The following is a 54,617-nucleotide window of genomic DNA, read 5'->3' as shown; positions in this document are numbered from 1 at the left end:
GGAGAGGCTGATGCTGACCTTGCGGCTGGGTGGCGGCAGCGCGGCGGTCATGCGGTGGCCTTCAGCAGCACGGCGCTGCGTGTGCTGGGTGGCTGGGGTAGGCCGGTCTGGCAGGTGAGCTGGTCGAGGATCAGGCCGTTGGCGGTGAGTTGCTGGCTGAGCTCGGCGAAGCGGCGTTCGAGGCGTTCGACACTCTCCGCGCGCTGCGCCCACAGGCGCACGGACAGGCGTAGGCCACGCAGCTGCAGTTCGCCCTGCACGGGACCAAGGCGGGGCAGGTCGATGGCGAAACCGAAGGTCCACGCGGTGGGGTGTTCGGGGTCGTCGGCGTTCGGGGTCAGCTGCAGTTGCAGGATGTCCTGGCCGCCTTCGCCCTGCAGCGGGATCTCGATCATCCACGCGCCGGCGCTGTGCGCTTCGAGCTGAGCAACTTCCAGGCGCGCGAGCGCGGCGTGCACTTCACCGTGCAGGCGCACCAGCAGGCTTTCCACATCACCCGGCTGCAAGGGTTCGGGCATCGGCGCGCGGGGTTGCGCGAGCAGGCCGCGTTGAATCAATGGCGGCGCGGTTTCCAGATCGTTCGGGTGGGGCGGCGGCGAGGGTCGCTCAAGTGTGCTGGCCAGGCGCAGCAGGGCAGCTTTCCAATCGTCTTCACCGAGCACTTCAAGATCGGTCTGTGGCTGGGCCAGTTGCGATTCTAGAAACAGGCCGCTGCGCTTCATCGCCTCGCGCAGGCCCAGGCCGTGGGTGATTTCAGTAGGCGTGCGGATGCTGTGTTCGAGCAATGCCAGCGCGGCGCGCAGCGGCGGTGGCAACTGTCGTAGTAATGGTCGTTGAGCCAGCGCACCAAGCGTGGCGAGCAATGGCGCGTAGCCATTTTGCTGCGGCAACCGTTCACGCAGAGCGCGGCTGACAGTCTGTTCGACCGGTGAAGAGCCGAGCACTTCAAGCTTGGGTTCCGCGCCAAGGCTGAGCACGCGTACCTGAAACTGCGAAGGCAACTGCGTACCCGGTGGCTCGGTTTCCACCGTCAGAGCACCAATCTGTAACACCAGCTTCATCTGCTCGTTGAAGCCAAGTGTGCGCGCTGCCAATACCGCACCGACACGCCAACTCTCCGCGCTAGCGCCGGAAGCGGCACCGGCCCAGGTCAATGCGGCGAGACTGGTTGGCTGGATGATCAAGCGGACTCCTTGGCACAGCGTCAACCGGCTGACGCCAGTTCGCCATGTGTCAATCAGGCATCGGCAGGGGGCGAAGGAACTTGAGGGGTTCTTGGGGGGGGCTCTGCATGGCAGAGCCCCTCCTACAGGCACTCTATAGCAGCGTTGTCTCGAGCACCCATTACCCCTCCCCAGCCCTCCCCTGTAAGCAGGGGAGGGAGCAAGAGCTTGGCGCGGCGGTGATGGCTAGACGATCAGGCCTAGAAGAAAACCATCCCGACGCCTGACACTGGAAAAGACACAGCTACAAAGCACATCGCCTGCTCTCAGGCCATTTCTCTTTGGTTACTTTCTCTTTGGGCCAGCAAAGAGAAAGTGACTCGGACCGCGGCAGCGATTCGAAAGCCCGCGGCAGGCGAGCCCGGTCGCGATAACGCAACAACCGAAGCTCACCACTACTGGATCCCTGCCTGCGCAGGGATGACGAACTAGAGACGGTGAACCGAGCACCCGCCCCTCACCCCAACCCTCTCCCCCGAGGGGAGAGGGAGATGGGAGGAAATCGCTAGTGGGCGCTAAAGCCAAACCTGTCCCCGCCGATAACCGCCATGAAGGCCAACAACCACAGGCACCCACCCCATGGGCGGCAAAGCAAAACCACCAACAGCCAGCGCGGCCACAACGCGAGTAATGCTGCCCGCAGATTGCCGCATCGCCGACCTGCCGGCAGTCAAAGCTGAGCTGCAGGCCGCACTAAGCACGGCATCCGCCGAACTCGACGCCAGCGCGGTAGAGCGCGTCGACACCGCGGCCCTGCAACTGTTGGCAGTGTTTCGCCGCGAAGCGGCATCCAAGGGCCTGGCCGTCGCCTGGGTCGGCGCAAGCGCCGCGCTGCGCGACGCCGCGGCACTGCTGGGCCTGGCACACACACTGGAACTGCCGGCGGCGACGCCGGCCTGATGAGGTAGACGATGGCAAAGATTCTTGCAGTGGACGATTCGGCGTCGATGCGTGGCATGGTGGCTTTCACGCTGCGTGGCGCGGGCCACGATGTGAGCGAAGCAGAGAACGGCCAGCTCGCGGTAGACGCGGCCAAGGGTTCACGTTTCGACCTGGTGCTGGCCGACGTGAATATGCCGGTGATGGATGGCATCAGCATGGTACGCGAGCTGCGTACGCTGCCGGAATACAAAGGCGTGCCGATTTTGATGCTGACCACCGAGTCGCACACCGACCGCAAGATGGAAGGCAAGGCGGCAGGTGCGACCGGCTGGCTGGTGAAGCCGTTCGATCCGGACCAGTTGCTGGCCACCGTCAAGCGCGTTCTCGGCTGAGCCCGCTTTTATGAGCACGGTGAGCCTGGCGCAGTTTCATCAGACCTTCTTCGACGAGAGCCGCGAAGGCCTCGACGCCATGGAGACCGCGCTGCTGGCGCTGGACGGTGGCGGCGACACGGAGCTGGTCCACAGCATTTTCCGCGCGGCGCACTCGATCAAGGGTGGCGCGGCTACGTTCGGTTTTCCGGATATGGCGGCGTTCACCCATGAGGCAGAGTCGCTGCTGGATGAGCTGCGCGACGGCCGCCGTGCCATCGATGCAGGCATCGTCGAATTGCTGCTGCGCTCGGTGGACTGCCTGCGTGGCATGTTCGTGCGCGCGCAGTCGGGCGAGGCGCTGGCCGATGCGCATAGCGAACAGCTGCGCCAGGAACTCGCCGCCGCAGTCGGTCGTGAGGCGCCGGCCAAGCCGAGTGTAGTCAAGCGCGCGGAAACGGGAGCTTCCGCGTGGCGTATCCGTTTCACGCCGCATCGCGGCATGCTGGCGAGTGGTAACGAGCCGCTGCGCATGTTCCGTGAGCTGGCGGAGTTGGGCGAACTCAAAGTGGAGCCTGCGCTGGGGCAGTTGCCGGCGCTGGCCGCGCTGGAACCGTCGGATTGCCATCTGGGCTGGACCATCGAGCTGCGCGGCAAAGCTTCGCGTGCCGCCATCGCTGCAGTGTTCGAGTGGGTGGAAGACGAATGCGATCTGTCGATCGAGGAACTCGTTGAAGTTGCGCCCGAACCCACAGCGGTTGCCGCACCTGTCGCCGTGGCGACGCCACGCACGAGTCGCGAGGTGGCCGCGGAATCGAGTTCGGTGCGCGTAGGCATCGACAAGATCGATAGCCTGATCGACCTGGTTGGTGAACTGGTAATCACCCAGTCCATGCTCGACACCTTCCGCGAAGGCTTCGATGCCAATCGCATTGAGCTGCTGCAGCAGGGTTTGGCGCAGCTGGCGCGGCATACGCGCTCGCTGCAGGAAAGCGTGATGGGCATCCGCATGCTACCCATCGCATCGGTGTTCAACCGCTTCCCGCGCATGGTGCGCGACTTGAGCCAGAAACTGGGCAAGCAGGTGAAGCTGGAACTCATCGGTGAACAGACCGAGCTGGACAAGACGGTGCTGGAAAAGATCGGCGATCCGCTGGTGCATCTGGTGCGCAACGCGATCGATCACGGCCTGGAAACGCCGGATCGCCGTCGCACGGCAGGCAAGGGTGATACCGGCACGCTACGGCTGGAGGCGTCGCATCGCGGTGGTTCCATCGTGGTGGAGATCAGCGATGACGGCGCGGGGCTCAATCGCGAAGCCATCGTGGCGAAAGCCTTGCAGCGCGGGCTGATCAGCAGCGGCGAGGGGATGAGCGACGAGGCGGTGGCCGAACTGATCTTCCAGCCGGGGTTCTCTACCGCTGCGACCACCACCGACCTTTCCGGACGTGGCGTGGGTATGGATGTGGTTCGCCGCAACGTGGTGGATCTGGGCGGCAACGTGGCGATTCGCAGCGTGGCGGGGCAGGGCTCGATATTCACGATCACCTTGCCGCTGACCCTGGCGATCATCGACGGACTGACGGCGATGGTGGGCGAAGAGCATTACATCGTGCCGCTGGCTTCCATCGTGGAGTCGGTGCAGCTGCGCGGGGATGCCTTGCGTACGGTGACGGGTGGCGGCGAGTTGTTCCGCTTCCGCGATAGCTGGCTGCCGATTGTGCGGTTGCGCGACGCGTTTGGTTGCGATGGCGTCCGCGCCGATATCGAGCATGGGTTGGTGATCGTGGTGGAAGGCGAGGGCACGCACGTGGGGCTGTTTGTGGATGCGTTGATCGGGCAGCAGCAGGCGGTGGTGAAGTCGCTGGAGGCGAATTATCGGCGGGTGGTGGGGATTTCTGGGGCTACGATTTTGGCTGATGGGTCGGTGGCGTTGATTGTGGATGTGGCGGGGTTGATTCGGCAGCAGGGTAGGCGGCGCGTCGCCGCTTGACGCTTTGCTCCCTCTCCCTCCAGGAGAGGGTTTGGTTCTCGCGATATTCCTTCCTATTCGTCATTCCGGCGCAGGCCGGAATCCAGTGGCGTTGTCGCTCGGTTTTAGCGTCTGCGTGCCCTGGCTCGCCTGCCGCGGGCTTTCGAACCGCTGCCGCGGTCCGAGTCACTTTCTCTTTGCTGGCCCAAAGAGAAAGTAACCAAAGAGAAATGGCCTGAGAGCAGACGGTGTGCCTTGTAGCTGCGCCTTTTCCAGCGTCAGGCGTCGGGATATCTCTCTTCAGGGCAGCGTTGCCGCCGCATGGGGGGCATCCGGTCATCGCTTATCAAAGCTTCTGCTTCCCTCCCCGGCTTGCGACGCGAGGCTAGTCCCGCGGGACAGGGGAGGGTTGGTGAGGGGTGGGTACTTGAGAAAGCGTTTCGGGAGGAGGAGACCTTTTGTCTTTACATCTCTCACACGCAAACGCTCAAGCCGGTACGGCGTCTGCCGATAGCTACCAGAGAGGGCGGGTTTCCTTCCCGCAGATGAAAGAACTCATGAGCCAGTCATTGTTTGGTGCGCGGGCGCCGGCCGCGGATGTCGTGGTAACGACTCAATACCTGATCGTTGGTCTCGGGCGCGAGGAGTACGGCATGGACATTCTTGCCGTGCGGGAGATTCGCGGGTGGACGCCGGTGACGCGGATTCCGCAGGCGCCTTCGTACGTGCTTGGTGTGTTGAATCTGCGCGGCGCGATTGTGCCGGTGTTGGATTTGCGGCTGCGTTTCGGGCTGCCGCGTGAGGAATACACCGCTACCACGGTCACGGTGATCGTGACGGTTGCCGGGCGCTTGTTTGGCGTGGTGGTGGATGCGGTGTCGGATGTGATGGACGTGGCCGACAACGCTGTGCGGCCGGTGCCGGATATGGGCACCACCGTGGATACCGAATATCTGAAGGGGCTCACCTCCGCCGCTGAGCGGATGGTGTTGCTGCTGGATGTGGACAAACTGTTGCAACCGCAGGATGCGCAGATGCTGGAAGCCGCTCTGCCCGCGGCAAGTGACGTGAAGGCCGTGGCCTGACAGGAACCGTGATGAAAATGCCTGCTATCAAATTGAAGCTTCCCGCCCTGACTGTGCGCAACCGCCTGCGTGGTGTGCTCGGTCTACTCGGCCTGATGTTGATCGGTGGCGCGGCCATCGGTCTTGGCGCCATGCATTTGCAGAATGAAGGCATGCGCAAGATGTATGACGAGGAGATGGTGCCGACCGAGCTGGTGAGTCGCATCACTCAGCGTTCGCTGATGTCGTTCATCGTGCTGGGCGAAGCGGCCAACGTGATCGACAAGCCGGACCAGCTGAAGCAAAAGATCGGCGAGTTCGACAAGTACCAGTCTGAAATGGTGGACATGAAGAAGCAGTTCGAGGTTCTGCCGCGGACTCCTGGTGTCGAGAAGCAGTACAAGGCCTGGCGCTCGACCGATGAGGACTACGCGCAGGCCAAGAAGGACATGCTTGATGCGCTGAACCAGAAAGACGCTGGCGCGTCGGATGTGCTGGAGATGCAGGTGCGTCCGCTGTTGATGGAGCGCCAGGCCGCGCTGACCAAGCTGGTGGAAGCGCAGCGTGTGGATGCCAAGCAGATTTTTGATGAGCAGCTGAGTCGTTATCAGTGGATCCGCGCGATCAGCCTGATCTCGCTGGCGGCCGGTCTGCTGATTGCGCTGATCGCGGCGGTGCTGCTGATCCGCTCGATCATCGGCACGCTCAACCACGCGGTGCAGGTGGCGAATGCAATCTCCGAAGGCAAGCTGGGTCATGACATCCAGGTGCGTGGCACCGATGAGCTGGGCCAGTTGCTGCATGCCTTCCGCACCATGGACGAGCGTCTGTCGGCGATCGTCGGTGAGGTGCGCCACGGTTCCAGCGCGGTGAGCACGGCGGCGCAGCAGATTGCCCGCGGCAATGACGATCTGAGCCAGCGTACGCAGGAACAGGCTTCCAGCCTGGAAGAAACCGCGTCGTCGATGGAGGAGATGACCTCCACCGTGAAGCAGAACGCCGAAAACGCCAGCCACGCCAATCAGCTGGCGCGCGGCGCCCGCGAGCAGGCGGAGCGTGGCGGCGAGGTGGTGACGCAGGCGGTCGGTGCGATGCGCGAGATCAACGATTCGAGCCGCAAGATTTCTGACATCGTCAGCCTGATCGACGAGATCGCCTTCCAGACCAACTTGCTGGCGCTCAATGCAGCTGTCGAAGCAGCGCGTGCCGGTGAGCAGGGTCGCGGTTTCGCGGTGGTGGCGACGGAGGTGCGCAACCTGGCACAGCGCAGCGCCGGTGCGGCAAAGGAGATCAAGGGCCTGATCGCGGATAGCGCGGAGAAGGTACGCACCGGTACCTCGCTGGTCGACCAGTCGGGCAAGGCGCTAGCCGAGATCGTGGACAGCGTAAAGAAGGTGACCGACATCGTGGCCGAGATCGCCGCGGCCAGTCAGGAGCAGTCGGCCGGTATCGATCAGGTCAACAACGCGGTCACCCAGATGGACGAGATGACCCAGCAGAACGCTGCGCTGGTGGAAGAGGCAGCTGCTGCTGCCCGCGCCATGCAGGAGCAGGCCGGCGAGCTGTCGCGCCAGGTGGGCTTCTTCCGCCTGGGCGATGAGTCGGCGGCGGCTGCCCCGGCGCGCAAGGCCACCGATACGGCCACGGCCGAAGTCGAGGCCGTGTTCGCCGCGGTGCGCAGCGCGGCTCCGGTAGCCAGGCCCGCACGTGTGGCCGTCGAGGCCGCTGACGCTGGCGTCTGGAAGGAATTCTGAGTCGCATGTCCGCCACGGTCTCCAACGATATGAGTGTTGCCGTGGCGGGCACGGGCGGTCCGGTGCTCGGCGATGCGGACTTTCGCTACCTCCGCGACTTTGTACTCGAACATTGCGGTATCGCGCTGAGCGATCAGAAGCGGCAGTTGGTGCAGGGACGTTTGCTACGCCGCCTGCGCGCACTGGGCATGAAAGAGTTCGGCAGCTATTGCGAGCTGCTGCGGCGCGATCCGGACAGCGAGCTGGGCGATCTGGCCAGCGCGATCAGCACCAATGTCACCTCGTTCTTCCGCGAATCGCACCACTACGATCTGCTTGAACAGACCCTGCTGCCGCAGTGGCTGCAGCAGAAACGGCGGCAGGGCGACCGGCTGCGTATCTGGTCGGCGGGTTGCTCCACCGGTGAAGAGCCCTATGCGCTGGCGATGGTGCTGGCCGAAGCGATGGAACGGCACGGTGCGGATGTGGACGCGAAGATCCTCGCCACCGATCTTTCGCCGCAGGCGCTGGCTGGTGCGCGCGAGGGTGTGTACAGCATCGACAAGCTCGGCGGCGTGAGTCCGGAGCGGCGCCGGCGCTGGTTCCTGCGCGGCGAGGGCGGATACGAAGGGCTGGCCTGCGTGCATCCGCGCCTGCGCGAACTGGTTGCGATCCAGCCGTTGAATCTGTTGCATGAGTGGCCGATGTCCGGTCTGTTCGACGCGATCTTCTGCCGCAACGTGGTGATCTATTTCGACAAGCCGACCAAGGAGCGCCTGTTTCGGCGCTACGCGGGCAAGCTGGTGGCGGAGGGCTATCTGTTCCTCGGTCACTCCGAATCGATGCACGGGCTCAGCGAGGATTTCGATCTGGTGGGTCGCACGGTTTACCGCAAGAGGCCCGCATGAACGCACCGGGGCCGCGTTACGCCCGTACCGGCGAAGATGAGTCGAGTGTGCTGCCGGGCTTCGAGCATGTGCGCCGCTACTGGGACCCGATGCAGGGCAGCATGACTGCCAAGGTGTTGCCGGGCGAGTTTTACGTGAGCATGCAGGACGAGTTGATCGCCACCGTGCTCGGCTCCTGCGTGTCGGCGTGCATCCGCGACCGGCGCCGCAACATCGGCGGCATGAACCACTTCATGTTGCCGGAGCCGATGGGCGAGCGCGACGGATGGTCATCCACAGTGGGGCGCGCGGCGCGCTATGGCAACGACGCCATGGAGCAGCTGATCAACGCGATTCTCAAGGCGGGCGGGCGGCGCGAAGACCTGGAAGTGAAGGTGTTCGGTGGTGGCCGCGTGCTGACCCAGATGACCGATATCGGCGAACGCAATATCGCTTTCGTGCGGCGCTACCTGGCCGCCGAGAAGCTGGAGCTGGCCGCGGCCGACGTGGGTGATGTGTATCCGCGCCAGGTGCAGTTTTTCCCGCGCAGCGGCAAGGTCCGCGTGCGCCAGTTGCGCGGCCATCAAGCCAGCGTGTTGGTGGACGGCGAGCGGAATTACCTCAAGCGTTTGGCAAACGATCCGATAAAGGGAGAGGTGGAGCTGTTTTAGGAGCCAGGACCGGGCAGCGAGGGCGCGCCCTACAGGGGGACATGCCATGCGGTATCGGTGGCCGCGCCCTCGCTACCCGGCCTTGAGTTCCGCCAGCCGCCACCGCCCATGCAACGACGAGAAGCTTGAATGTCCCGAGTCCGTGTTCTGGTGATCGACGATTCCGCGCTGGTGCGGAAACTGCTGACGACCATGCTGTCCTGCGATCCGATGATCGAGGTAGTAGGGACGGCGGCGGACCCGTTGATTGCGCGCGAAAAGATCAAGCAGCTCGAACCCGACGTGCTTACGCTCGACGTCGAGATGCCACGCATGGACGGGCTGACCTTTCTCGAAAACCTGATGCGCCTGCGGCCGATGCCGGTGGTGATGGTGTCCTCGCTGACCCAGCAGGGTGCGGAAGTCACCCTGCGGGCACTGGAACTGGGCGCGGTGGATTTCTTCACCAAGCCGAGCAGCGACCTGGCCAGCACCTTCGCCGAGGGTGCGCAGGACATTTGCGCCAAGGTGAAGCTGGCCGCGCTCGCACGGCCGCGGATGCGCACCGCGGTGCGCAAGCTGGAAGTGGCGCCGCGCCTGTCTGCCGATGCGGTGTTGCCGCGGGCGCAGACCGCGGATTCGCGCGGCGGTAGTCCGATCATCGCCATTGGTGCTTCCACCGGTGGTACCGAAGCGATCCGTGTCGTGCTGGAGGCGATGCCGCCGGATGCGCCGCCGATCCTGATTACCCAACATATTCCCGCGGCTTTCAGCGGACCGTTCGCGGCGCGCATGGATAACTGTTCCGCCATGCGCGTCTGCGAAGCGCGTGACGGCCAGCCGATCCAGCCCGGCCACGCGTATATCGCGCCTGGCAGCCAGCACCTGCTGGTGATGTGGGACGGTGCGCGCCATGTCTGCCGCTTGCACGACGGCCCGCCGGTGAACCGGCACAAGCCCAGCGTGGATGTGTTGTTCCGCTCGATGGCCGCGACCGTGGGCGGTACCGCCATTGCCGCGCTGCTCACCGGCATGGGCGACGACGGCGCACGCGGCCTGGCCGAACTGAAAGAAGCCGGCGCGTCCACCATCGTGCAGGACGAAGCCAGCTCGGTGGTGTGGGGCATGCCGGGCGCCGCCTGGAAGCTTGGCGCGGCCAACGAGATGCTGCCGCTCGAACAAATCGCCGCGCGCCTGCTGGAGCTGGCGCGCAAACCTGTTGTCGGCGCGCCGCGCGCCGCTTATCGCTGACCTGGACGCTGTCATGTCTGCCATTCCCGCCCCGTCCATCCCGCGCCTGCCGCTCGGCCTCGCCGCCAGCGCCGTGGCGCTTCTGCTTTGCCTGCTGTGGCAACCCGCGTGGCTGGCGCCGCTGGTGATCGTGGCGCTGACCGCGGTGTGGATCGTGGAGCAGCGGCGCACACCCGCGCGCATCGTAACCGTGGCGCCGCCGCAGGCTGATACCACGCCGGTGCGCGAAGCGCTGGAGGATGTACGCGAGGCCCTGGTGGATGAGCTCGGCCACGCCGCGCGCGAATTGCATCAAGCGCTGGATCTGCTGCGCGATGCGGTGTCGGAACTGGGTGGCGGCTTCGACGGTTTGTCGCACAAGACCGGCCTGCAGCAGTCGCTGTTGAAGCAGATTATCGATGTGCAGAACGGCGGCGTGTCGGTGCAGGACTTCGCCGCGCGCACCGGCGACCTGCTGGAGCATTTCGTGGGCCTGATCGTGCAGCTTTCGCGCGACAGTCTGCGCATCGTCTACCGCATCGACGGTATGGCGAAAGAGATGGATGCGGTGTTCGGCCTGCTGAAGAACGTCAACACCATTGCCGAGGAAACCAACCTGCTGGCGCTGAATGCCTCGATCGAGGCGGCGCGTGCGGGGGAGGCAGGGCGTGGCTTTGCGGTGGTGGCTGGCGAGATCCGTAACCTGGCCAGCCATTCCAACCAGTTCAACGAACAGATCGGCAGCCACGTCGAGCGTGCACGCACCGCGATGGAACAGCTGCGCGGACTGGTCGGCGCGATGGCCTCGCAGGACTTGAACGTGGCGCTGTCCACCAAGGGTGGCATCGACGCGATGATGGCTCACGTCACCGAGAGCGATGCGCGTACCAGTGCGGTGGCCGACCAGGTGGTTGAGATCAACCGCGGCCTGGGCAGCGACGTATCCACCACCATCCGCTCGCTGCAGTTCGAAGACATCCTCAGTCAGTTGATCAATCAGACTCGTACGCGTCTGGTCGAACTGCAGGAAGTCACTGCCGAATGCACACGCGATATCGAAGAACTGGCTTGCACGAATGTGGAAGCTTCGGCACTGGCTGAGCATGCGCAGCGTGTGCGTGCCCGCCTGGCGATGCAGCGCGAGAAAGCGCGGCTGCGCTCGCGCGGGCCGGCACTGCAGAATTCGATGGACGCGGGCGAGATCGAGTTGTTCTGAGTTTTATCTGGGGAACGCGGCCATGAGCCTGACCATTCATCACGACACCGAACAAGATTGCCTGACCCTGCAACTGGGTGAGCGCTTTGACTTCACTGTGCATCGGGATTTTCACGATGCCTGCCTTAGTGCCCGTGCGGCGCGCAGTTATGTGATTGACCTGGGCGAAGTGAGCAGCATGGATAGCTCGGCGCTGGGGATGTTGTTGTTGTTGCGTGAGCATGCGGGTGGGGAGCGGGCGGAGATTCGCATTGTGAATGCGGGGGTTGAGTTGCGGGGGACGTTGCGGGTGGCGGGGTTTGATCGGTTGTTTGTGTTGCATTGAGGGTTGCTGCTGAGAGAGTGAGATATCTCTCTCTACTCGTCATCCCTGCGCAGGCAGGGATCCAGTGGCGTTATCGCTTGGTCGTCGCGTCTGCGTGCTCTGGTCCGCCTGCCGCGGGCTTTCGTACCGCTGCCGCGGTCCGAGTCACTTTTCTTTGTTTGCCCACGCAGCCGCAGGAGCGGCTGCGAACAGCGCAGCTGGCCCGAAGGGCGGAGGGCATGGATGCCCGGAGTAAAGAAAAGTAACCAAAAGAAAAGGCACCCCTCTTACGCGCCCTCCGGCTTCGCCTGCGGGTCCGTGAGGGTTGGCCGGGCTTTTCGACAGGACATTCATGTCCTGTCGAAAAGGAACCGGCATCCATGCCGGTTCCCCTGCGGGCCTGATCGTCCAACCCTCACCGCTCCACAGGGGACCCGTGCACGGCTCGCTTCGCATCGCCCTGCAAAGAAAAGAAAGAGCAGCTCCCTCTCCCCTCGGGGAAGAGGGTTGGGGTGAGGGGTGGGTGCTCGCGATGGCGTTGCTACGTGATGGGTTTGCTGTCGCGTTCTATCTCTAACTGGCAGACAAAAAAACGGCCCCTTTCGGGGCCGAAAAACTTGCAGTTTCGGTAAGGCTTACCAGGCGCGGACGTCGGAGACGCTGACGGTGTAGTCCTGCATATCGGATTCGTAGCGGAACAGGCGGCCGAGGTCGAAGTCGACGGACTGGCCGGGCGCAATGTTGGTGGTGCCGGCGGGCCAGCCCTGCTTGCTCTGCAGCACTTTGCCGCCGGAGTCTTTGGCTTCGATGCGAACCTGGGCGGCGGCGGCTTCGGTGCAGTGGTTGACCAACTGGCCGCTGAGGCTGAGGCGCAGGCCGGTGCCGGTGCCGGTGGACTTGAACTTGAAGTCCTTGATGGCGAAATCGGTGGGCGAGCAGGCGGCGTGGGAGGCGACGGGGGCGAGCAGGAGCAGGGCGGCGAACAGGGTCTTCATGGGCGGTGATCCAATAGTGGGAATCGTGTAAAGGACGACGATTCAATGGATCGGCCGCGCGGGGGAAATCTTTAGCAAGCTGCTCCTCCCCCCTGCCTGCGACGCAAAGCTAATCCCGTGGGGCAGGGGGAGGATGGGAGGGGGTAACCCCTTGAGAAAACCTCCCCCAAACACTGTCTCAAGTACTCACCCCTCCCCAACCCTCCCCTGGGAGCAGGGGAGGGAGTTAGGTCATCGCGATGCTTTGAGGCTGTCGGTGTGTTCGATAAACCACAGGCCGGCGAACAGCTTCGGATCGATCGAGTAGCCTTCTGCCGCCTTTGCGAACAACCAGGCACCAGCTTCTTTGCGCGGCACTTCATGCACCACGATGTTCTCGTGCTCGTCGCCGCCACCGGGGCCGACTTTCTCCAGATCCCATGCACGCACGAAGGCGATCATTTCGGTGCTCATGCCGGAGGACGATGGGCCTTCGTGCACAAACTCCACGCGCTGGCAGCGGTAGCCGGTTTCTTCTTCCAATTCGCGCTGCGCAGCGAGCAGGGCGCTTTCGTCGTGGTGGCCGTGTTCGTCGCCGACCAGGCCGGCGGGCATCTCGATGGTGTTTTGCAGGATCGACACGCGGTACTGCTCGACGAACAGCACGTTGTCCTCCGGCGTCACCGCCAGGATGATCACCGCGCCGCCGGGGTTGTTGCGCTCGGCGTATTCCCAGCGGCCGCGCTTGCGCAGGCTGAGCCACCGGCCTTCGTAGAGGGTTTCGACTGGGGCGCTGGCGTCGGCGGGGATGCGATGGGCTGATGTGCTCATGAGAGATCCGGCATCGATAAAGAGATCACGCATGGTGCCGCGCCGCTATGACGCCTACAACCGCTACACGTTCAGCTCGACCGGCTCCGGTTTCACCCGCACCGCCCACATCACGCCGGCCACCAGCAGGGCGATGCCGAGCAGAGTCTGCGCGCCGGGTGGATGGCCGCGCAGGATGAAGGCGTAGCTGAGCGCGGCGAGGGTTTCGAACACGATCAGTTGACCGGCCAGTGCGGTAGGCAGGCGTTGGCTGGCTTCGTTCCAGCACAGCGTGCCGAGCCAGGAGGCGAACAGGCCGATAGCCACCATCAAGCCGATGAAGACCGCGGGGCGCGGGCCGAACGGCATCGGGAACGGGTTGCTGCTGAAACCCATGATCAGCCACAGCACGACATAGCCGATCAGTGCGAGTGGCAGCGTGGCCACGCCTTGCGCAGTGGCCCAGGTGCGCGGACTGCGGCCTGGATGATTGCGCAGCCAGTCGGCGTTGCGCAGCGGATACCACGTCCAGCACGCCACCGCGCCGAAGGCTAGCAGGGCGCCATAGGCATAGCGGGTGAGATCGGCGTGCGCGTCGTTGTGCAGCGCGGCGAGCTCAGCCTGGTTCACGCAGGCAATGCCAGCAGCGATCAGCAGCAGCGAAGGTGTAAGGCGCAGCCAGGGCAGGCGGCCGTCGCGGCTGGCGTTGCGTAGATTCGCGCTGATCGCGATGACCACCGGCAAGGTGCCGATGATCATCGTTGGCAAAGGGCCACCCGCGCGCTGGATGGCGCTGGCCAGGCACAAGTAATAGAGCAGGTTGCCGACGGCGACGAGCTTGATCGCTTCGAACCAGTCGCTACGGCTCAGGCGGCGCAGCGCGGCGCGATCCAGCCAGGCCAGTGGCAGCGCGATCAACCCGAAAGCGAGATAGCGGCCGACCGATTGCAGCGCGGCCGGGTATTCCGGAATCAGCAATGGGCCGATGAAGACCAGGCCCCACATGAGGCCGGCGATGAGTGCGTAGAGGGTTCCAGTCCACATGGCAGCAAGCGTCGTCGATGGCGCGCTCCCAGTCTTGTACCAAATTGCGGTGGCATTGGACGGACGGGTAGGAGCGCACCCCCGGACTCGATCCGGGGGTGCGCTCCTACAGGCTCGTTACCTGGCGTTGATAGCGGGCGGGGGTTACGCCGTAGCGGCGGGCGAAGGCACGGGTGAGGTGGGCCTGGTCGGTGAGGCCGGTGGCGGCGGCGACTTGCGCGGGGGCTTCGCCCTTGGTCAGCAGGCGCTTTGCTTCCGACAGGCGGAACGCCATCAACATCTGCTGCGGCGTGGCGTGATGCTGGGCCTGGAACTGGCGCAGGAAGTGGAAGGGGCTGAGGCCGGCGATGGTGGCGAGTTCTTCCAGCGTGAGGCGATCCGCGAGATGCGCACGCAGGTACTCGATCACCGGCGCGAAACGTACCGAGGGTTCCGCTGGCGCGGCGCGTGGCACGCGCGCGTGGTGGCGGAATTCGTTGAGCAGGTTGAGCAGCAGGCTGTCGAAGGCGAGCGGTTCGGTGGTCTGCCATAGCGCGTCGAGCACGTTGGTGATGCGTCGGGCGCTCGGCAAGTCTTCGCGTACGGCGTCGCCGAAACTCCAGCCGGGCTCGCCGGTGATGGCTGCCACCGTGGCTTGCTCGATGTAGACCATGCGGTAGTGCCAGCCGCCTTCAGTTTCCGCGCGGCCGGTGTGCAGCTCGTCGGGGTTCATCATCACCACTGAGTCGGGTGGCGCGAGGTGGTCGGCGCCGCGGTAGCGGAAGCGTTCGACACCGGATTCGATGGCGCCGAGGCCGAAGCCGTCGTGGGTGTGGGGGTCGAAGGCGTGGCGGATGATGTGGGCGCGGTAGAGCTCCACGCCGGGGCGGTGGGCCGGGTGGCGGAATTCGGCTGCGTCTTTGGGGTGGGGGAAGTGGTGGGGGACGCCTTGCATGGTGGGGATTCTGCCACGTTGGCTTTGCTCTCTCCCTTCCTCTGGGAGCGAGGATGCGGGGCCTGCGATATCCCTTCCTACTTCGTCATTCCGGCGTAGGCCGGAGGCGCTTTTCAACAGCGAAGCTGGTCATCCAGTGGCGTTATCGCCTGGTTGTGGCGTCTGCGTGCCCTGGCTCGCCTGCGGCGGGCTTCCGAACCGCTGCCGCGGTCCGGGTTACTTTCTCTTTGCTGGCCCAAAGAGAAAGTAACCAAAGAGAAATGGCCTGAAGAGCAGGCGGTGTGCTTTGTAGCTGCGCCATTTCCAGTGTCAGGCGTCGGGATGGTTTTTCTTTTGGACCTTATCGTCCGGCCTCACCGCTACGCCATGCTCTTGCTCCCTCCCCTGCTTGCAGGGGAGGGTCGGGGAGGGGTGTGGGTGCTCGGGATCGCGTCTCTACGGTGTGGATTTTCAAATCACCGCGCCCACGCGAACTATCAGCCTTGAATCAACGCCTTCAATCGCTGCCGCGTCAGCGGCCCAAAGCGCAACCGCTCGCACAGCGCTTCCACGCGAGCAGCATCACCACTCATGCGCACCAGTGCATCGGCACTTTCAGAAACGGGTGCATCGAGGGCGATGCGTGTGAGTCGGCGGTAGAGCAGTGCAGATTGCCCATGCTCACGCAGTTTCTGTGCGCAGCTGGCGGCGCCACGGATGCGGAGGAAGGGGATTTCTTCGATGCGCTCTAGCAGGATGTCGAGGCTGCCGAAGTGGCTGAGGAGGGCGGCGGCGGTTTTGGCGCCGATGCCGGGGACGCCGGGGATGTTGTCGACGGCGTCGCCGCAGAGGGCGAGGTAGTCGGCGACTTGGTGGGGATGCACGCCGAGTTTTTCATGGACGCCGGCGGGGCCCCAGCGCAGGCCGCGGGCGTAGTCCCATTGCTCGTCGTGTTCGCCGAGCAGCTGGCCGAAGTCTTTGTCGGCGGAGACGATCACGCTGCGGAAGCCATGGCCGCGCAGGCTCCATAGCGAGCTGCCGATGAGGTCGTCCGCTTCGTAGCTGTGGTCGATCAGCACCACGATGCCCAAGGCCTCGGCGACTTCGCGGCACAGCACGAACTGGTGTTCCAGATCCGGTGGTGGCAGTTCGCGATTGGCTTTGTAGGCCGGGTAGATGGCGTTACGGAAGGAAGTGGTGAGCGAAGCGTCGAAGGCCACGGCAATGTGCGGCGGCTTCACGCGCTCCAGCAGTTCACATAGAAAGCGGGTGAAGCCGTGCACGGCGTTGACGGGGTGGCCGTCGACGTCGGTGAATTCGTTCGGCATGGAGTGCCATGCGCGGAACACATACAGGCTGCCGTCGACCAAATGGACGGCCGGAAGCGCGGCGCTCATGGCGTCCATGTGGACAGCAGGTCGGCGAGCACGGGGCGGTCGCGGTCGGGCACGTCGATCTGCGGCGTGCCGATGTGCACGAAGCCGGTGACGTGTTCGTTCTCGGCCAGGCCGAGCATGCCGCCGACTTCGCGGTCGTAGGCGGCCCAGCCGGTGAGCCAGTTGGCGCCAAAGCCCTGCGCATACGCGCCGAGCAGCAGGTTGTAGGCGACGCAGCCGGCGGAGAGGTTCTGTTCGATCGCCGGCACCTTGCTGTTGCCGTCGATACGCGCGACCACGGCTACCACCAGTGGCGCGAAGGTGTAGCGCAAGCGGTCTTTCTCGCAGTTGGATTCGGGCAGGTCGGGGTTGCGCTCGATCGCCATTGCGGCCAGACGTTCGCCGAAGCGCAACTTGGCGTCGCCGCGCAGCAGGATCAGCCGGTACGGCACCAGCTTGCCATGGTCCGGTACGCGGATGGCGGCTTCAAGCAGGGCATGCAGCGTGGCCTCGTCCGGCGCCGGTTCGCCCAGCTGGCGCGAGGGGACTGAGCGGCGTTGTTGCAACAGGGAAAGTGCGTTCGACATAGAAGGGGCGGGCGAAAAAGAAGACATCGTACTACCAGGGGCTATGCGGCCCCAGTGAGATGCGGAAGGGGGCGGCCGGATGAGGCGGGGCCTACAATCGCCGCCCATATCCTGGGCAGGAGACGGCGATGGGCGTGTTCCAGCGGTTTGTTGCAGGTATCAGCATGGCGCTGGCCGCTATGCTTTTGTCGGTGCCAGCGGTCGAAGCCAGCGCAGCGACCATCCGCGATGGTGAGTTCGTCACCAGCGACGGTGCGCATATCCACTACCTGCAGGCCGGTACGCGCGACACCGAGCCCGCCCTGGTGCTCATTCCCGGGTGGACACTCACGGCGACGCTATGGCATGGGCAGCTGGAAACCTTCTCGCCGTCACGGCGTGTGATCGCCGTGGATTCGCGCTCGCAAGGCGGCTCCTCGCTGATGCAGACCGGCAACACGCCAGAGCGACGCGCGCAGGATCTGCACGAACTGCTCGCGCAACTGCAGGTGAAACGCTTCGTGATCGTGGGCTGGTCGCAAGGTGCGCAGGATGTGGTGGCATATATCCAGCAATTCGGCACCGCGGATCTGGCGGGTGTGGCATTCGTCGATTCGCCGGTGTCGGCCGGGCCGGCGGAACTGGACCTGCACAAAGAATTCAGTCGCCAGATCATCACTGGTCTGGGCGTGTATGCCGCGCACCCCGCGGAGTATGCCGAGCGCATGGTGCGCTCCATCTTCAAGCGCGAGCATCCCGAGTTGGACATTGGCGCAGTGATCGCATCAGCGCAGCACACGCCGCCTTCTATCGGTACCACCATGCTGGTGGCGGATATCTTCGGCGCGGATCGTCGGCCCGCCTTACAGAAGATCGATAAGCCGACGCTGGTGATCGCCTCAGGCGAATCGCCGTTGCTGGATGTGCAGAAGGAGATGGCGGCGGGGATTCGTGGGGCGAAGCTGGTGGTGGTGCCTGGGGCGGGGCATGCGGTGTTTGTGGATGATGCGGTGACTTTCAATCAGGCATTGGGGGAGCTGTTACGTAGGGGGCGGTAGGCGTGGTTCGTATTTTTGGAATGTCTGCTTTCGCCCCGAAGCGGACAAGGTACCCTGGCGATATCGTGGGACACCTGGACGCGATGGCATGGCGCGTTGGTACGATGCGCGCAAAGGGACAATGCGCATGACTGACGAGGACATCAAGGAAGCCGCCATCGCGTTCGCAAAGGCGAACAAAAAGGCGATTGCGCGGCGACTGTGTGCCAAAGACCGGTACCCGCCGGAGAAGGACCCCGTCTCGATCTTCATGGCCGGCTCGCCCGGTGCCGGCAAGACGGAGGCGTCGATTGAGCTCATCGACGCGGTCGGCCCCACCATCCGGATCGATCCGGACGAGCTCCGGTCTGAGTTCCCCATGTACGCCGGCGGTAACGCCCATCTCTTCCAAGGGGCAGTCTCCATCGTCGTGGACAAGATGCTCGATCTAGTTTTCGACCACGACCAGAGCTTCCTGCTCGATGGAACGCTCACCAACGAGCCCAAGGCTTGTTACAACATCGACCGGTCGCTCAAACATAAGCGGGCCGTTCAGGTTTTATATGTCTACCAGGACCCCTGCCAAGCATGGCAGTTTGTCTGTGCCCGCGAAGAGATGGAAGGGCGTCGCATTGACCTCGAAACCTTTGTAGGCCAATATTTTGAGTCTCGACGGGTCGTTAACGCTTTAAAGGCGAAGTACGGGGCCGATATCAAGGTAGACCTGTTGCTCAAGAACAACGACGGGTCAAATCGGGCCTATCAAGCGAATGTGCAGAACATTGATCACTACGCACCTGAAGCGTACGATGAAGATCGCTTGAGGCTCGCCATATCAACCATGAAGTACGCGGGTGGCTAATGGGCATCTTCTCCACCAAGAAGGTTGAGCGAAGCGCGATGTCGGAATTTATCCGTAACGCGTCCTCTGCCGAAAAGAACAAGGTTTATCGCGAGGTCTTGGTCAAGGCGACCAAGCGTCAGGAAGCCGTGATCAAGCGCGTCCCTGCGGGTCGACTGATGAAGGTCTGCGGTTGAACACCATGCTTGGTCCGAAAAAGCCCCGCTCATAGCGGGGCTTTTCTTTGGTGATGCGCGTTCACCTGGCGAGAACTGGCTCCGACGATGGAGTAAGCATGACCGCTGTCGACGATGACTGCGGCGATTCTTCGGATCCTCCGTTCAAACGGATCTGCGTGCGGTATGGCTTGGCCATGTATTTCGTCCAGCTACTCGAGCATGGCATCGTGAACGCGTTGGTTTGGTTCGATCTCTTCGAGAAAGCGCGTGGCCGATGGACGCCTGAAGAGTTCGATCGCTACTACGACAGCCGGTTTAGCGAGACCTTGCGTGAACTATCAAAACGTCTCCAGAAGTTCGCCGAGATCCCGGAAGATCTGGGAGCAAGGCTCGATGAGGCAAACAGACGCCGCCGTTTTCTTGCTCATCACTTTTTCAGAGAAACGGCAGAGGCCATTGACCTCGACCAGATCGAACAAGTCATCGAGCGACTGGAAAACGACCGGCGCTTCTTTCACGAAACCGATCGCATGCTAGAAGCCTTGCTGGAACCCATATTCGAGCGGGTTGGCTTCACGAAGGAGATTCGCGCAAAGGTGGAAGCGGACTATCGCGAAGAGCTTGAGTTCAGACGGAACGCTCGTCGTTAGAACACGCAGCCATCACTCCGATGGTTGCCCCTTGATCAGCGTCACCTTGGTTGGGTCCATGTTATAGACGCGGTTGTCCTTGAACTGCTCCGGGTTAAATCCAGCGAGAAACTTTGGATCGATGGGTGCCAAAACATTTCCTTCCCCTGCTCCCGGTTGAAAAGGCGCGTACAAATACACGCCGTCGAAGGGGTGGTTTTCCTGGATGAGGAAATAGCAGACCAGGTTGATTAGGCTTGTGCTGGGGATGAAACCCCAGTGCGTGATGTAGGTAGGAAGGTAGAGCTCCTTGCCCAACTTGCCCGAATAGTGCACTGCCTTTTTCATGATTTTGGCGGTGATGATCTTGGCGAGATCGTAGGGCTTGAAGTCAGCTGGAACATGGTCAAAGCCACCGAAAAGCTCCAGAGGTGCGATTTCTATGAGCTCAAGCCATGCCGTATTTCCGTTGGGCAAGGTGATCGTGAAGTCAAAGTCGTTCTCGGTATTTTGCGTGGGCTCGGACATGAACCACAGCATCCCTGTCGGTGCCACCTTGGCGTTCATCGAAGTGACGAAGTCCTGAGCTATTAACATTTCTATGGCGTCCTTTTCAGGCGGGAAGTCGAGCTTCACGAAGGTATGGATTGCGTCTCCGTCTAGGTGAATGTCGACCCTATTGATACCGATAGTTCCCGTAGGCTTCTTAGCCATGCCGTCATCTCCGGGGTAGTCCAATGTCCGCTTCCAACATCGGCTTCAACCAGATGCGACACACCGTGCTCATAACGCGATGTGCCGCGGGTGATCACAGGGCTCTAATCGCCTGCCACTTTCCCTTGCTTCACTTTCTTCGCGTACTGATTGAGAAAGTGAACCGCAACGAGTAAGCCGCCCCTGCACTCCAATGTCAGCGGATCATGTGCCGCATCCATCGACATGGCGTTGGCTTGCGCGCCCTCAAGCGCATCGCTGCGAGCAAGCACACATGCCACCGCATCTACGGCTATAGCAATGCCGGTGAGTTTGATGGAGCGACGCTTGCGCGCCTCTCTATCCGCGCCTGAAAGAGCGCGCGAGCGGCCGCAGGGGATAGAAGGTTTGTCTCCGAGGGGGTCCGACAGGCGAGCGGGTGCCGTATGATCGGGCTTAGCCACAATCAACTCCTATCAAGTTGGTTTGGTTAGCGGGTCGTGTGAGTTACCGCTCACGCGGCCCGCGCTCTCACTGCATTGCTGCAATGGTCGCCGACGTAGCCCTTAGAGAGACGGCGTTGGCGACTGGCCGAACGTAGCAAATCATTCGGAGTGCGTCTGTCAGGGTTTTCTGTAGCGCGATACGGCGTTGTTTGTCAGTGAGGTTGCCGCTTTGCGTGGCGACTCAGCACGTGACGCTTGATCAGCGCGCCGAGCAGAAGAAAAAACAGAAGCCCGATGAAAGCGGGCGCTACGACATCAACGATCGTTAGAGCGATCTGTCCAGCCAGATCGTTGAACATGGCCTCTTCGTCTGGTGGTCGGGAGTGAAGCACCAGTACAAAGGCTACAGATGCCAGGAACGTCATGGCGGCCCAAACTTTCACTACGCTGGAAACCGATGGCCAAGCTTTCATCCGTTTCTCCATGACGCGGGTCCGTCCTGACCCACCTGTCGTTCGCGCTGGCCGCCCTTTCTGCTAACGGGTAGGATCTGCCAGAAAGGGAACGCCCCATTGGGGTGAGGCGTGTCGCTTGCATCGGTTGCCACCATGGCAGCTGTCAGGGGAAAGGGGGAGAACGTGACGTTTTCGACAGAGCAGATGCTCAGGCCCGAGCTTGGGCGTGAGGAGCGATTGCTGTGGAGCGATATGCCCAAGCAAGGTGTGTGCTTTCGTACCAGCGATTTTTTGGCGGTGCCTTTCAGTTTGATGTGGGCCGGCTTTGCGTTCTTTTGGGAGTATTCGGTGAGTTCGGCCAAGGACGCGCCCGTCTTCATGATGCTGTGGGGCATTCCTTTCGTGTTGATCGGTTTGTACATGATCGTGGGCCGCTTCTTTGCTGATGCCTATCTGCGTCGTCGTACGTATTACGGCGTCACTGACCAGCGCATCATCATCTTGAGTGGGTTGTTCACTAGGCAGGTAAAGAGCTTGCCATTGACCACTTTGAGTGACATTACTTTTAGCGAGCGATCCGATCGCAGCGGCACCATCACGTTTGGCCCGAATAACTTCGGGTTCTCCATGATGGCGGGCACCCCCTGGCCGGGCACAAGTGGAAGGATGCCGCCTGCTTTTGATCTGATTGGCGATGCGCGCCATGTCTATGCGTTGATTCGCGAAGCGCAGCAATCGGCGCGTGCGGCGAAGGCAGCTTGACGAGAAAGTCGGGTGTGCAGGTGAACGATCTACTTGGGTTCGCTCGCCTTGGTGAGTTTGAAAGGTCGCTAGGTCAGGGCCCTATTCCTTGCAATCGCAGCTTGGTCCAGAAAGGTTTCTGCACGTATCGGGAACCAGCCACTTCTCTGCATAGCTGTTGCTGTTCGGGGTAAGCCGTATGACTGCGCGGCGAGCACCGATGATCCATGAGTTGCCTAGTTGCTGTATGGAGTTTCCGTAGAGTTTCCACCAATTGCTGTTTCGGTAGATCTGTTCTTTGGTGAGCTTGGCGAGATCGATTTTTGTCACGCCGTTGGTGGTAAGAAGTACCCAGGTGTTGTCGTCAATCCGCACGCCCGCATTCGGAGCTTCGCCAAGATCCATGACTTTGGAGGTCTGCCAGGAACCATCCTTGGTGTGGTGGAGCTTGATGATGTTTCCTGTATTGAGCGTCATATGCGCCAGACCGGTCGCGACGAAGACGTCACTGCCTCTTGTCGTCATGGCGACGGGATGCGCCGATGGAGCTATCACTTGGGATGGTGAGTTGCGTCCTATCCATTGGATCGCACCTCCAAACTCCCCATGGTTGGTGCCGACGAGAGTGCCATCGGTCAACTCAAGCGTGATCTGTTGAGTCTGTTTGTGGGGAGTTACTTGGATGCCATGCTGTAGGTCTCCGGCGACGGCCCATTCTTGCCGCGAATAGTTTGCGCATCGCCATCCGGTGTCGGTATTGGGTTGATCGATCGCTACCCATCCCTTGGGAGTTTGCGATGCGTCCTGGATGGTGACGGGCGGTGAAACGGTTGCAGCAAGTGCAATGAGCAGAAGAGGGGTAATCAACACGCCGACATCTCCATGGTCGTCTACTTGTTGAATATATGGCTACCGAGTTCGCTGCTTCTTAGGTAGTGCTTTGCCAAGCGCCGCGAAATATTTGGCCGCAGTTACAGTTGATGGGGCGGCCCTCAAGCCACCACCGGCAACCGAAACGACCCAGGCAACAACGCATCCACCGTGGTCTCCTGCACAACACCATGCAGATTGGCGAGCAATACGGGCATCGTCTCATCACACAGCTCAGCCATCACCTGTCGGCACGCACCGCAGGGGCTGATGGGGCCTTCGGTGTCGCCGATGACGGCGATGCGTATGAAGTCGCCGGGCTTGTAGCCGGCGGCGATGGCGGCGAAGAGGGCGGTGCGTTCGGCGCAGTTGCATAGTCCGTAGGCGGCGTTCTCTACGTTGCAGCCGAGGAAGTGGCGGCCGTCGCGGGTGAGCAGGGCGGCGCCGACCAGGAAGCGGGAATACGGCGCGTAGGCTTGCTCGCGCGCTTGGCGGGCCAGGGCAATCAGGGGATCAGTAACGTGTTGCACGGACATCGGGATCTCCATGGTGGGACCCCCTTGGCAACGGTGCGCGTGGCGCTATCCCGATGCGGCGGTGGGCCAGTCTAACCCTGTCGGCATGACCGATGGCAAGTGGCTGGCCTTGGGGCTACTCGGCGATGTCTTGCTGGCTCTAAGATGCACGGACCTTTCCGCTGGGGATGCACGATGCCGATCACCGTGGCCGCATTGCGAGAAACCGCCGCTGGCGAGCGGCGTGTGGCTATTACGCCCGAGGTGGCGAAGAAGCTGCGCGGCAAAGGGCTGCGCGTGTTGCTGGAGCACAACGCTGGCACGGCGGCGGGGTTCCCCGATAGCAGTTATGCGGATGCGGAGTTTGCCGATGCTGCCGCGGTAGAGGCGCAGGCGGATCTGCTGGCTTGCGTGTTGCCGCCGGACGATGCTGTATGGGGCGGCTTGCGTGAAGGCACTATCGTGGTGGGGCAGTTGCGGCCTTATGGCGCTGCGGCGCGGATGGTGGCGATGGGCAAGGCGAAACTCACCGCGTTCTCGTTGGAGTTGCTGCCGCGTACAACGCGCGCGCAGGCGATGGATGTGTTGAGTTCGCAGGCGGCGGTGGCGGGTTATCGCGCGATGTTGATCGCGGCGGAATCGGCGCCGAAGTTTTTTCCGATGCTGACGACGGCGGCCGGTACGATCCGGCCTTCGCGCGTACTGGTGATCGGTGCGGGTGTGGCGGGTTTGCAGGCGATTGCCACGGCGCGCCGGTTAGGTGCGCAGATCGAGGGTTATGACGTTCGCCCGGAAACGCGCGAGCAGGTGGAATCCCTGGGCGCGAAGTTTCTCGACCTAGGCGTGAGCGCGGCCGGCAGCGGTGGTTATGCGCGTGAGTTGTCGGCCGAAGAACGTGCCGCGCAGCAGCAGGCACTGGCCGATCATTTGAAGTCGGTGGATGTGATCGTGACCACGGCGGCGGTGCCGGGGCGCCCTTCACCGAAGATCCTGACGTCGGCGATGGTGGAAGGGATGAAGCCGGGTGCGCTGATTGTGGATCTCGCGGCGGAGGGTGGTGGCAATTGCGAGCTGACCCGGCCGGGCGAGCGCGTGGAGCACGGCGGCGTGGTGATTCTCGGGCCGCTGAATCTGCCGGCGGGTGCGCCGCTGCATGCGTCGGAGATGTATGCGCGCAACGTATATAACTTCGTCGAGCTGCTGGTGCAGGACGGTGCGTTGAAGCCGGACTTCAATGATGAGCTGGTGGCGAAGAGTTGTGTCACTCACGGTGGCGAGCCGCATTTCAAGAACTGAGCTTCATCCACCATTGGCAAAAAGAAAGCCCCGCGATGCGGGGCTTTTTTATATCAGCGACCGCGGGGGCCATGGGGTGGTGGCCCCATCATCGGCCGTGGCATACCCGGTGGTGGCGGGCGATGCGCCGGAATGCCGTTCTGCTGGCGGAACTGGCGCATCAGCTGCTGGCGCTGTTCCGGCGGCAGGGACTGGTAGCGTTGGTAAGCGTTGTGCACTTGTTTGCGCTGGTCCGGCGAGAGCTGCTGGAACTTGCGCATGTTCTCGCGCGCCTGGTCGCGCTGCTCGGGCGTCATCTTCTGCCACTGGTCGATGCGCTGGCGGATTTCCTCGCGGCGATCCGGCGGCAGCGTGTTCCACTGCTGCACGCGTTGCAGCATGTGGGACTGCTTGTCCGGCGGATAGCTGTTCCACTCCTTGCTGAGCGGCGCAAGCATGTCGCGCTCGGCGGGGGAAAGCTTCTCCCATGAACGCGGCGGCGGTGGCGGACCATTGCCGGGCGGCGGCGGAGGCGGCATCTCCTGTGCCCACGCCGGTACGGCCAAGCTGCCGAGCAGGGCGGCCAGCAGCAGGGGCAGGGCAACACGGATCAAACGCATACAGTTCAACGGCTCGCCTGGCTGTCGCTGGTAGCCAGCCAGTCATAGAAGTCCAGGTTCTGGACCATGGAGGGGTCGGCGCTGGTCGGATCGGGCGGCAGGTCGCCGTCCACTTCCGCGGTCTGTGCCGCAACGGCGGACGACGACGCGGACGACGCGCGTTGCTGCATCGGCGACCACATCATCAGTGCCGCGAAAGCGACCGCGGCGAAGGCGCTGGCGGGCACCAGCACGCGGGCAAGTCGGTGCTGTGCAGGCGCGTTCGCGGCGGCGAGTGCCTCGCGGCGGGCGGCGCGCAGGCGACCGGCGGTAGCCGTGTCGACATTCCGGCTGGCTTCGCGGTAAAGCGCGCGGGCGCGGCGTTCCAGATTGTTGTTGTCGGGCGCATTCATCGCCATTCCTCCAATTGGTCGCGCAGGTTGTGCATGGCGCGCGACAGATGGGTTTTCACGCTTCCTTCCGAACAGCCCATGGCCTGGGCGGTTTCGGCTACATCCAGGCCTTCCAGCACGCGCAGCATGAAAGCCTCGCGCTGGCGTTGCGGCAGTTTCTTCACGGCGACGGCCATGTCGGCGTACGACTGTGAATCTTGCAGACGGTCCAGCGGGCCTGGTGCGGTGTCGGCGGGCTCCCAGGCCGGGAGTTCGTCGCCGTCATCGTCGCGGCCACCACCGAGCCAGCCCACCACGATCGAGCGCACCTTGCGGCGACGCTGCAGATCGACGATGCGGCGGCGCAGGATGCCCCAGAACAGCGGCGTCCATTCCTGCGCGGGTTTGTCGCGGTAGTTGCGCACCAGGCGCAGCATGGCGTCCTGCACGGCGTCCATCGCGTCTTCGCGGTGGCCAAGATTCATTTCGGCCAGGCGAAATGCGCGGCGTTCTACCTGGGCCAGGAAGGCATCCAGCGAGGCGGGTACCGCGCGGGTGTCTTCGACCAGCAGTTCCGTTTCGAGTGTAGAGACGACGCTGTTCATGGCGCGGTCGTCCGGTTCGTCGGATCGGGCATCCGGAGACTCCATCGGGTCGGCTCTCCGCATCAACGCGGCAGGCTCGCACGGGTTGACCTGCAACCGTATGATGCTCCAACAACAACGGGTTGGCAGGGAGGGGTCATGATCGACGGGTTCCTGGCGCTTTACATCTTTATGCTGGCCGCGTTTACCGGCTACGAGATCATCGCAAGAGTGCCGGTGATCCTGCACACACCGTTGATGTCGGGCTCTAATTTCGTGCACGGCATTGTGCTGGTAGGCGCCATGGTTGCGCTAGGGCATGCGGAAACATCGTTTGAAATTGCGATTGGCTTTCTGGGCGTGCTGCTGGGGGCGGGCAATGCCGCCGGTGGCTACGTGGTGACCGAGCGGATGCTGGAGATGTTCAAGTCCAGCAAGCCTGCCGGCGGCAAGGAGGCCAAGTGATGGCCTGGCTGCCGACCTTGATCAAAGCCTGTTATTTCCTCGCCGCACTGCTTTTTATCCTTGGTCTGAAGCGCATGAGCTCACCGCGTACCGCGCGGGGCGGCATCGTGTGGGCGGGCGTGGGCATGTTGCTGGCGGTGCTGGCGACGTTTGCGCTGCCGGATATCCATAACCGCGCACTGATCCTGGTGGCGGTGTTGATCGGCGTGTCGGCCGCATGGTGGTCCGGCCGCCGGGTGGCGATGACGGCGATGCCGCAGATGGTGGCGCTGTACAACGGCATGGGCGGCGGCGCGGCGGCGGCGATCGGTGCGGCCGAGCTGATCGGTTACGCCAACAGCAGCATCACCTTGCTAGATGGCGGCAAGTTCACGGCCGACGGGGCCGCGCCGGGCACGGCGCAATTGGCGCTGGCGGTGCTGGGTGCCTTGATCGGCGCCGTGAGTTTTTCCGGCTCGTTGATTGCCTTTGCCAAATTGCAGGGCTGGCTGGACCGGCGCTTCGTGTTTCCCGGCCAGCGAGTGATCAACATGCTGGTGCTAGCGGCGGCGGTGGCCATCGGCGTGGCGCTGGTCTGCGGGCAGCTGAGCCTGAGCTTGATCGCGGCGTTCTTTGTGCTGGCGCTGCTGTTCGGCCTGATGATGACCTTGCCGATCGGCGGCGCGGATATGCCGGTGGTGATCTCGCTGTACAACGCCTTCACCGGTCTGGCGGTGGCGTTCGAGGGCTTCGTGCTGCAGAACGAGGCGATGATCATCGCCGGCACGGTGGTGGGTGCGGCCGGTACCTTGCTGACGCAGTTGATGGCGAAGGCCATGAATCGCTCGATCGGGAATGTGCTGTTCGGCAATTTCGGCGCATCGGGCGCGGTGGCGCAGGAGATCGGTGGCAGCCAGAAGCCGATCGAGGCGAACGATGCGGCGGTGATGATGGCTTATGCGGAACGTGTGGTGATCGTGCCGGGCTACGGCATGGCAGTGGCGCAGGCGCAGCACAAGGTGTGGGAGTTCGCGCAGCTGCTGATTGCACGCGGGGTGAAGGTGAAGTTCGCCATTCACCCGGTGGCGGGGCGCATGCCCGGCCATATGAATGTGCTGCTGGCGGAGGCCGGCGTGCCTTACGACCTGATCGCCGATATGGAAGACATCAATCCCGAGTTCCCGGCCACCGATGTGGCGCTGGTGATCGGCGCCAACGACGTGGTCAACCCGCTCGCGAAGACCGATCCGGCCTCGCCGATCTACGGCATGCCCATCCTCGATGTGTCAGCCGCGAAGCACGTGATCGTGGTCAAGCGCGGCAAGGGCACTGGCTTTGCGGGTATCGAGAACGCGTTGTTCTACGCCGACAACGCACGGATGCTCTATGGCGATGGCCAGGCCGCGGCAGGCCAGCTGGTAGCCGAACTGAAGACGCTCGATACCTGACGCTCGATCCGTGGAAACGCTGTAGGAGCGCACAGGGTGCGCCCCCTACAGTTTTGCGGCGGGTTTGGCTGACCAGGCGGCGTAGGCGGCGAGAGCGATGCCGAGGGCGTACCAGGCGAGATCGCCGTTGGTGGTCGCGAGCCGGGTCAGGGACACCAACAAACCGGTGCCGGCGGTGCGGATCGCATCGACCAGGCCCAGCCCCATGCTGCCGGCGATGCGCGCCGCGGCGGTGAGCATGCCGACGTAGAGCGAGGCGATGGCGGTAGCCAATGCGGCCAGCGTCGCGGCACCGCGCGGTTCGGAGCGTACCCAGCCACGAATGGCCCGGCCCAGCAGCCAGCCCATGGGCAGGGCGAGCCAGGGCAGCGCGCGCTGCATATAAAGCGTGGGCAGCATCCACACGGCACCAGCGGCCATGCCCAGCATGGCGGCGCTGATCAGGGCGAACAAAAGCGCGAACAAGGCACGTGCACTCATGGCAGGCGCGGGCAGGAAAGCTGGGCTGGCACGCGGGATTCCCCTGGACATATCGTTAGCGCAGGTCGCCAAGGCGACCTGCATAAAGCGTCAATCATAACGCGAGCCGTGCGGATAGCCGGTCTCATGCCCTTGAGAACCCCCTTCAACGGCCTGATTTCGGAAGCGAACGGCCACGCGGGCCGGCATAATAGATAGCTTGGCCCGGCGGTCGCCGTGCCTTTCGACAGTGACTCGCAGGATCGGCATGAGCGGTTTCAGTCTTAGCAGTGAACCTTTCACCCTGGAGCGCGACTGCGAGGCAGTCATGGTCCCGCAGGGCGAAACCGTGACCCTGCCGGCCGGACAGGTCGGCTATATCACCCAGGCTTTGGGCGGCAGCTTCACCGTGTACGTCGAGGGCAACTTGTTCCGCGTGGCCGGCAAGGACGCAGACGCACTGGGCAAGGAACCGCCACCGCCGATCGAACTGGCCGATGACGCCAGCGACGCGGATGTCGAGAAACTGGTGTGGCAGCAGCTGCGCACCGTGTTCGACCCCGAGATCCCGATCAATGTGGTCGAGCTGGGTCTGGTCTACGACGTGAGCCTGGAGCAGTCGGCGCCCGAAGGCGGCGACCAGGGTAGCCGCAAGGTCTACGTGAAGATGACGCTGACCGCGCCTGGCTGCGGCATGGGTGACATCCTGGTGGACGATGTGCGCACCAAGCTGGAGCTGATCCCCACCGTGGTCGAGGCCGACGTGGATCTGGTGTTCGATCCGCCGTGGAATCATTCGATGATGTCGGATGCGGCCAAGCTCGAAACCGGCATGCTGTAAAGCGAGCTGGCGCGAAGCCGCCACGAGCATCCGCTCATCGATCCAATGACCAAGGCCCGGTCGGCAACGACCGGGCCTTCTTGCGTGCGCTTTGTCACGTTCCGGCACGTCAACGAAACGTCACATTGGTCGCTGATGAAACCTTTCTTCAGCATCCGTTTATCTATGCCGAAAGTCATAGGACAGCCACCTTGTTTGAAACGCAAGAAATGGCGAACGGCATATCGATATGCTGCCCAGGCATGTATCCCTTCGATCGCGGCAGGGCGGCGCTGAAACTTTCGGTGACGATTTATTTCGCGGGCCGCATCGCAAAAAGTTGCCCTTTCCGATTTTGAGAATCGCGGCGCGACACACGTTTTTTGGCCTCTTTCGAACTCATTGACGCGCCTGTGCGCTGCACTTAGCGTCAACGAATCCGTCACCTGGGGAGGTTGACGGATGATCCGGAAGCGGCGTTTCGCGCAATAGCGGCGTCGCGGATGCAAGCAAGTTCAGACACGGCTGCGTCATGGATTGACCAGGGGAAGTCGTGATCCGGACGTTCGAAGGATCGTTGGGCAATCACCAAACAGGAGCCGTGCATCGCACGGTATTTCTCATGGGGCCGCGTGGCCGCATAGGGCTCGCTTGTCCCAAAAAAATGTCTGGGAGTTATGGAATGACCAGTCGTAAAACTAAGTGGGGAGTTGCAAAGGGTCACCGCAAGGCACTGCTGCCGCTAGCCGTCTCGATGGCGATGCTGGCCGGCACCACACAGGCGGCGACCGATTCATGGGTAAACACCAATACGCACGCGGCGATGCAGAAGTCCGCGGCACCGGCCGGCACGGCCAGCGTTTCCACCATGGCCGCGGGGCAGGCCTGGACGCTGACCATGCGTGGCAACCCGACCGTCGCCGATACGCTGGTGACGCCGCTGGAACAGAGCAAGCCGCTGCATGTCGCCGTGAGCCTGAAGCTGCGCAACGAGAGCCAGCTGCAGCAGTTGCTGCATGAGCTGGCCACGCCGGGCAGCGCGCATTACGGCAAGTTCCTCACGCCGGCGCAGTTCAAGGCCAACTACGCGCCGACCGAGCAGCAAGTGCAGGCGGTGATCGCGCATCTGCGTTCCGCTGGTTTCACCAACATTACGGTGGCGCCGAACAACCTGCTGGTCGAGGCCGACGGTAACGCCGGCAGCGTACAGGCCGGCTTCCGCACCACCATGAAGCAGTTCGAGTTCCGTGGCCGCCAGCGCATCGCCAACGACGGCGAAGTGCTCGTACCGGCAGCGCTGGGCGATACCGTCAACGCGGTGCTCGGCCTGCAGGACGTGAGCGTGAAGCACACGATGTATCACTTCATCAAGCCGAACACCTCCAGCGAGTTGCACAGCAACGTCACCACGCAGGCGACCGGCAGCATCACCAGCCACAACCCGACCCAGTTCGCTTCGATCTACGACGCGGGCACCACGCCGAATGCGTCCAACACTACGGTCGGCGTGATCACTTGGGGTGACACCACCCAGACCATCAGCGATCTCAACACCTTCACCAGCAATGCCGGCCTGCCGACGACCAACGTGCAGACCGTCAAGGTGGGCACCGCTGCGCTGTGGGATGACGCCAACGGCGACGGCGAATGGGATCTGGATACGCAGACCATCGTCGGTACCTCGGGCGGCGTGCAGAAGCTGATCCTCTACACCGCAGCCAATGGCACCAACAACGGCAGCCTCACCGATGCCGGCATCACCGCTGCCTACAACAAGGCCGTGACCGACAACGTGGCCAAGGTGATCAACGTGTCGCTGGGCGAAGACGAAACCGCTTCGCACAATGCAGGTACGCAGGCGGCTGACGACAACGTGTTCCAGCAGGCGGTGGCGCAGGGTCAGACCTTCTCGATCTCCTCCGGCGACGAAGGTGTGTACGAGTCGCAGGGCGGTGTGCTGACCAACTCGTCCGGCACCGTTACCGCCAACCTGAGCTCGTACTCGGTGAGCGAGCCGGCGACTTCGCCGTACGTCGTTGCCGTGGGTGGCACCACGCTGTCCACCACCAACGGCAACGTGTGGGCCGGCGAGACGGTGTGGAACGAAGGCCTCGCACAGGTCAGCTCCACCGATACGCGTAAGCGTCTGTGGGCCACCGGCGGCGGTGTCAGCTCGTTCGAAAACGCACCGGCCTGGCAGACCACTGCGCTGGGTTCCTCGGTGACCAAGCGTGTGCTGCCTGACGTGGCCTTCGACGCCGCGCAGTCCAGCGGCGCGCAGATCGTCTACCAGGGCAGCGTCGCGCAGATCGGCGGCACCAGCCTGGCTTCGCCGATCTTCGTGGGCGTGTGGTCGCGTATCCAGTCCGCCAACAGCAACAACCTGCCGTTCCCGACCTCGAAGATGTACGCGGACTTCCCGAACCATCCGGAGCTGCTGCACGACGTGACCTCGGGCAACAACGGTTATAACGGCTACGGCTACAACGCCGCTGCCGGCTGGGACTACACCACGGGCTGGGGCTCGCTGGATATCGCCAAGCTCAACACCTTCGCCGCGGCGAACTGGGTGTCGGGCGGCGGTGGCACGGGTGGTACGCCGACGGCGAACTTTAGCTTCACCACTAGTGGCCTGACCGCCAACTTCACCGACAGCTCTACCGATAGCGGCGGCAGTATCTCGTCGCATTCGTGGACCTTCGGCGATGGCAGCAGCTCCACCGCGACCAGCCCAAGCCACGCCTACGCCGCCGCCGGCACCTATAGCGTGACCGAGACGGTGACCGACGGCGTCAGTGCCAAGACCAGCAGCAAGACCGCTTCGGTCACGGTGAGCAGCGGTGGTGGTGCGACGCAGTTGCTGGGCAACACCGGCTTCGAGAGTGGTGCGGCTTCGCCGTGGTCGATCAGCTCGGGTGCGCTATGCAGCAACAGCACCTGCAGCGGCCAGACTGCGCACGCTGGTAGCTGGTTCGTGTGGCTGGATGGCTACGGCAGCTCGCACACCGACACGCTGTCGCAGCAGGTCGCCATTACGGCGGGCAAGACCTCGGCCTCGCTGACGTTCTATCTGCACATCGACACGGCGGAGACGACCACCACCACCGCGTACGACAAGCTCAACGTGCAGGTGCTCAACAGCAGCGGCACCGTGCTGAAGACGCTGGCGACGTACTCCAACCTCAACGCTGCGTCGGGTTATGCCCTGCGTACGTTCGATCTCAGCGCCTATATCGGCCAGACCGTGACCATCAAGTTCACGGGCACCGAAGACAGCTCGCTGCAGACCTCGTTTGTGGTGGATGACGTCAACTTGAACGTGCAGTAAGGCAATAACGTCAGGCGTCGTCCCTGCGGCGCCTGATAGTTGCTGATAAAAAACAGGCCCGGTCGACAACGACCGGGCCTGTCCTGTTTCTGCGGCGCATCGAGATCGAAGCGCGCGTGTCTTGTCAGCCGCCGGCTTCTTCGAAGCGATTGGCGTCGCGGTTCTTGCGTACCTTGGACGGATCCCACACGCGGCCGTTCATGGTGATGTAGACGCCGTCCGGCAGCGTCTGCACGGCGGCCACGGCGCAGCCGATGTTGAACACCGCGTCCGAGCCCTGGAAGCGCGCCGGGTTCAGTGCGCCAGTGAGCACGATCACCTTGCCCTTGATGTTGGCTAGTTCTTTGGCGGTTTCCACCATGGTGTCGGTGCCGTGGGTGACCAGCACGTGGCGGTGCGGCTGTGCCTCGATGGTGGAGCGCACCAGTGCACGGTCTTCCTCGCCCATGTGCAGGCTGTCCTTGCGCAGGATCGGGATCACGTCGAACTGGAACGCGACACCGAGCTGGCTGAGGATGTCGCCGATCTGCGGCGCGCCGATCTTGTAGTCCGACTTGTCGTCGAAGTAGATCTTGTCGATGGTGCCGCCGGTGGTGACGATGGTGAGGTGCTGCATGTCGGAATGCCGTGGGTAAGGAGAGCGCTAGTTTAAGTGTAGGAGCCACACCCTGTGGGCGAAAGGCCTGCGTAGCAGGGCCAGCCTTTAAAGCGCGGCCCTCCCGGGCCGTTTCGCCCACAGGGTAGGCTCCTACAGAAGTAGCGTGGTGTCGGTGATGTTGGGGCTGACCAGGCGGTCGAGGCCGTGGGTGATGAAGCGGCGCAGGGCTGCGCCGGGGCGCATGTCGCCGCGTTGTCGGGACCAGGCGGCCTGTCGTGCCAGTAGAGCTGCGGCGGCACAGCGGGCGAGGGTGATGGATAGGCCTCTGGCGCCGGCTTCCAGGGTGTCGCGTTGTTGGCCGTGGGTGTCGAGCCAGTGGGTGGCGGCGTCGAGTACGTGCTGGATGGTGCTGGCGGCGTGCATGTCGTCGTTGTCGGCGAGCCAGTGGGTGACGGCTTCGCGCAGAGCGGCAGGAGCCTTGCCAGTGAGGGCGCGCAGACTGTCGAGGGAGAGTACGTTGGTGGTGCCTTCCCAGATGGCGTAGACCTGGGCGTCGCGCAGCAGTTGGGGCAGGCCGGTGTCTTCGATATAGCCGGCGCCGCCGAAGCACTCCATCGCTTCCGAGCAGAGCTTTACGGCGAGCTTGCCGGTCCACAGTTTGGCCAGCGGCGTGAGCAGGCGCAGCAGGGCGGCTTCCTGCGGCGTGGCGGCGTTGTGTTCGACGCGACCGAGCAGGTGGGCGACTTCAAAGGCCAGGGCGAAGGCGGCTTCGAATTCGGCCTGCATGCCGGCGAGCGTGTGGGCGTGCAGGGGTTGATCGGCCAGCGGTTTGCCGAAAGCCTGGCGGCGGCGCGCGTAATCGCGGGCCAGGTGGATGGCGCGGGCCATGCTGGCGACGGCGCAGATCGCGTTCCAGGTGCGGGTGACGTTGAGCATCGGTGCGACTTGGCGCACCCCGTGCGCGAGTTCGCCAACGGGCCACGCGGGCAGGCCGTCGAGATGGATTTCGGCGGTGGGCAGTTCGTGTGTACCCAGTTTGTCCTTGAGGCGGTCGATCACCAGCTGCGGTTTGCGCTGGCTGCCGTCCATGGTTTCCACATAGAACAAGGCCAGTGCGGCCGTGCCGGGTTCGCCGCCTTCGGGGCGCGCCAACGCCAGGGCGGCTTCGCCGACGACGGCCGAGCTGAACCACTTGCGGCCGTACAGACGCCATTGGCCGTCGGGGTCGCGGCGCGCGATGGTTTCGGTGTTGCCGACATCGGAGCCGCCGGGTGTCTCGGTCATCCATTGGCCGCTGAGCCAGAACGTAGCGGGGTTGCGGCTGAGGAAGTGCGGCAGGGCGCGTTCGATCAGCGCGTGATTGCCAGAGGCCTTCAGCGCGGTGGCCGCGCCGTCGGTCATCGCCAGCGGGCAGGTGTAGAACTCGCTGGCGAGGTGATAGAGGTAGATACGGGCAAACTCTTCCAGGCGTGCGCAGGGATGATTGTCGTGGCCGGCGGCGAGCACGGCGTGGCGCGTGGTGAGTTGCGGGCCTTCCTGCCAGGCGGTGGTCAGCTCGATGCGATCCACGCGCCGACCCCAGGCGTCCCATTGAGTCAGTATCGGTTTGCGGCGGGTGGTGGCGCAGGCGCGCTTCCACGCCATTTGCGCGTAGTCGCCCAACGCGTCGAGGTCGGCGTCGAGCGCCGAGCGGCGATCCATCGGCAGGCTGCGATCGAGTAGGGCGGTGAGTAGGCGATCGTCGCGATACGGATGCGCCAGTTGCGGCGCGTCTTGCAGGAATCCCATGGAACGGCTCCCGAGCATCTGTGCCCGGCGAGTATAGGCGTCAGTGCTTCGGCTTGCGTTTCACCCCGGCGCCCAGCGTACCGATCAGCAGCAAAGTGAGGATGATCTCGGCCAGAGCCAGCCAGCGTTCGCTGGAGGAACTCCAGCCTTCGGCAATGCCATGGCAGAAATAGAACAGGCTGAGGATGCCCACCCACAGCAGCGCGCGCCGCACATCACGGATCGCCAGCAGTGGCAGTAGCAGCGGCACGACAGTGATTAATAACACCAGCCACACCGGCATCAGTTGCGCGGGGAACAGCCAGCCGTGCCACACCAGCTGCAACAGCAGCAGGCCGGCCCAGGCGGTGAGGCCGAGACGATAGTGCGTGGGAACCGCTGCGGTCATGCCGAGTTGCCCAGCTTGCGTGCCACGTCGGCGAGGCGGCGGCCCAATGCGCGCGCGAGTTCGCGTTCATGCTCGCTGATCGGGTTGTCGCCCTTTGGGCCGGCCACGTGGCTGGCGCCGTAGGGTGTGCCGCCGCTGTGCGTGGAAGTGAGTGCGGGCTCGGTATACGGCACGCCGACCAGCAACATGCCGTGGTGAAGCAATGGCAGGGCCATGCTCAACAGCGTGGACTCTTGTCCGCCGTGCATGGTGCTGGTGGAGGTGAACACGGCAGCCGGCTTGCCGGCGAGCGCGCCGCTGGCCCATTCGGCGCCAGTGGTGTCAAGAAAATGCTTGAGCGGCGCGGCCATATTGCCGAAGCGCGTGGGGCTGCCGAGCGCCAGGCCGGCGCAATCGGTGAGGTCCTGCTTGGTCACGTAAGGTGCGCCATCCTCGGGTTCGGGCGGCTGCGCGACTTCGGTGACCGGGGCCACTGGCGGTACCTGACGCAGGCGCGCCTGCATGCCGGGCACTTCCTCCACGCCACGCGCGATCAGGCGGGCCAGCTGAGCGGTGTGGCCGGTGCGGCTGTAGTAGAGGACCAGGATGTCTCGGTTCATGCGACGTGGCTCGCTGCTCGGAGGGTTTGGGGCATTCAGTGCGGATCGGGTAGTGTACGGTCGATTCCGCCCATGTTGCCGTCGCGCACTTCGGGTGACAGCAGCCGAAGAGGGAAGGCCATGAACTGGCGTTTCGACCGCGATCGCACCACCAGCTTCAGCCGCTTCATGTGGCAGCGCTTTATCGACGACAAATGCTTCGAGACGGCGGGCGCGCTTTCTTACACCACCCTGGTCTCGCTGGTGCCGCTGACTGTGGCGGTGCTGGCGATGTTTTCTGCGTTTCCGGTATTCGCCGAATGGCGCAATACGCTGATCAATTTCGTCTTCAACTTTGTGCCCGCGGCGGCGGATACGGTGAAGAACGCGTTGCTGGCGTTTGCCGACAACGCGAGCAAGCTCACCGGCATCAGCGTGATCGTGATGTTGTTCAGTGCGATCTCGATGATGATCAGCATCGAAGATCGCCTCAACCGCATCTGGCGCGTGCATCAGCCGCGCGGCTGGGGGCCTCGGCTGCTGTTGTACTGGGCCGCGCTGACCCTGGGGCCGATTCTGGTGGTGGGCGGGCTTGCCGCCAGCTCCTACGTTACCGCCGTGCCCTTGCTGAAGGATGCGGCCGGCCAGCTCGGTTTCGGCGCGCGCCTGCTGAGTGTCCTGCCCTTCGTGGTGACCTTCATCACCTTGTGGCTGCTGTACACCGTGGTGCCGAACCGCAAGGTGTCGCTGAAGGATGGTGCGATCGGCGCGCTGCTGGGCGCGGTGTTGTTCGAGATCGCGCGCTGGGGCTTTGCCGTATTCGTGCACCACGCGCAGACCTATCAGCAGATATACGGTGCGGCACTGGCCGCGTTGCCGATCCTGCTGCTGTGGATCTATCTGTCCTGGATCATCGTAATTCTTGGTGCTTCGGTGGCGGCGTCGGTATCCGCGTACGAATACCAGGTGCCGAGTGCCTGCCTGCCCGAAGGCTCCGAGTTTCTCGGTTTGCTGGTGGTGTTGCGTCATTTCGTGGAGGCGCAGCGCAAAGGTGTCAGCGTGGATGTGGCAACCGTGCGGGTGCAGGAGCCGTATCTGCGCAGTGCCTCCATTACGGTGTTCTTCGATGATCTGCAGCATGCCGATCTGATCCAGCGCAGCGAGTCGGGTGGCTGGCTGCTCAGCCGCAGCCTGGACGCCACCGATCTGCTGCGCGTGTACCGCCACGCGGGCTACCCTCTACCGCTCGACCCCATGCAGGAAGCGCAGACGCTGGGCATTCAACTGCCCGACGAGTTGCTGCAACTGCTGGGCCACGCCGCCGACACGCTGAAGAGCACACTGGGCGCCAAGCTCGACCAGGCTTATCCGCCGTCCCCTGCACCCGAGGAAAAGGAAATCGTTGTATGAAGTGGCTTCCCTCGTTTGTTTTCTCCCTCGCTGCCTTGCTAGGTGCGGCGAGCGTCCACGCCGCCATGCCGGCGCAGCCCGCGCTCAAAATTTCCACGCTCGACGGCAAGCCGTACGACCTCGCCGAGCAGCGCGGCAAATTTGTGATCGTGAATTTCTGGGCCACCTGGTGCGTGCCTTGTATCAAGGAGATGCCCGATATTTCGAACTTCGTCCGCACGCATAAGGACAAGGTCGCTGCGATCGGCCTGGCTTACGAAGACAGCGACAAGGCCGATATCCAGGCGTTTCTGGCCAAGCATCCCGTGAGTTATCCAGTTGCTCAGGTAACACTGGACAAGCCGGTAAAGGATTTTGACGAGCCACGCGGCCTACCCACGACCTGGCTGATCGGGCCGGACGGCAAGGTGGCGAAGCGCTTCATCGGGCCGGTGACCGAGGCGTCGCTGGGTCAGGCGATCGGATTGAGCAAGTAAGGCGGCGCATCATGGCGGCAGCGCGCTTTCTAGTCAGCGGACGAGTGCAAGGTGTGTTCTATCGCGCCAGCGCACGAGAGCAAGCGCTGACGCTGGGTCTGTCCGGCTATGCGAAGAACCTGCCTGACGGAGGCGTGGAAGTACTGGCCTGTGGCAGCGAATCCGCCATCGAGGCGCTGGAGCGCTGGCTATGGCGTGGGCCGACGACGGCCAAGGTAACTGAAGTGCGGCGCGAAGCCTGGTCGGGCAGCGCGCCGAAGGGTTTCAGCATCGCCTAATACCTAATAAGTGTTGGGCACCCACAGCGCTTTGTCCGTCACTTTTTCGTGCTTGGGCTTACCCTTGAGCGGTGCCAGTTTCACTTTGGGCACGGTTTCGTCATGGCGCGGGATCTGTTCGAGCAGATGTCGGATCAGATTGATGCGGCCGCGCTTCTGATCGTTGAAGTCCGCCACGAACCAGGGGGCGCCGGGTTGGTGCGTGCGCTCGATCATGACGTCGCGCAGGCGTCCGATCTCGGCGTATTTGCCGCGAGAAGCGAGATCGACCGGAGAGAGTTTCCAGCGTTTGAGCGGATCCTTGGCGCGCGAAGCGAAGCGCTGCTCTTGTTCTTCCTGATCCACCGCCAGCCAGTACTTCACCAGGATGATGCCGTCGTCGGTGAGCATCTTTTCGAAGGTCGGCACGGTCTGCATGAAGGCTTCGTACTGATCCTTGGTGCAGAAACCCATGGCCGGTTCCACCACGGCGCGGTTGTACCAGCTGCGATCGAACAGTACGAATTCGCCGGCGGTGGGCAGGTATTCGATGTAGCGCTGGAAGTACCACTCGGTGGCTTCGCGCTCATCCGGCTTGGACAGCGCGGCGATGCGGTAGCCGCGCGTATCCATCGACTCGGTGATGGCCTTGATGGTGCCGCCCTTGCCGGCGGCATCGCGGCCTTCGAAGATCACCACCAGCCGTTTGCCGCTGCGTTTGAGCCAGCGATGCAGGCCGGCCAACTCGATCTGCAGCTCTTCCATGGTCTCGCGATAGCGCTTGTCGTTCTTGGCCATGACGACTCCCGTTGTTGGTTATAGATCCAGGTCGATGGGCGGACGCCCGATGCGGTAGCGCGAACCCATCGCTTGCACAGCGCGGCGGAAATCCGCGGCGAAGGCTTGCATGTCGAACAATGGCAGCTGCGTGCGTCGTTGGGCGAGGTGCTGGCGCAGTGTCGTCAGTGCTTCGCGATCGTTGCCAAGATGGGTAGCCATGGCGATGAAGGATTCCTCATCTTCGGTGACCAGCTCCGGCAGGTGAGCGTGAAACAGCAGGCTCGCGCATTGCCGCCCCGCGAGCGTCTGGCCGACCCAGGTCAGCACCGGGCAGCCGGCCCACAAGGCATCGACCGCAGTGGACTGCGCATTGCAGGGCAGGCTGTCGAGAAACAGGTCGGCATGGGTCAGGCGTGCCAGATGTTCGGCATGCGGCAAGCGTGGCAGGAACACCAGGCGTTGCGGGTTGATGTCCAGCGCGGTTGCGGCGGCGCGCAACCGGTCGTCGGCGCCATTCGGGCCGCTGAGCAGCCACAACACGCTGCCTGGTACTTGCTGCAGGATCAACATGAAGCGCGCAAACGCGGCTGGATTGAGTTTGTGGCTGCCGTTGAAGCTGGCGAACACGACGCCTTCTGCGGGCAGTCCGCAGGCTTCGCGGGATGGTGGTTCGCCGATGGTGCGAGTGTTGTCGGCCGGCAGTGCGCAACGTGGCAGGCGCACTATTTTTTCGCTGAAGGCGTCGCGCAAGGTGGCGGGCAGGGCGACGGCGTCTGTCAGCAGGTAGTCCGTCCACGACGCGCCGGACGTAGCGGGATAGGCCAGCCAGTTCACTTGCACCGGCGCCGGGCGGAACTCGAACAGGTCGCTGTTGGCGCCACCGCCATAGCTCCGCAGATCGAACAGGATCTCGATGCCGGCCTGGTGGATGTGTCGCGCGAGCGCGGGCGGGCTGAGGTGGGCGACATCGTGCACGGTGGTGGTCGCGTCGAGGCGGCGGCGGATAGGGTCGCCTTCGTTCGGTGCCGTGCTGAACAGATGGACGTCTAAAAGGTTGTCGCTCAGTTGCTCCAGTAGTGCCACGGTGAGCTGACCGATAGGGCGTTCGCCAAAGCCGTTGGAGACAAAGCCGACGCGCATCAGTGCATCGGCCTTGGGCAGGTGATGCGTGAGGGAAAGCTCCTTGCGCAAGGGTGCGGCGTGCTGCTCGATGCCGGCCGCGAAGGTGCTGGCGCAGCGGCGCTGTTCGGTAGCGCTGGCGTCTTCAGCGAGAAAGGCGAACGGTGTGATGCCTTCGCGTCCATCGGCGACGGCGCGGTGCAGTTGCGCGCAAAGCTCATCCAGTCCGGGCCAGTCGCATAGACGCCGCTTGGCGAACACCAGCATGCCCAGTGCGGCACCGGAGGCGGCGTCGAGTCGCAGTGCACGTTCGAAGGCGGCGGCGGCCTGTGGGAGGTCGCCGGCGTCGTCCAGCACCAGGCCGGCATGGAATGGATAGTGCGGATGCTCGGGCGCCAGCTTTTCCGCCTGCAGCCAGGCGTCGGCGGCTTCGCGCAAACGGCCTTGCGCCTGCAGTACGCGGGCGCGCAGGGCGTAGGCGCTGTCGAACTTCGGAACCAATTGCAGAGCTTCGTCGATGTGCTGGCTGGCCTGTTCGAGATTGCCGAGTTCCAACTCCGCGGCGGCCAGGTTTAGGCGCAGGCCGGCATGCTGAGGTGCGCCGTGGGTCGCCATGGCGTAGGACTCGCGCGCCTGGACGTAGCGTGCGGCCGCCATCAGTGCATTGCCCAGCATTAGCAGGATGGCCGCGTGCCCGGGGTGCAGTCGCAGCGCGGAGCGCAGGCGTTCGATGGCGCCATCGGCGTCGCCCTCGCTCAATTGCAGGCTGGCCAGATTGCATTGCACTTCGACGCTATCGGGAGCGAGATGGTCGGCTTGCAGCAGCGCTTCGCGTGCATCCTCGTGGCGAGTCAGCTGAAGCAGAGCCAGGCCGTGCAGACGGGCGATCTCCGCGTCCTGTGGAAAATCGGCGCGGGCGCGCAGCGCCAGCTGGTCAGCCTCAAGCGCCTCGCCGTGCTCTAGCAGGCGGGCCAGTTGGTGCTGATAGGCGAGGAGTTCGGATCGGTGTGACGGCTTCATCCGCGCACGCTAACCCAGCAGGCCGCCACTGCCAATTGCGGACTGCGTTGGGGACCCTCTGACCTATTCCACGCAGGCGGCATGATCTCCCGAAGACGCGCTGCGGCCACCGCGTGGCGAAGCGCCTGACTGGCCGTCAGGTCGAGCCGCGCGGTGGCCGCAGCGCGTCTTCGGGAGATCACCCATTCATATAAAAACAAAAGGTTGGGCCGTTGTTGTTTGCGCGCAGCTCGCCGCCGCGCTGTCTCGACAGACATCCAGTCTGCCTTCGCCAGCGCAACGGCCATCTGCGCGCAAACAACAACGGTGACGCCTGCGTGGAATAGGTCAGAGGGTCCCTGGCTCTCAACCCGCGAGGGATTTGAGCTCGTCGGCCTGATGCTCGCGGATGAGCACGCCGATCAATTCGTCCAGATCGCCCTGCATGATCTCCGGCAGGCGGTACAGGTCGAGCCCGATCCGGTGGTCGGTGACCAGGTTGTCCTTGTAGCGATAGGTGCGGATGCGTTGGCTGCGGCCGCCGCTGCCCACTTGCAGCCGGCGCGACTCTGCCTGTTCGGCAGTCTGCTTGGATTGCGCCTCGTCGAGCAGGCGGGCTTTCAGCAGACTCATGGCGCGGGAGCGGTTCTTGTGCTGGCTGCGTTCGTCCTGGCATTCCACCACGATGCCAGAGGGCAGGTGGGTGATGCGGATCGCCGAGTCGGTCTTGTTGACGTGCTGGCCGCCGGCGCCCGACGCGCGGAAGGTGTCGACCTTCAGATCGGATGCGGCGATATCGATGTCCTCGATGTCGTCCAGTTCGGGCAGTACGGCCACGGTGGCGGTCGATGTGTGTACACGGCCCTGTGATTCGGTGGCGGGTACCCGCTTGACGCAATGCACGCCGGATTCGAACTTCAGCCGGGAGAACGCTCCCTTGCCCTCGATGCGCGCCACGACTTCCTTGTAGCCGCCGTGCTCGCCCTGGTTTTCGCTGAGGATCTCGACGTGCCAGCGCTGGCGCTCGGCGTAGCGCACGTACATGCGAAACACGTCGCCGGCGAAGATCGCCGCTTCGTCGCCGCCGGTACCGGCGCGGACTTCGAGGAACAGATTGGCCTCGTCGCGCGGGTCCTTGGGCAGCAGCAGGATCTGCAGCTCGTCATCCAGCTGAGTCAGCCGGGCCTCCAGGCGCTGGATGTCGTCTGCCGCGAGTTCGCGCATGTCCGGGTCGGACAGCATCGCGCGCGACTCGTCCAGCTCGCGTTCGGCCTGATCGTGTTCGCGTAGCGATGCGGTGATCGGTTCGAGCTGGGCGTATTCGCGGGAGAGGTCTCGGAAACGCGCGCCATCGGCGAGCACATCAGGTTGGGCGAGCAGCAGGCCGATTTCTTCGTGACGCTCGGCCAGGGCTTCGAGTTTGCGGCGGATCGACGGGGTCAATGAGGATGGGGTCATGGGACGGATCAGGATGGCGGATAGGGCGGCGGCGCGCGCGGCGCCGGGCGAGACTTCGATGAGCGTCGCTAAGCCCCGGTATCCGTGTCCTTCTCGTCCAGCCCGTAGAGGCGTCCCGCCGCGTGCAGCAGATCCATGTCACCGCTCAGCGCGGCTTCGCGCAGGCGGGCACTGGGATGGTGCAGCAGCTTGTTGGTAAGTGTGTTGGCGAGGAAGGCCAGCGCTTCGTCCGGCGTTTTGCCGCGGGCGAGCATGGCGCGCGCCTTGTCCAGCACTTCGTCGCGGTAAGTCTCGGCGTGCTGGCGCATGTCCACTGCCGGGTTACGCACGGTGAGTGCTCGGCGCCAGGCCATATAGCGTTCGACCTGCAGGTCGATGATGGCGTCGGCCTCGCGGGCGGCGGCTTCGCGCGAGCGGCGGTTCTTATCGATCACCTGGCGCAGGTCATCGATGCCATAGAGGAACACGTCGTCGAGGTCGCCCACGGCGGCTTCGATATCGCGCGGCACCGCGATATCGACCATGAACATTGGTTTGCGCCGGCGTGCGCCGATGGCTTTCTCCACCATCGATCGCGTCACCACGGGCTGACGCGCGGCGGTGGAGGAAATCACGATGTCGGCTTCCGCGAGATGTTGCGGCAGATCGTGTAGGGAGATGGCGTAGCCGCCGTGACGGCTGGCTAGTTCCTGCGCGTTCTCCATGGTGCGGTTGGCCACGATCAGCCGGCGCACTCGCTTATCGGCGAGATGGCGCGCAGCGAGTTCGATGGTGTCGCCGGCACCGATCAGCAGCACGCAAGCCTGTTTCAGATCGGTGAATACCTGTTCGGCGAGCCGCACCGCAGTAAAGGCGACCGACACAGTATGTGCGCCGATGCGGGTGTCGGTGCGTACGCGCTTGGCCACAGCGAAGGTGTGTTGCAGCAGCCGGTCCATCGGCGCGCGCAATGACTGCGCGTCGCGCGCCAGCTGATACGCATCTTTTACCTGGCCGAGGATCTGCGGTTCGCCCAGCACCATCGAATCCAGCCCGGTGGCCACACGGAACATGTGACGCACGGCTTCGTCTTCGTCGTGGCGATAGAGGAACTCGTCCAGCTTGCCTGGGGTCAGCTGATGATGACGGCTCAACCATGCCTGCGGCACCGCTTCGGCACCGGCTGCGACACTCACGTACAACTCGGTGCGATTGCAGGTGGAGAGGATCATCGCCTCTTCCACGCCGGGCTCCAGGCTCAGCTCATGCAGCGCGGCGCCAGCGGCATCCGTATCGAATGCCACTTGCTCGCGCAACTGGACCGGCGCAGTGAGGTGATTGAGCCCTAGGGCGATCAGCGGCATGGTGTGAGAAGAGTCAGGGCGGCGGGCATCCGGCGGCGTAAACTAGGCCGGCGCACCGACCGTTCCATAAGGTGACGACGCTGTAACAGACGGATGAACGGAGAATAGTGTGCTGAGCAGGTGGGCCAAGTTCAAGCAACTGCGGCATTTTGCGGCGAGCGGACTACTGATTTTGACGGTAACAGGCTGCGCCACGGCGCCCGGCCAGCATCCCGTCCGCCAGGCGGGGGCTGCCAATCAGCCGCTAGACCACCTGGTGGTGGCCACGCCGGACGCTGAGCACGACCTGATGGCTCAGTTGCTGGCCGGCGAGATGGCGCTGACGCGCACCGATCTCAAGACGGCCTCGGCCGCCTACGGCAAGGCGATGGTGTTGAGCAACGACCCGCGGGTGGCCGAGCAGGCGACCGGTATGGCCATCGCGGTGCATGACAACGCACTGGCTGAGCAGGCCATCGCACGCTGGCAGACGCTGGGTGCCAAGCCGTCCTCGCTGGCGATGGCTCGTGCGCAATTGGCGCTGGATCGGGGCGATACGGACGAGGCCAGGCACCAGCTCGAGCTGCTCACTGGCAGTGGCGACCCGGATGCATGGCGTTTGTTCGGGCGCGCTTTGCTGGGCAGTCGCGATCCGGCCCAAGCGGCGCATCTGCTTGAGGCACTGGCCACACCGCAACGGCTGCCCGCCGACGCGCAGGCCTGGCTGGCGATGAGCGAGCTGGGCGACAAGCTCGGCCGCCACGAGTATGCGCAGCAGATCGCCGACGCGGCGATCAAGCGCTTCAACAGTGCCGAGACCTATGCCTGGGCCGGGCGCCTGAAATTCAGCCAGGGCGATCGTGCCGGTGCGCAGGTGCTGTTCCAGAAGGCCCTTGCCCGCGCGCCCAAGAACCTCGGCCTGCGGCTGGCCTATGCCACCTTGCTCGGGCAGGGTGGCGACTATGCCGGCGCATCCAGGTTGCTCGACAGCGGCCCGCAGAATGCCGATACCTTCAGCCTGCGCGCGGCCCTGGCGGCCCGCGCCAACGACACCAAGGCGCTGACCCGCCTCTACGCCCAGCTGCAGCGTTCGCCGGAACAGATGCGGGACGGCAGCGCTTTCCTGCTCGGCCAGCTCGCCGAGATGCTCGACCGTAGCGAGGAAGCGCTGGATTGGTACAGCCAGGTGCCCGATGACGACGAGCATGCCTTCGACGCCGACCTGCGCAGCGCCGTGCTGCTGCACAAGCAGGGCAAGGCGACCGAGGCGCATGAGCAGCTGTCGCAGATGCAGACCGACTACCTCGATCAGCCGGCCCAATTGCGCCGCGCCTATGAGGTGGACGCAGGGCTGTATATGCAGGATCAGAAGTATGCGCAGGCGGAAGCGTCATTCAGTCGGGCGCTGCAAGTGGTGCCGGACGATCCCGAGCTGCTCTATGGGCGCGGGCTGGCCTATGCGGAGGCCGGGCAGACCGATCAGGCCGTCGCCGACTTCCGCCGGCTGCTGCAGCTCAAGCCGGACGACGTCGATGCCAGCAACGCCTTGGGTTACACCCTGGCCGATGCCAATCGCGACCTGTCGGAAGCCGAGAAACTGATCCAGACCGCACGTGCCGCCAAGCCGGACGATCCGGCGATCGCCGACTCCTGGGGCTGGCTGCAATACCGGCTAGGGCATCTGGATCAGGCCGAGCAGTCCCTGCGTAGCGCCTGGCAGACGCGTAAGGACGCTGACGTTGGCATTCATCTGGGTGAGGTGTTGTGGAAGCAGGGGCGGCAGGAGGATGCGCGGCGCGTGTTCGACGAAGTGCGCCGCATCGATCCGCAAAGCCATAACCTGCACACCACGCTCAAGCGCCTCAATCCATGACCCACACGTCCCAGAAGCGCGGCCTCCGATACCTCGGAGCCGCCTTGCCGCTGCTGCTCGCCGCCTGTGTACCGACGCCGGCCATCCGTATGAAGGGCGACGCCGCTTTGCTTGGCGAGCAGGAAGCACGCGAACGGGCGCTTGCTAGTGCCGATCATTGGAGCCTGCAGGGCAAGCTCGGCGTGTCCGATGGCAAGGACGGTGGCAGCGGCACGCTCAACTGGACCCAGAATGGCGAACGCTATGAATTCACCCTGCGCTCGCCGGTGATCGGCAAGAGCTTCCGCCTTAGCGGCGGGCCGGATGGGGCGCTGCTGGAAGGGTTGGACGGCGGTCCGCTGCGCGGACCGGATGCCGAATCGCTGATGCACAAGGCGCTGGGCTGGGAAGTGCCGTTGCGCGATCTGCGCGCCTGGGTGCTGGGGCTCCGTGCCGACAGCGGCCCGGCGGAACTCAATTTCGGGGTGAATCGCTTGCCCTCCCTGTTGCAGCAGGATGGTTGGGATGTGGACTACCGCGAGTGGGATGCGGGTCGCCAGCCACCTATGCCGACCAAGGTGTTTGCTGAGAAGCCGCCCTACAAGGTTCGGCTGTCGATCGAATCCTGGACCTTCAACTGAACCCTGTCGCGGGGCGCATGGGTTAGGCTTTGCGCCCCTTGCGGACGCTGGCCGCACAACGGAATCGTCATGACGTATCACATCGAGCGCGCGGTGCCTGCTCAGGTCGAGGCTTTGTGCGCCATTGAGCGTGCCGCCATGGAATTGTTCCGCGGCCATCGCGCCTGGCCGTTCTATGTGCATGTATCGATGCCGCCAGAGCTGCTGCTGCAGGCGATCGAGCGCGGCATGGTCTGGGTGGCGCTCAGCGACGCCGATGCCGAACCGGTGGGCTTTATCTGGCTGGATACGGAAGAGGGCGGCAGCAGCATTGGCGTGGCCGAGATCGATGTGCTGCCCGACTGGGGGCGGCGTGGCATCGGCGCGGATCTGCTCGAGCATGCCTGCGCCTGGGCGCGCGCGGCGGGCTATCGGCGGGTGGATCTGGGCACGTTGGCGGATGTGCCTTGGAACGGCCCGTTCTATACCCGGCATGGCTTTGTCGAGGTCGACAAAAACGATCCGGTCTTTGCCTTCGCCCGAGAGCGGGATCAGGAGAATGGTTTTCCGGACGACTTGCGGGTCTTCATGAGCCGCCCCCTGGCGCCTCCCGCAGCGGATGATTGGACGGTATGGCCGGCTCCAGCCAAGTTGAATCTGTTCCTGCGGATTACCGGGCGCCGTCCGGACGGTTATCACGAGCTGCAGACTGTGTTCCGCCTGCTCGATTGGGGTGATGAGGTTCGTTTGCGGCCGCGTCGGGACGGACAGATCAGGCGCCTGACCGATGTGCCAGGAGTGCCGGAAGAAAGCGATCTGATGGTCAGCGCAGCGCAGCTGCTGCAGCCTCACGCCACCAATGGTGCCGGAGTGGATATCGAGCTGGAGAAGCGCATCCCGATGGGCGGCGGCCTGGGTGGCGGCAGTTCGGATGCGGCCACCGTGCTGGTGGCGCTGAACCAGCTCTGGGCTACCGGATTGGACGAGGATGCCCTGGCCGAACTGGGGCGGCAGCTCGGTGCCGACGTACCGGTATTCGTGCGCGGGCGCTCGGCCTGGGCCGAGGGTGTGGGCGAGAAGTTGGAACCCATTTCGCTTCCCAGGCGTTGGTACGCGGTGCTTGATCCCCACGAACACGTGCCCACCGCAGCGCTTTTTCAAGCATCTGAATTGACACGAAATGCTCCGCCAGCCACAATTTCATCCTTTGTTTCGGGCGAAACGGCTGGAAACGCGTTCGAGCCGGTTGTGCGTGCGCGTCACCCGCGGGTGGCGGCAGCGCAGGACTGGCTCCGCGATTACGGCAGCGGACGAGTCTCCGGCAGCGGTGGCTGCGTGTTCCTGGAGACCAAGTCGCAGGAACGGGCAGAGCTCGTGGTCGGGCAATGTCCGCCGGCATTCACGGCCCGAGTGGCCATGGGTGTGAATGTTTCGCCCTTGCAGCAGACTTTGGCGCGTCATCGCGGCGGCGCACGGGTCGAGAGGTAAGGCAGTCGGGTGCCAGTGCCCGGGTGCGTAGCGGGAAAAAGTAATACTGGGGCGTCGCCAAGCTGGTTAAGGCACGGGATTTTGATTCCCGCATGCGCAGGTTCGAATCCTGCCGCCCCAGCCATTCCATATGGCTAAAGGTTCATAACAATGACCGTTGATACCTCCAGCCCGATGCTCTTTACCGGCAATGCGCATCGTGCTCTCGCCGAGGACGTGGCCCAGCGATTGGGCGTGCCGCTCGGCAAGGCGCTGGTTGGTCGCTTCAGCGACGGCGAGACGCAGATCGAGATCGAGGAAAACGTCCGCCGCCAGGAGGTGTTCGTGCTGCAGCCCACGGGCGCGCCGAGCGCGGAAAATCTGTTCGAGCTGCTGACCCTGGTGGACGCGCTCAAGCGCGCTTCGGCGGCCAGCGTGACTGCAGTGATGCCGTATTTCGGCTATGCCCGCCAGGATCGTCGCCCGCGTTCGGCGCGCGTGCCGATCACGGCGAAGATGGTGGCCAAGATGATCGGCACCGTCGGTGTGGATCGGGTGCTCACGGTGGATCTGCACGCGGACCAGATCCAGGGCTTTTTTGATATTCCGGTGGACAACGTCTATGCCTCGCCGCTGTTGCTGGCGGACATCTGGCGCAACCACTCGATGGACAACCTGATCGTGGTGAGTCCGGACGTTGGCGGTGTGGTGCGCGCCCGCGCACTGGCCAAGCGGCTGGACGATGCGGATTTGGCGATCATCGACAAGCGTCGCCCGAAGGCCAATGTGGCCACGGTGATGAATATCATTGGTGACGTCGACGGCAAGACTTGCGTGCTGGTCGACGACATCGTCGATACCGCTGGCACGCTTTGCGCGGCAGCTGCGGCTTTGAAGGAGCGCGGTGCTCGCAAGGTGGTGGCGTACTGCGTGCATCCGGTGTTGTCGGGTGCTGCGATCAGCAATATCGAAGGCTCCCAGCTCGATCAGCTGGTGGTCACCAATACCTTGCCGCTGCGCCCGGAAGCCCAGGCCTGCGCCAAGATCCGTCAGCTCTCGGTCGCCGAGCTGTTGGCGGAAACGATCCGCCGCATTGCATTCGGCGAATCGGTCAGCTCGCTCTATATCGATTAAGGGCTAACGCTCATCTTGGCTCTCCTGGTCGCGGGGGAGTCACCTAAACCGCCGCGAGGCGGATCACTACTGAAGTAGGTAATGCCAACATGGCCCAGACTCATGAAATCAAGGCTCAGAGCCGTACGGACGAGGGGAAAGGTGCGAGCCGCCGCCTGCGTCACGCGGACTTCGTGCCTGCCGTCGTTTACGGTGCCGGCCAAGCGCCGCAGAGCATCCAGATCGAGCACAACACCATCCTGCTCGCTGCCAAGCACGAGTGGTTCTTCTCGTCGATCCTCGACCTGAACGTCGACGGCAAGGTGCAGAAGGTGCTGGTGCGCGACTGGCAGAAACATCCGTTCAAGCAGCAGATGCTGCACATGGACTTCCTGCGCATCAACGAGAACGAAGCAGTTCGCGTGAATGTGCCGCTGCACTTCCTCAATCAGGAAAAATCCCCCGCCGGCAAGACCTCGGGCGTGGTGATCTCGCATAACCTGACCGAAGTGGAAGTCTCCTGCCTGCCGAAGAACCTGCCGGAATTCCTGGAAGTCGACTTGTCCGACCTGAATCCGGGCGAGATCGTCCATCTGTCGCAGATCAAGCTGCCGGCCGGTGTGGAAATCCTGGCGCTGCACCTGGGCGCGGACCACGACATCGCTGTCGTCACCGCCAACACGGTGAAGGAAGAGGCCGAGGCCGCCCCGGCCGCTGAAGGCGAGGCTGCTCCGGCCGCCGACGCCAGCAAGGACGCCAAGAAGTAAGTCGCATGACGGCTCGCGTGCCCTGGGTGCGCGAGTTGTCGATGTGCTTGCTTGCCTAGCATGGCGGGTTTACGCCTCATTGTCGGGCTGGGTAATCCCGGTGCCGAATATCTCAGAACCCGGCACAACGCCGGGTTCTGGTTTGTTGACGCCCTCGCAGCAGGGCTGGGCGAGCGCTGGGGCTTCGACGGGAAGCTGCACGGCGAGACCTGCAAGGTCCGTATCGGCGGCGAGTCGGTATGGTTGCTCAAGCCTGCCACCTTCATGAACAAGAGCGGCATCGCTGTGGTTTCGGCGCTGCGCTACTACAAGATCGAGCCGGACGAGTGCCTGGTGGCGCATGACGAGTTGGATCTGGACGCCGGTACGGTGCGCCTGAAGTTCGATGGCGGCCATGGTGGTCAGAACGGCCTGCGCGACATCGTGGCGCATCTGGGTCATGCCAAGTTCCACCGCCTGCGCGTCGGCATCGGCCACCCCGGTCACAAGGACAGGGTTACGCCATGGGTGCTGGGCCGTCCTTCCGCCAAGGACGAGGACGCCATCGTCGACGGTATCGGTCGCGCGCTAGATGTGTTGCCGTTGGCTGTGGACGGGCAATTCGACAAGGCTATGCAACAGCTGCATACACCGGCGGCGTGAAGTCGCTTGCGGTGCTTGCTGTAAGGTTGCGTTTTCGCTGATGCGAAGCGCAAAGAGGAAACGCAGTGCGCCTGCTTTTGCTCTTTACGCTTTACCCCTTTTCAGGCGGCGACATCGCCGGCTCAACTCTTTACGGATCACTCCATGGGCATCAAATGCGGCATCGTCGGCTTGCCTAACGTCGGCAAGTCCACTCTGTTCAATGCGCTGACCAAGGCGGGCATTGCTGCCGCCAACTTCCCGTTCTGCACCATCGAGCCGAACGTGGGTGTGGTGCCGGTGCCGGATCCTCGTCTGCAGGCGCTGTCGGGCATCGTCAATCCTCAGAAGGTGGTGCCGACGGCGGTGGAATTTGTCGATATCGCGGGTCTGGTGGCGGGCGCGTCGAAAGGCGAAGGCCTCGGCAACAAATTCCTTGCGCATATCCGTGAAGTGGATGCGATTGCCCACGTGGTGCGTTGCTTCGAGCACAGCGACATCGTGCATGTGGCAGGCAAGGTGGATCCGATCGCCGACATCGAAACCATCGACACCGAGCTGGCGCTGGCTGATCTTGATTCGGTGGAGAGGGCGCTGAATCGCGCCGAGCGTGCCGCCAAGGCTAACGACAAGGAAGCGCAGGCCAAGAAGCCGGTGCTGCAGAAGCTGGCCGCCGGTCTCAACGAAGGCAAGTCGGCACGCAGCCTGGGTCTGGACGAAGAGGAAAAGGCGCTGGTGCGCGACCTGTTCCTGCTCACGCTCAAGCCGCTGATGTACATCGCCAACGTGCGAGAGGACGGTTTCGAGAACAATCCGCATCTCGACGTGGTGCGCCAGCGTGCGCTCACCGAGGGTGCGGAAGTGGTGCCGGTCTGCGCGGCGATCGAAGAAGAGCTTTCGCAGCTCGAGGATGCCGACCGTGATGAGTTCCTCAAGGATCTTGGCCTCGAAGAGCCGGGCCTCAATCGCGTGATCCGCGCGGGTTACAAGCTGCTCGATCTGCAGACCTACTTCACTGCGGGCGTGAAGGAGGTGCGCGCCTGGACCGTCAAGCGTGGCTCCACCGCGCCACAGGCGGCAGGTGTGATTCACACCGACTTCGAGCGCGGTTTCATCCGTGCCGAAACGGTTGGCTATGACGACTTCATCCAGTACAAGGGCGAGGCGGGTGCGGCGGCTGCGGGCCGCCTGCGCAAGGAAGGCAAGGACTACATCGTCAAGGACGGTGACGTGCTGCACTTCCTGTTCAACGTCTGATCTTTCGGGTCAGCTTGCTCTCGAGAAGCCCCGCCTTGGCGGGGCTTCTCTTTTCTCCGACCATTGCCACACTGCGTCTGCTGAAGTGACGGAGATACCGCATGTTCCCATCGGCATTGCGCATGCGTCTTGGACGACCTGAGGATGCCCGGGCCATCGGTGCCCTGGTGCGACGGGTGGCAAGGCGCTGGGTGCTGCCGGATCAGTCGCCTGAGGCAGGCGCCGCTTTGTTGCTGCGTTTTAGTGCTAAAGGGATCAGGCAAAGGCTGCTTGAAGGGCAGCGCTTTCACCTCGCCTTTCTGGGCGAGGTGTTGGTGGGCGTGTCGGCCATGCGCGGCGACAGTCATCTGGTGCAGTTTTTTGTTGGCACCCGCTACCAGGGGCGGGGCATTGCACGAAGGCTATGGCAGCGAACCATGCAGGACGCGGTGCGTCGTGCTGACACTCGTCGCTTCACGCTCAACGCCTCTCGCTGCGCTGTACCGGTGTATCTGCGGCTGGGGTTTGTGCTGGCGGGGCCGGAAGGGCACTCCCCCAAGGGCATGGTGACCACGCCAATGGTGCTGGACTTGGATGCCGCACCGAGGCCGTCACGCAAGCGGGCATAATGACCCACCTTTTTGCAGGTTCAGCCCGCCGGAGTTCGCATGCCAGGCCAGCAACACGAAGTGAATTTCCGTTTCCTCGCCCAGCCCACCGATGTGAATTTCGGCGGCAAGGTGCATGGCGGCATGGCGATGAAGTGGATCGATCAGGCGGGGTACGCCTGTGCGGTGGCATGGAGCGGCGCGTACTGCGTGACGGCGTCAGTCAGCGGAATCCAGTTTGTCGCACCGATCCTTATCGGCGATCTGGTGACGGTGCGGGCGCGCCTGATCCATACCGGGCGCTCGAGCATGCATATGGCGGTGGATGTGCTGGCGCGTGATCTGCGCAAGGACGAGCACCGTCTGGCGACCAGTTGCGTGATGGTGTTCGTGGCGCTGGATAGTCCCGACGGCAAGCCGACACCGGTGCCGGCTTGGGAGCCGCGCGATGACAATGAGCGCCAGTTGCAGGCGCAGGCCCGGCGACTGATGGATCTCTCCAAGGAGATGGAGCAGCTGATCGATACGCGGGCTGTTGCTGACGAATGATTGTTGGCGCTGGCGAGGCAAAAATCATCGCCGTGGCATGCAAGTTTTCGGCGTTCAGGTGTTGACAGGCTGAGGCCTGATCCACACAATAGCCGTTCTTTGTTGGAGGGATACCCAAGCGGCCAACGGGGGCAGACTGTAAATCTGCTGGCTTACGCCTTCGGTGGTTCGAATCCACCTCCCTCCACCAGACGAGTTCCGCGTAGGGCGGGAGTAGTTCAATGGTAGAACCTCAGCCTTCCAAGCTGATGGTGCGGGTTCGATTCCCGTCTCCCGCTCCATTGATCTCGGTCTGGATGTTTTCGTGCTCATGTAGCTCAGTCGGTAGAGCACTTCCTTGGTAAGGAAGAGGTCGCTGGTTCGATTCCAGTCATGAGCACCATTTCGCTGGTCGCTGCGGTTATCGCATTCCACTTTTCTTGTTTTTGACTCCATCGGGGTTTAACGCGTATGGCAAAGGGTAAATTCGAGCGCACGAAGCCGCACGTCAACGTCGGCACGATCGGTCACGTGGACCACGGCAAGACGACGCTGACGGCCGCGCTGACGAAGGTGGGTGCAGAGCGTTTTGGTGGCGAGTTCAAGGCATATGACGCGATTGATGCGGCGCCGGAAGAGAAGGCCCGTGGCATCACGATCTCGACCGCGCACGTCGAATACGAATCGCCGAACCGCCACTACGCCCACGTGGACTGCCCGGGCCACGCCGACTACGTGAAGAACATGATCACGGGTGCGGCGCAGATGGACGGTGCGATCCTGGTGTGCTCGGCCGCTGACGGCCCGATGCCGCAGACCCGCGAACACATCCTGCTGTCGCGCCAGGTGGGCGTGCCGTACATCGTCGTGTTCCTGAACAAGGCCGACATGGTGGACGACGCCGAGCTGCTCGAGCTGGTTGAGATGGAAGTGCGCGAGCTGCTGTCGAAGTACGAGTTCCCGGGCGACGACACCCCGATCATCCACGGCTCGGCCCGTCTGGCGCTGGAAGGCGACCAGTCGGAGATTGGCGTGCCGGCGATCATCAAGCTGGTGGAAGCGCTGGACAGCTACATTCCGCAGCCGGAGCGTGCGATCGACAAGCCGTTCCTGATGCCGGTGGAAGACGTGTTCTCGATCTCGGGCCGCGGTACCGTGGTGACTGGTCGTATCGAGCGCGGCATCATCAAGGTCGGTGACGAAATCGAAGTGGTCGGTATCCGTCCGACCCAGAAGACCACCGTGACCGGCGTGGAAATGTTCCGCAAGCTGCTGGATCAGGGCCAGGCGGGCGACAACGCCGGTCTGCTGCTGCGCGGTCTGAAGCGTGACGACGTGGAGCGTGGCCAGGTGCTGGCCAAGCCGGGTTCGATCACCCCGCACACCGAGTTTGAAGGCGAGATCTACGTGCTGTCGAAGGACGAGGGTGGTCGTCACACGCCGTTCTTCAAGGGCTACCGTCCGCAGTTCTACTTCCGTACCACGGACGTGACGGGTGCCATCGAACTGCCTGAGGGCGTGGAGATGGTGATGCCGGGCGACAACATTAAGATCAAGGCAGTCCTGATCCACCCGATCGCGATGGACGAAGGTCTGCGCTTCGCGATCCGCGAGGGCGGTCGTACCGTCGGCGCCGGTGTGGTCTCCAAGGTCATCAAGTAA

The 54,617-nt window shown here is 63.5% G+C and carries 58 protein-coding genes and 4 tRNA genes (1 of these 62 running past the window's edge); 37 read left to right on the top strand and 25 right to left on the bottom strand.

Annotation, left to right across the window (positions count from 1 at the left end):
• Positions 1–51 carry the 5' portion of a flagellar biosynthesis protein gene (locus BM338_RS00300; RefSeq protein ID WP_090448800.1) on the bottom strand. 216 nt of this gene lie to the left of the window's left edge, so only the first 51 of its 267 coding nucleotides appear in the window; its start codon is at positions 49–51; its stop codon lies off the left edge, out of view.
• Positions 48–1,184, bottom strand: coding sequence for a flagellar hook-length control protein FliK (locus BM338_RS00295; protein WP_090448799.1), 1,137 nt, complete (start codon positions 1,182–1,184; stop codon positions 48–50). The genes BM338_RS00300 and BM338_RS00295 overlap by 4 nt, the downstream gene beginning before the upstream one ends.
• A 618-nt stretch (positions 1,185–1,802) precedes the next feature.
• Between BM338_RS00295 and BM338_RS00290 the strand changes: the two genes are divergently transcribed.
• The 10 genes from BM338_RS00290 (at position 1,803) to BM338_RS00245 (ending at position 11,553) form a co-directional block, all read left to right on the top strand.
• On the top strand, positions 1,803–2,123 hold the full coding sequence (locus tag BM338_RS00290; RefSeq protein ID WP_090448798.1) for an STAS domain-containing protein: 321 nt from the start codon (positions 1,803–1,805) through the stop codon (positions 2,121–2,123).
• Positions 2,124–2,134: 11 nt separating this feature from the next.
• On the top strand, positions 2,135–2,497 hold the full coding sequence (locus tag BM338_RS00285) for a response regulator (protein ID WP_090448797.1): 363 nt from the start codon (positions 2,135–2,137) through the stop codon (positions 2,495–2,497).
• Between the two features lie 10 nt (positions 2,498–2,507).
• Complete coding sequence (locus BM338_RS00280; RefSeq protein WP_090448796.1) at positions 2,508–4,469, top strand: chemotaxis protein CheA; 1,962 nt, start codon at positions 2,508–2,510, stop codon at positions 4,467–4,469.
• Positions 4,470–5,005: 536 nt separating this feature from the next.
• On the top strand, positions 5,006–5,533 hold the full coding sequence (locus BM338_RS00275) for a chemotaxis protein CheW (RefSeq protein WP_090448795.1): 528 nt from the start codon (positions 5,006–5,008) through the stop codon (positions 5,531–5,533).
• A gap of 11 nt (positions 5,534–5,544) precedes the next feature.
• Complete coding sequence (locus BM338_RS00270) at positions 5,545–7,266, top strand: methyl-accepting chemotaxis protein (protein ID WP_090448794.1); 1,722 nt, start codon at positions 5,545–5,547, stop codon at positions 7,264–7,266.
• Positions 7,267–7,271: 5 nt separating this feature from the next.
• Positions 7,272–8,153 (top strand): CheR family methyltransferase, encoded by an 882-nt coding sequence (locus tag BM338_RS00265; RefSeq protein WP_090448793.1) that lies wholly within the window; start codon positions 7,272–7,274, stop codon positions 8,151–8,153.
• The gene (cheD, locus tag BM338_RS00260) at positions 8,150–8,803 is read left to right on the top strand and encodes a chemoreceptor glutamine deamidase CheD (protein ID WP_090448792.1); all 654 of its coding nucleotides are present in this window, start codon (positions 8,150–8,152) and stop codon (positions 8,801–8,803) included. Before BM338_RS00265 ends, cheD begins: the two co-directional genes overlap by 4 nt.
• Positions 8,804–8,932: 129 nt before the next feature.
• The gene (locus BM338_RS00255; protein ID WP_090448791.1) at positions 8,933–10,033 is read left to right on the top strand and encodes a protein-glutamate methylesterase/protein-glutamine glutaminase; all 1,101 of its coding nucleotides are present in this window, start codon (positions 8,933–8,935) and stop codon (positions 10,031–10,033) included.
• A 13-nt stretch (positions 10,034–10,046) separates the two neighbouring features.
• Complete coding sequence (locus BM338_RS00250) at positions 10,047–11,228, top strand: methyl-accepting chemotaxis protein (RefSeq protein WP_090450024.1); 1,182 nt, start codon at positions 10,047–10,049, stop codon at positions 11,226–11,228.
• A gap of 22 nt (positions 11,229–11,250) precedes the next feature.
• Positions 11,251–11,553, top strand: a complete 303-nt coding sequence (locus BM338_RS00245) for an STAS domain-containing protein (protein WP_177229184.1) — start codon at positions 11,251–11,253, stop codon at positions 11,551–11,553.
• A 614-nt stretch (positions 11,554–12,167) separates the two neighbouring features.
• On the opposite strand, the gene BM338_RS00240 is transcribed toward BM338_RS00245, so the two are convergent.
• From BM338_RS00240 to BM338_RS00215, 6 genes are all read right to left on the bottom strand, one after another.
• Complete coding sequence (locus BM338_RS00240; protein WP_090448790.1) at positions 12,168–12,527, bottom strand: hypothetical protein; 360 nt, start codon at positions 12,525–12,527, stop codon at positions 12,168–12,170.
• A gap of 231 nt (positions 12,528–12,758) precedes the next feature.
• Positions 12,759–13,337: an NUDIX hydrolase gene (locus BM338_RS00235; RefSeq protein WP_090448789.1), complete on the bottom strand. Its 579-nt coding sequence runs from the start codon at positions 13,335–13,337 to the stop codon at positions 12,759–12,761.
• Positions 13,338–13,400: 63 nt separating this feature from the next.
• Positions 13,401–14,360 (bottom strand): DMT family transporter, encoded by a 960-nt coding sequence (locus BM338_RS00230; protein ID WP_090448788.1) that lies wholly within the window; start codon positions 14,358–14,360, stop codon positions 13,401–13,403.
• A gap of 106 nt (positions 14,361–14,466) precedes the next feature.
• Positions 14,467–15,294, bottom strand: coding sequence for an AraC family transcriptional regulator (locus BM338_RS00225; RefSeq protein ID WP_090448787.1), 828 nt, complete (start codon positions 15,292–15,294; stop codon positions 14,467–14,469).
• 476 nt (positions 15,295–15,770) lie between these two features.
• Positions 15,771–16,679 (bottom strand): 5'-3' exonuclease, encoded by a 909-nt coding sequence (locus tag BM338_RS00220; RefSeq protein WP_090448786.1) that lies wholly within the window; start codon positions 16,677–16,679, stop codon positions 15,771–15,773.
• Positions 16,667–17,236 carry a nitroreductase family protein gene (locus tag BM338_RS00215; RefSeq protein WP_090448785.1) on the bottom strand — a complete coding sequence of 190 codons (570 nt, stop codon included), beginning with the start codon at positions 17,234–17,236 and terminating at the stop codon, positions 16,667–16,669. The genes BM338_RS00220 and BM338_RS00215 overlap by 13 nt, the downstream gene beginning before the upstream one ends.
• Before the next feature lie 128 nt (positions 17,237–17,364).
• Here BM338_RS00215 and BM338_RS00210 point away from each other — a divergent pair, with 128 nt between their 5' ends.
• The 4 genes from BM338_RS00210 (at position 17,365) to BM338_RS00200 (ending at position 19,922) form a co-directional block, all read left to right on the top strand.
• Entirely contained in the window at positions 17,365–18,273 is a 909-nt protein-coding gene (locus BM338_RS00210; protein WP_090448784.1) for an alpha/beta fold hydrolase, read from the top strand.
• Positions 18,274–18,400: 127 nt separating this feature from the next.
• A complete protein-coding gene (locus tag BM338_RS00205) occupies positions 18,401–19,114 on the top strand; it encodes a zeta toxin family protein (RefSeq protein WP_218156275.1) in 714 nt (237 codons plus the stop codon).
• Positions 19,114–19,290 carry a hypothetical protein gene (locus tag BM338_RS21525; RefSeq protein ID WP_177229183.1) on the top strand — a complete coding sequence of 59 codons (177 nt, stop codon included), beginning with the start codon at positions 19,114–19,116 and terminating at the stop codon, positions 19,288–19,290. The genes BM338_RS00205 and BM338_RS21525 overlap by 1 nt, the downstream gene beginning before the upstream one ends.
• A 98-nt stretch (positions 19,291–19,388) precedes the next feature.
• The gene (locus BM338_RS00200; protein ID WP_090448783.1) at positions 19,389–19,922 is read left to right on the top strand and encodes a hypothetical protein; all 534 of its coding nucleotides are present in this window, start codon (positions 19,389–19,391) and stop codon (positions 19,920–19,922) included.
• A 12-nt stretch (positions 19,923–19,934) separates the two neighbouring features.
• Here BM338_RS00200 and BM338_RS00195 read toward each other — a convergent pair whose 3' ends face one another.
• From BM338_RS00195 to BM338_RS00190, 3 genes are all read right to left on the bottom strand, one after another.
• Positions 19,935–20,615, bottom strand: coding sequence for a hypothetical protein (locus BM338_RS00195; protein WP_090448782.1), 681 nt, complete (start codon positions 20,613–20,615; stop codon positions 19,935–19,937).
• Between the two features lie 104 nt (positions 20,616–20,719).
• On the bottom strand, positions 20,720–21,058 hold the full coding sequence (locus tag BM338_RS21295) for a hypothetical protein (protein WP_143109216.1): 339 nt from the start codon (positions 21,056–21,058) through the stop codon (positions 20,720–20,722).
• 194 nt (positions 21,059–21,252) lie between these two features.
• Positions 21,253–21,525 carry a hypothetical protein gene (locus tag BM338_RS00190; protein ID WP_143109215.1) on the bottom strand — a complete coding sequence of 91 codons (273 nt, stop codon included), beginning with the start codon at positions 21,523–21,525 and terminating at the stop codon, positions 21,253–21,255.
• 153 nt (positions 21,526–21,678) lie between these two features.
• On the opposite strand from BM338_RS00190, the gene BM338_RS00185 reads away from it, so the two are divergent.
• Positions 21,679–22,257 (top strand): PH domain-containing protein, encoded by a 579-nt coding sequence (locus tag BM338_RS00185; RefSeq protein ID WP_218156274.1) that lies wholly within the window; start codon positions 21,679–21,681, stop codon positions 22,255–22,257.
• Positions 22,258–22,338: 81 nt separating this feature from the next.
• Here BM338_RS00185 and BM338_RS21290 read toward each other — a convergent pair whose 3' ends face one another.
• Complete coding sequence (locus BM338_RS21290; RefSeq protein WP_143109214.1) at positions 22,339–23,106, bottom strand: hypothetical protein; 768 nt, start codon at positions 23,104–23,106, stop codon at positions 22,339–22,341.
• A 122-nt stretch (positions 23,107–23,228) separates the two neighbouring features.
• The gene (cdd, locus tag BM338_RS00175; protein WP_090448778.1) at positions 23,229–23,642 is read right to left on the bottom strand and encodes a cytidine deaminase; all 414 of its coding nucleotides are present in this window, start codon (positions 23,640–23,642) and stop codon (positions 23,229–23,231) included.
• A 174-nt stretch (positions 23,643–23,816) separates the two neighbouring features.
• On the opposite strand from cdd, the gene BM338_RS00170 reads away from it, so the two are divergent.
• Complete coding sequence (locus tag BM338_RS00170; RefSeq protein ID WP_090448777.1) at positions 23,817–24,917, top strand: NAD(P) transhydrogenase subunit alpha; 1,101 nt, start codon at positions 23,817–23,819, stop codon at positions 24,915–24,917.
• A 53-nt stretch (positions 24,918–24,970) separates the two neighbouring features.
• On the opposite strand, the gene BM338_RS00165 is transcribed toward BM338_RS00170, so the two are convergent.
• From BM338_RS00165 to BM338_RS00155, 3 genes are read right to left on the bottom strand one after another with little or no spacing between them, the layout of a single operon-like run.
• On the bottom strand, positions 24,971–25,516 hold the full coding sequence (locus BM338_RS00165) for a DUF3106 domain-containing protein (RefSeq protein ID WP_090448776.1): 546 nt from the start codon (positions 25,514–25,516) through the stop codon (positions 24,971–24,973).
• 5 nt (positions 25,517–25,521) lie between these two features.
• A complete protein-coding gene (locus BM338_RS00160; protein WP_090448775.1) occupies positions 25,522–25,908 on the bottom strand; it encodes a hypothetical protein in 387 nt (128 codons plus the stop codon).
• Complete coding sequence (locus tag BM338_RS00155; RefSeq protein WP_090450021.1) at positions 25,905–26,492, bottom strand: RNA polymerase sigma factor; 588 nt, start codon at positions 26,490–26,492, stop codon at positions 25,905–25,907. Before BM338_RS00155 ends, BM338_RS00160 begins: the two co-directional genes overlap by 4 nt.
• Before the next feature lie 138 nt (positions 26,493–26,630).
• On the opposite strand from BM338_RS00155, the gene BM338_RS00150 reads away from it, so the two are divergent.
• A complete protein-coding gene (locus BM338_RS00150; protein ID WP_090448774.1) occupies positions 26,631–26,936 on the top strand; it encodes an NAD(P) transhydrogenase subunit alpha part 2 in 306 nt (101 codons plus the stop codon).
• A complete protein-coding gene (locus BM338_RS00145; protein WP_090448773.1) occupies positions 26,936–28,363 on the top strand; it encodes an NAD(P)(+) transhydrogenase (Re/Si-specific) subunit beta in 1,428 nt (475 codons plus the stop codon). The genes BM338_RS00150 and BM338_RS00145 overlap by 1 nt, the downstream gene beginning before the upstream one ends.
• 45 nt (positions 28,364–28,408) lie before the next feature.
• Here BM338_RS00145 and BM338_RS00140 read toward each other — a convergent pair whose 3' ends face one another.
• Positions 28,409–28,843, bottom strand: a complete 435-nt coding sequence (locus BM338_RS00140) for a hypothetical protein (RefSeq protein WP_090448772.1) — start codon at positions 28,841–28,843, stop codon at positions 28,409–28,411.
• 247 nt (positions 28,844–29,090) lie between these two features.
• Between BM338_RS00140 and sufT the strand changes: the two genes are divergently transcribed.
• Both sufT and BM338_RS00130 read left to right on the top strand, forming a co-directional pair.
• Complete coding sequence (gene sufT / locus BM338_RS00135; protein ID WP_090448771.1) at positions 29,091–29,663, top strand: putative Fe-S cluster assembly protein SufT; 573 nt, start codon at positions 29,091–29,093, stop codon at positions 29,661–29,663.
• A gap of 661 nt (positions 29,664–30,324) precedes the next feature.
• Positions 30,325–32,970, top strand: coding sequence for a protease pro-enzyme activation domain-containing protein (locus BM338_RS00130; RefSeq protein ID WP_090448770.1), 2,646 nt, complete (start codon positions 30,325–30,327; stop codon positions 32,968–32,970).
• 124 nt (positions 32,971–33,094) lie between these two features.
• Here BM338_RS00130 and BM338_RS00125 read toward each other — a convergent pair whose 3' ends face one another.
• The 4 genes from BM338_RS00125 to wrbA form a co-directional block, all read right to left on the bottom strand.
• Positions 33,095–33,586: an asparaginase domain-containing protein gene (locus BM338_RS00125; protein ID WP_090448769.1), complete on the bottom strand. Its 492-nt coding sequence runs from the start codon at positions 33,584–33,586 to the stop codon at positions 33,095–33,097.
• Between the two features lie 132 nt (positions 33,587–33,718).
• Positions 33,719–35,356, bottom strand: coding sequence for an acyl-CoA dehydrogenase family protein (locus BM338_RS00120; protein ID WP_090448768.1), 1,638 nt, complete (start codon positions 35,354–35,356; stop codon positions 33,719–33,721).
• A gap of 40 nt (positions 35,357–35,396) precedes the next feature.
• Positions 35,397–35,744: a DUF2069 domain-containing protein gene (locus BM338_RS00115; protein WP_090448767.1), complete on the bottom strand. Its 348-nt coding sequence runs from the start codon at positions 35,742–35,744 to the stop codon at positions 35,397–35,399.
• Positions 35,741–36,343 carry an NAD(P)H:quinone oxidoreductase gene (gene wrbA, locus BM338_RS00110; RefSeq protein ID WP_090448766.1) on the bottom strand — a complete coding sequence of 201 codons (603 nt, stop codon included), beginning with the start codon at positions 36,341–36,343 and terminating at the stop codon, positions 35,741–35,743. Before wrbA ends, BM338_RS00115 begins: the two co-directional genes overlap by 4 nt.
• A gap of 120 nt (positions 36,344–36,463) precedes the next feature.
• On the opposite strand from wrbA, the gene BM338_RS00105 reads away from it, so the two are divergent.
• The 3 genes from BM338_RS00105 to BM338_RS00095 all read left to right on the top strand — a co-directional run bounded on the left by BM338_RS00105 (position 36,464) and on the right by BM338_RS00095 (position 38,486).
• Positions 36,464–37,732 (top strand): YihY family inner membrane protein, encoded by a 1,269-nt coding sequence (locus BM338_RS00105; protein WP_090448765.1) that lies wholly within the window; start codon positions 36,464–36,466, stop codon positions 37,730–37,732.
• Positions 37,733–37,797: 65 nt separating this feature from the next.
• On the top strand, positions 37,798–38,208 hold the full coding sequence (locus BM338_RS00100; RefSeq protein WP_255367204.1) for a TlpA family protein disulfide reductase: 411 nt from the start codon (positions 37,798–37,800) through the stop codon (positions 38,206–38,208).
• 11 nt (positions 38,209–38,219) lie between these two features.
• Entirely contained in the window at positions 38,220–38,486 is a 267-nt protein-coding gene (locus BM338_RS00095; RefSeq protein WP_090448763.1) for an acylphosphatase, read from the top strand.
• Between the two features lie 3 nt (positions 38,487–38,489).
• On the opposite strand, the gene ppk2 is transcribed toward BM338_RS00095, so the two are convergent.
• The 4 genes from ppk2 to hemA all read right to left on the bottom strand — a co-directional run bounded on the left by ppk2 (position 38,490) and on the right by hemA (position 44,164).
• Positions 38,490–39,263 carry a polyphosphate kinase 2 gene (gene ppk2, locus BM338_RS00090; RefSeq protein WP_090448762.1) on the bottom strand — a complete coding sequence of 258 codons (774 nt, stop codon included), beginning with the start codon at positions 39,261–39,263 and terminating at the stop codon, positions 38,490–38,492.
• Positions 39,264–39,281: 18 nt separating this feature from the next.
• Positions 39,282–41,384 carry an O-linked N-acetylglucosamine transferase, SPINDLY family protein gene (locus BM338_RS00085; protein WP_090448761.1) on the bottom strand — a complete coding sequence of 701 codons (2,103 nt, stop codon included), beginning with the start codon at positions 41,382–41,384 and terminating at the stop codon, positions 39,282–39,284.
• Between the two features lie 345 nt (positions 41,385–41,729).
• The gene (gene prfA, locus BM338_RS00080) at positions 41,730–42,806 is read right to left on the bottom strand and encodes a peptide chain release factor 1 (protein WP_090450020.1); all 1,077 of its coding nucleotides are present in this window, start codon (positions 42,804–42,806) and stop codon (positions 41,730–41,732) included.
• Between the two features lie 83 nt (positions 42,807–42,889).
• On the bottom strand, positions 42,890–44,164 hold the full coding sequence (gene hemA / locus BM338_RS00075) for a glutamyl-tRNA reductase (RefSeq protein WP_090448760.1): 1,275 nt from the start codon (positions 44,162–44,164) through the stop codon (positions 42,890–42,892).
• A 109-nt stretch (positions 44,165–44,273) separates the two neighbouring features.
• Here hemA and BM338_RS00070 point away from each other — a divergent pair, with 109 nt between their 5' ends.
• The 14 genes from BM338_RS00070 (at position 44,274) to tuf (ending at position 54,617) form a co-directional block, all read left to right on the top strand.
• Positions 44,274–46,016, top strand: coding sequence for a tetratricopeptide repeat protein (locus BM338_RS00070; RefSeq protein ID WP_090448759.1), 1,743 nt, complete (start codon positions 44,274–44,276; stop codon positions 46,014–46,016).
• Entirely contained in the window at positions 46,013–46,636 is a 624-nt protein-coding gene (lolB, locus tag BM338_RS00065) for a lipoprotein insertase outer membrane protein LolB (protein ID WP_090448758.1), read from the top strand. The genes BM338_RS00070 and lolB overlap by 4 nt, the downstream gene beginning before the upstream one ends.
• A 69-nt stretch (positions 46,637–46,705) precedes the next feature.
• A complete protein-coding gene (gene ispE, locus BM338_RS00060; RefSeq protein WP_090448757.1) occupies positions 46,706–48,103 on the top strand; it encodes a 4-(cytidine 5'-diphospho)-2-C-methyl-D-erythritol kinase in 1,398 nt (465 codons plus the stop codon).
• A 47-nt stretch (positions 48,104–48,150) separates the two neighbouring features.
• Positions 48,151–48,227: transfer RNA gene (locus tag BM338_RS00055), tRNA-Gln, on the top strand.
• A gap of 26 nt (positions 48,228–48,253) precedes the next feature.
• Entirely contained in the window at positions 48,254–49,216 is a 963-nt protein-coding gene (locus BM338_RS00050) for a ribose-phosphate diphosphokinase (protein ID WP_177229182.1), read from the top strand.
• Between the two features lie 89 nt (positions 49,217–49,305).
• A complete protein-coding gene (locus BM338_RS00045; RefSeq protein ID WP_090448756.1) occupies positions 49,306–49,962 on the top strand; it encodes a 50S ribosomal protein L25/general stress protein Ctc in 657 nt (218 codons plus the stop codon).
• A gap of 60 nt (positions 49,963–50,022) precedes the next feature.
• Positions 50,023–50,604, top strand: a complete 582-nt coding sequence (pth, locus tag BM338_RS00040) for an aminoacyl-tRNA hydrolase (RefSeq protein WP_090448755.1) — start codon at positions 50,023–50,025, stop codon at positions 50,602–50,604.
• 144 nt (positions 50,605–50,748) lie between these two features.
• The gene (gene ychF / locus BM338_RS00035) at positions 50,749–51,840 is read left to right on the top strand and encodes a redox-regulated ATPase YchF (RefSeq protein ID WP_090448754.1); all 1,092 of its coding nucleotides are present in this window, start codon (positions 50,749–50,751) and stop codon (positions 51,838–51,840) included.
• A 101-nt stretch (positions 51,841–51,941) separates the two neighbouring features.
• The gene (locus BM338_RS00030; RefSeq protein WP_090448753.1) at positions 51,942–52,448 is read left to right on the top strand and encodes a GNAT family N-acetyltransferase; all 507 of its coding nucleotides are present in this window, start codon (positions 51,942–51,944) and stop codon (positions 52,446–52,448) included.
• A gap of 39 nt (positions 52,449–52,487) precedes the next feature.
• Positions 52,488–52,976, top strand: a complete 489-nt coding sequence (locus tag BM338_RS00025) for an acyl-CoA thioesterase (protein WP_090448752.1) — start codon at positions 52,488–52,490, stop codon at positions 52,974–52,976.
• A gap of 104 nt (positions 52,977–53,080) precedes the next feature.
• A tRNA-Tyr gene (locus BM338_RS00020) sits at positions 53,081–53,166 on the top strand.
• Positions 53,167–53,183: 17 nt separating this feature from the next.
• Positions 53,184–53,257, top strand: a tRNA-Gly gene (locus BM338_RS00015).
• Positions 53,258–53,282: 25 nt separating this feature from the next.
• A tRNA-Thr gene (locus BM338_RS00010) sits at positions 53,283–53,358 on the top strand.
• 68 nt (positions 53,359–53,426) lie between these two features.
• The gene (gene tuf / locus BM338_RS00005; protein WP_090448751.1) at positions 53,427–54,617 is read left to right on the top strand and encodes an elongation factor Tu; all 1,191 of its coding nucleotides are present in this window, start codon (positions 53,427–53,429) and stop codon (positions 54,615–54,617) included.

It is taken from the genome of Dyella sp. OK004 (assembly GCF_900114495.1).
Classification (GTDB): Bacteria; Pseudomonadota; Gammaproteobacteria; order Xanthomonadales; family Rhodanobacteraceae; genus Dyella_D.
Note: the sequence above shows the minus strand (reverse complement) of the source record. Positions and strands in the feature narration are given on the sequence as shown.

Excerpts from the sequence above, each read along its gene's own strand:
- hemA (WP_090448760.1), bottom strand. The coding sequence starts at position 44,164 with ATGCCGCTGATCGCCCTAGGGCTCAATCACCTCACTGCGCCGGTCCAG.
- BM338_RS00085 (WP_090448761.1), bottom strand. The coding sequence starts at position 41,384 with ATGAAGCCGTCACACCGATCCGAACTCCTCGCCTATCAGCACCAACTG.
- BM338_RS00235 (WP_090448789.1), bottom strand. The coding sequence starts at position 13,337 with ATGAGCACATCAGCCCATCGCATCCCCGCCGACGCCAGCGCCCCAGTC.
- BM338_RS00140 (WP_090448772.1), bottom strand. The coding sequence starts at position 28,843 with ATGAGTGCACGTGCCTTGTTCGCGCTTTTGTTCGCCCTGATCAGCGCC.
- BM338_RS21525 (WP_177229183.1), top strand. The coding sequence starts at position 19,114 with ATGGGCATCTTCTCCACCAAGAAGGTTGAGCGAAGCGCGATGTCGGAA.
- pth (WP_090448755.1), top strand. The coding sequence starts at position 50,023 with ATGGCGGGTTTACGCCTCATTGTCGGGCTGGGTAATCCCGGTGCCGAA.
- BM338_RS00245 (WP_177229184.1), top strand. The coding sequence starts at position 11,251 with ATGAGCCTGACCATTCATCACGACACCGAACAAGATTGCCTGACCCTG.
- BM338_RS00130 (WP_090448770.1), top strand. The coding sequence starts at position 30,325 with ATGACCAGTCGTAAAACTAAGTGGGGAGTTGCAAAGGGTCACCGCAAG.
- BM338_RS00160 (WP_090448775.1), bottom strand. The coding sequence starts at position 25,908 with ATGAATGCGCCCGACAACAACAATCTGGAACGCCGCGCCCGCGCGCTT.
- BM338_RS00165 (WP_090448776.1), bottom strand. The coding sequence starts at position 25,516 with ATGCGTTTGATCCGTGTTGCCCTGCCCCTGCTGCTGGCCGCCCTGCTC.
- BM338_RS00100 (WP_255367204.1), top strand. The coding sequence starts at position 37,798 with ATGCCGGCGCAGCCCGCGCTCAAAATTTCCACGCTCGACGGCAAGCCG.
- tuf (WP_090448751.1), top strand. The coding sequence starts at position 53,427 with ATGGCAAAGGGTAAATTCGAGCGCACGAAGCCGCACGTCAACGTCGGC.
- BM338_RS00240 (WP_090448790.1), bottom strand. The coding sequence starts at position 12,527 with ATGAAGACCCTGTTCGCCGCCCTGCTCCTGCTCGCCCCCGTCGCCTCC.
- BM338_RS00290 (WP_090448798.1), top strand. The coding sequence starts at position 1,803 with ATGGGCGGCAAAGCAAAACCACCAACAGCCAGCGCGGCCACAACGCGA.
- lolB (WP_090448758.1), top strand. The coding sequence starts at position 46,013 with ATGACCCACACGTCCCAGAAGCGCGGCCTCCGATACCTCGGAGCCGCC.
- BM338_RS00095 (WP_090448763.1), top strand. The coding sequence starts at position 38,220 with ATGGCGGCAGCGCGCTTTCTAGTCAGCGGACGAGTGCAAGGTGTGTTC.
- BM338_RS00250 (WP_090450024.1), top strand. The coding sequence starts at position 10,047 with ATGTCTGCCATTCCCGCCCCGTCCATCCCGCGCCTGCCGCTCGGCCTC.
- BM338_RS00105 (WP_090448765.1), top strand. The coding sequence starts at position 36,464 with ATGAACTGGCGTTTCGACCGCGATCGCACCACCAGCTTCAGCCGCTTC.
- BM338_RS00030 (WP_090448753.1), top strand. The coding sequence starts at position 51,942 with ATGTTCCCATCGGCATTGCGCATGCGTCTTGGACGACCTGAGGATGCC.
- cheD (WP_090448792.1), top strand. The coding sequence starts at position 8,150 with ATGAACGCACCGGGGCCGCGTTACGCCCGTACCGGCGAAGATGAGTCG.
- cdd (WP_090448778.1), bottom strand. The coding sequence starts at position 23,642 with ATGTCCGTGCAACACGTTACTGATCCCCTGATTGCCCTGGCCCGCCAA.
- BM338_RS00200 (WP_090448783.1), top strand. The coding sequence starts at position 19,389 with ATGACCGCTGTCGACGATGACTGCGGCGATTCTTCGGATCCTCCGTTC.
- BM338_RS00210 (WP_090448784.1), top strand. The coding sequence starts at position 17,365 with ATGGGCGTGTTCCAGCGGTTTGTTGCAGGTATCAGCATGGCGCTGGCC.
- BM338_RS00120 (WP_090448768.1), bottom strand. The coding sequence starts at position 35,356 with ATGGGATTCCTGCAAGACGCGCCGCAACTGGCGCATCCGTATCGCGAC.
- BM338_RS00225 (WP_090448787.1), bottom strand. The coding sequence starts at position 15,294 with ATGCAAGGCGTCCCCCACCACTTCCCCCACCCCAAAGACGCAGCCGAA.
- ispE (WP_090448757.1), top strand. The coding sequence starts at position 46,706 with ATGACGTATCACATCGAGCGCGCGGTGCCTGCTCAGGTCGAGGCTTTG.
- sufT (WP_090448771.1), top strand. The coding sequence starts at position 29,091 with ATGAGCGGTTTCAGTCTTAGCAGTGAACCTTTCACCCTGGAGCGCGAC.
- BM338_RS00150 (WP_090448774.1), top strand. The coding sequence starts at position 26,631 with ATGATCGACGGGTTCCTGGCGCTTTACATCTTTATGCTGGCCGCGTTT.
- BM338_RS00255 (WP_090448791.1), top strand. The coding sequence starts at position 8,933 with ATGTCCCGAGTCCGTGTTCTGGTGATCGACGATTCCGCGCTGGTGCGG.
- BM338_RS00275 (WP_090448795.1), top strand. The coding sequence starts at position 5,006 with ATGAGCCAGTCATTGTTTGGTGCGCGGGCGCCGGCCGCGGATGTCGTG.
- ychF (WP_090448754.1), top strand. The coding sequence starts at position 50,749 with ATGGGCATCAAATGCGGCATCGTCGGCTTGCCTAACGTCGGCAAGTCC.
- BM338_RS00155 (WP_090450021.1), bottom strand. The coding sequence starts at position 26,492 with ATGAACAGCGTCGTCTCTACACTCGAAACGGAACTGCTGGTCGAAGAC.
- BM338_RS00230 (WP_090448788.1), bottom strand. The coding sequence starts at position 14,360 with ATGTGGACTGGAACCCTCTACGCACTCATCGCCGGCCTCATGTGGGGC.
- BM338_RS00205 (WP_218156275.1), top strand. The coding sequence starts at position 18,401 with ATGACTGACGAGGACATCAAGGAAGCCGCCATCGCGTTCGCAAAGGCG.
- BM338_RS00270 (WP_090448794.1), top strand. The coding sequence starts at position 5,545 with ATGAAAATGCCTGCTATCAAATTGAAGCTTCCCGCCCTGACTGTGCGC.
- BM338_RS00190 (WP_143109215.1), bottom strand. The coding sequence starts at position 21,525 with ATGGAGAAACGGATGAAAGCTTGGCCATCGGTTTCCAGCGTAGTGAAA.
- BM338_RS00045 (WP_090448756.1), top strand. The coding sequence starts at position 49,306 with ATGGCCCAGACTCATGAAATCAAGGCTCAGAGCCGTACGGACGAGGGG.
- BM338_RS00220 (WP_090448786.1), bottom strand. The coding sequence starts at position 16,679 with ATGGACGCCATGAGCGCCGCGCTTCCGGCCGTCCATTTGGTCGACGGC.
- BM338_RS00115 (WP_090448767.1), bottom strand. The coding sequence starts at position 35,744 with ATGACCGCAGCGGTTCCCACGCACTATCGTCTCGGCCTCACCGCCTGG.
- BM338_RS00215 (WP_090448785.1), bottom strand. The coding sequence starts at position 17,236 with ATGTCGAACGCACTTTCCCTGTTGCAACAACGCCGCTCAGTCCCCTCG.
- BM338_RS00025 (WP_090448752.1), top strand. The coding sequence starts at position 52,488 with ATGCCAGGCCAGCAACACGAAGTGAATTTCCGTTTCCTCGCCCAGCCC.
- BM338_RS00285 (WP_090448797.1), top strand. The coding sequence starts at position 2,135 with ATGGCAAAGATTCTTGCAGTGGACGATTCGGCGTCGATGCGTGGCATG.
- BM338_RS00265 (WP_090448793.1), top strand. The coding sequence starts at position 7,272 with ATGTCCGCCACGGTCTCCAACGATATGAGTGTTGCCGTGGCGGGCACG.
- BM338_RS00280 (WP_090448796.1), top strand. The coding sequence starts at position 2,508 with ATGAGCACGGTGAGCCTGGCGCAGTTTCATCAGACCTTCTTCGACGAG.
- BM338_RS00050 (WP_177229182.1), top strand. The coding sequence starts at position 48,254 with ATGACCGTTGATACCTCCAGCCCGATGCTCTTTACCGGCAATGCGCAT.
- wrbA (WP_090448766.1), bottom strand. The coding sequence starts at position 36,343 with ATGAACCGAGACATCCTGGTCCTCTACTACAGCCGCACCGGCCACACC.
- BM338_RS00195 (WP_090448782.1), bottom strand. The coding sequence starts at position 20,615 with ATGGCTAAGAAGCCTACGGGAACTATCGGTATCAATAGGGTCGACATT.
- ppk2 (WP_090448762.1), bottom strand. The coding sequence starts at position 39,263 with ATGGCCAAGAACGACAAGCGCTATCGCGAGACCATGGAAGAGCTGCAG.
- BM338_RS00145 (WP_090448773.1), top strand. The coding sequence starts at position 26,936 with ATGGCCTGGCTGCCGACCTTGATCAAAGCCTGTTATTTCCTCGCCGCA.
- BM338_RS00125 (WP_090448769.1), bottom strand. The coding sequence starts at position 33,586 with ATGCAGCACCTCACCATCGTCACCACCGGCGGCACCATCGACAAGATC.
- BM338_RS00170 (WP_090448777.1), top strand. The coding sequence starts at position 23,817 with ATGCCGATCACCGTGGCCGCATTGCGAGAAACCGCCGCTGGCGAGCGG.